The sequence below is a fragment of the Sphaerisporangium album genome, from assembly GCF_003323745.1.
Classification (GTDB): Bacteria; Actinomycetota; Actinomycetes; order Streptosporangiales; family Streptosporangiaceae; genus Sphaerisporangium; species Sphaerisporangium album.
Map to the genome: position 1 here is coordinate 108,807 of NZ_QOIL01000003.1, position 57,671 is coordinate 166,477.

Sequence of the window (57,671 nt, forward strand, 5' to 3'; positions counted from 1 at the left end):
GGGTCGAGCAGCCGGGCGTGGTGTGGCGGCCGCTGCTCGGCGACCCGCTGGCCTGGCGGGTCTCGGCGACCTGGCGCCGGGACGACGCGGGCGAGGCCGTGGAGGCGTTCGGCTCCCTGGCCGTGCGCGTGCTGCGGGAGAACGCCGGGCTGGCGGACGAGGGCGCCGCTCGGGCGCGCACGATCAGACACCGTCCGTCGTCGGGGCTGCTGGCATGAGGCAACCGGACCTGGCGGGCGTCTTCCGCGCGGCGGCCGTCACGGGAACCGTGCACGCGGTCGACCTGGACACCGGCGCGGAGGTCGGCGTCGGCCCGGACGAGCCCGTCGTGCTGGCGTCGGTGTTCAAGCTGCCGCTGCTCGTCGAGTTCCACCGCCAGGCCGAGGCGGGCCTGCTCGACCCCGCCGAGCCGTGCCGGATCGGCCCCGAGGGGCGTACGGCGGGCGGCACGGGGCTGGCTGCCATGCTCGACGCCGCCACCCTGTCCCTGCGCGACCTGGCCTACCTGATGATCGCGGTCAGCGACAACGCCGCCGCCGACGTCGTGGCGGCCCGCGTCGGCCTGAAGGCGGTCAACGCGATGCTGACGGCGTTCGGGCTCACCAACACCTGGATCGAGCACGACTGCCGGGGGCTGCTCGCGGCCCTCGACGCCGACCGCGGCGCCTCCCCCGAGCCGCTGGACCCGCGCGCGCTCGCGCACCTGCGGGTGCTCGACCCCGCCAACACCAACCGCAGCACCCCGAGGGAGATGACCCGGCTGCTCGGCATGGTCTGGCGGGACGAGGCCGCGGGCCCGCCCGCCTGCGCGGCGATCCGCCGCCTGCTGGGCCTGCAGGTGTGGCCGCACCGCCTGGCGTCGGGCTTCCCGTACGACGACGTGGTGGTCAGCGGAAAGACGGGGTCACTGCCGACCATCCGCAACGAGGTGGGCGTCGTGGAGTACCCGGACGGCGGCCGCTACGCGGTGGCGGTCTTCACCCGCTCGCTCGGCACCGCCCAGAACCAGCCCAGAGCCGACGCCGCAATCGGCACCGTGGCCCGCGCGGCGGTGGACCACCTCCGCTCCCTCTGAACCGCGCGGACCGGCCCCGAATCCAGATCAGGGATCCTCTGCCAGAACGCGTCCGCGCAGTACCTCCAGTTCCCGCCTCATGTCCCATGGCCCAACGAGCATCAAGGCATAACGGTGACCTGGTCGGCCGGTTCAAAGTGCGGAGGCATACAGGCCGCCCGTGGCTGAGGTGCCCCGGGTGCGTCTGCTACTGGCAGGCCGACCCGGTCAAGCAGAAACGGACGTGGGAAGCGGCGTGGGCGTGGCACGGCCGTGACCCGCGCGCTGACCCGTCCGCCGAGTGGGCGGGGTGATCGTGCGGCACACCCACCAGGCGGGGCTCACGACAGGAGGGCGACCATAGACGCAAGAACAACGGCGTTGGTGGCGTTTCTTCGAGCCCGTCACGCAGACGACGAACGCGTGGCCACCGAAGCGGGCGGCCCAGGCCCGGCTTTCGGGCCTCGGGCGGGGTCTTGACGACGTGCGACCCGGAGGTATCTTTCGAATAGGAAACTTTCCTAAGAAAAAGGTCGGTCGGCGCCTCCGGCCCCCCTCTCCACCGCCATGTGAACCCGCAGGTCGGCGTCATCACCAACGAGGGGCCGTGGGTCCCGGTGGGCTCGGCGTCGACGGCCCGCATCCCGGCGACGGGAAGCCTGCAGAACTACTGGGTCAACAAACGCTGACCCGCGGCCACACCACCTCCCGCGGGTCCGGCCCGTGGGAAGCACCGGCAACCACCCACATACAAGGAGCGGATCGTGAACACCAAGAAGTGCGCCTCCCTCATCGGCGCGGCGCTCGTCTCCGCCGCGATCGTCGCCGGCACGGCCACGCCCGCGCACGCCATCCCCGACACCTGCTCGACGAGCTTCTCCGCAGACGGCTACCTCAGCAGTTACTGCGCGACCGGCACGGGCTACCACGCGATCTACGTGACGTACCGGTTCGTCAACCCGCAGCTCGGTGGCTACACCGAATCGGCCTCGGGGCCCTGGGTCGCCGTCGGCTCCACCTCCAGCGTCCGTGTGCCCGGCGGCGCGAGCATCCTCAGCAGCTCCGTCCAAAAGCGCGACTGAGCCGTCCCACGAGCACTGTTGATCAAGTGAACCGACGCCTCCTTCCGGATCTGCGCGCGGCCCGGTACAGCACCCACAAGGACTACGACCAGCGTTGGACCTGACCCTGTGAGGCTTCTCCGCTGGCGGCGGCCGGTCGTTCCGGGTGCTCGCACACGGGTGCGGCGCGTGTGGAGGCTGGCGGGGAGTTGGTGGCCGGGCTGTGCCCAGGCTGCGAGGTCCAGCTCCCCGCCGGGTGGTTCACCTGCGACCACGCCGACGCTCGCGCCCCACATGGTCAACGGCAAGTACTACGGCCGCGGTGACAAGACCAAGATCGTACTGTCCGACGCCGAGGTCGTCCGCCTGCACGAACGCCGGCGCGCCACCGAACCCGACGCCCTGGAACTGCTGCGGCACGAGTTCGAAAGCGATCCCATCCCGGCCGACCTGCGTCAGGGTCACGCCCACATGTTCCTCCCCGGCAGGGCCGGAGCGTCGAAGCCGCGAGGCGTGCCCGACGCTGCCTGGCGTTCTATGAGGGCGGCTACCCGGCGTATCACCCGCGTATCCAGGGGATCCGCGATCTACTTGCCGACCTTGATTGAGCGAAGATCGAGTGAGGTCACGCGTGGACCTGCGGATGGTGAGCGCAACGCCGCCTCACAGTACTCCCGGACGGCTCAGGGTCAGCTCTGGTCTTCGGTGGTCTTGAGGAGGTCGGGGAGACGGTCGAAGGCGGTGTTGATGCGGAAGTGGTCGTGGTAGTCGCGCGAGGACACGATCAGGCCGTCACGGACGCGCAGCACCTGGACGTTGTTCGCCCGCCACGTCCGTCCGGTGGCGACCACCTCGCCCTCGTTGACGAACTCGGCGACGACGACCTCCGGGTCGGCGGTCTCGTGGACGGTGTACTCCACGACGCGCAGCTTCAGCAGGCCCACGCGGTCGGTTAAGTGGCGGCCCACCTCGTCCCTGCCCTCGACGCGCATCGGCTCGGGGATCGCCAGGGGGATGTCGACGACGACGTCCTCCGCGTACAGGCCGGGGAGTTCCTCCCAGGCACCGGACGAGATGAGGATGGCCAGGCGCTCGAAGACCTCACGCGGGCTCCGGACGTGCTCGGCGTTCTCGGGCATGACGGAACTCCTCCGGGTAGGGGCACGCTTGAAACGGAGTAGCAACTCCAGTTACTTCAGAATGCGGAGCATCCACTCCGCTTGTCAAGCGAGTCTCGCGCCGGGGTCCCCGTCAGGCTCCCGTCGGCCCGAAGCGTTCGGCCCTGATGCGCATCGGGTCGTGGCCGAGCGTGAGCAGCAGGTCCGCGGCCATCTCCACGAACCCATGACCAGCGGTGGGTCTGCCCGGCCTCGGTGTCGATCGCGAACTCCCAGCGGTCCAGGTCGACCCGCGGGGTCGGGCCGGCGGACAGCACGGGGAAGCCGGTCTCCAGGTACTGGCCGGGAGGGAGCCGCACGCCCTCGTCCCGTGGGCGGCCGCGGAAGCCGCGCGAAATGATCCCCACCGACGCCTCCTCCACGGCCGAGCGACGGCCGCACTCGGTCTCTGGCAGCGGCCGGGTCTCGGACGTGGGGACGGCCGGGGCCGGACGCGACCGCGAAAAGCCTATGCGACGCATCCGGCCCGCTATATCACTCATTCATGTGAAATATCCGGCTTCACCGGCGGCGAGTCGGCGGCGGCGCGGAACAGATCCCGCGCCGCCGCGGGGTGTTCTAGCAGCGGCCCAGCATGCTGGACAGCGCCGACTTCTCCGCGCTGTTGACGGTGAGGCTCCACTCGTACTTCACGTCGATCCACGCCTTGGCGTAGGTGCACCAGAAGGACGTCAGCGGGGGCTTCCAGAGCGCCGGGTCGGCGTCGCCCTTGGCCTGGTTGACGTTGTCGGTGACGGCCCAGAGCTGGGCGTTGGTGAGGTCGTTGGCGAACGCCTGCCGCCGCGAGGTCGTCCAGGCGTACGCGCCCGAGCGCCAGGCCTCGGCGAGGGGCACCATGTGGTCGATGTCGATGTCGGAGGCGAGGGTCCAGGTGGCGCCGTCGTAGGGGGAGGTCCACCGTCCGGACGTCGGGTAGCAGTCCGAGCCGGTGACCACGCTGGAGCCGTCGCGCTTGAGCACGGTCTCGCGGGTGTTGCAGGTGCCGGAGATCGTGATCCAGTGCGGGAACAGGTTGCGGTCGTAGGTCCCCGAGTTGCGCTCGACGTCGACGGTGAGCGCGTTGAGCTCGGAGGTCGCCGTGCTGAGGGAGGGGATGTTCGGCGGGGTGAAGGCGTTGGCGGGAGCGGACGTCAGGGTGGTGACGCCGAGAGCGATGGCGGTGGCCACGACAAGGGACATGACTCGTCTCACGAGTCTCTCCTTCTGTCTCAGGGCCTGCTGCGTGGGAAGCCGCAGGTCCAGGGGGGTTGACGAGACAGATCGGACGATTACACCGCGTGGAGTAATGAGAAATATCAGGCTTTGATGACACGAATCGGTCAGCTTGGTCAGGTCATGCCGCTAGCTTTTCGGCACAAGCCACGGAACAGCACAAACCCCCCGAACATCACCGAACATCACCCACCGCCCCCCATCGACGGGGACCTAACACCGCCAAGAAATGTTGGTGAACCGCCGTAGCGCCGGCGTCTCCCCCACCGCGCCCACCGCGCCCGGCCCGCCCGCCTCCACCGCGCCCGGACACGTCGAAGGCCCGGCCGGGAGCGAACCGGCCTGGCCTTCGACGGAAGGATCTCCAGGGGCCAGGAAACCCGGGGCGGACGCGCACCGGAACCCAGGACGCGCTCCCGGGCGCACTCAGTCGACATCCACCCAGTCCAGAGTGGTCAGCGGGTAGAGGGGCTCGCGTACACGGAGCCGGTGGTGGGACGGGCGAGTTTGATCACTCGCACGCGCATGCCCTGGAGGATGGTCGCCTCGGCGAACCGCCCCTGCAGCGTGAGCTCGACATGGGTGATCCCCGGCCTATCCCCAGCACCTTGCGCCGCCATTCGTTCCACGACCCCTCTTCGAACGGCGGCATATCGCCGACGGGCCGATCGCTGATGACCATGTACTGCCGGGTGCAGGGACACGGCGCTCCGGCGGGTTAGGCGGTCAGGCCCATTACCGCTGTGGGCCGAACTCGCCCTGCTTGATGCCACGGACGAATGCGGCCCAGTCACCAGGCGTGAATGCCAGCACCGGACCGCCGGGGTTCTTCGAGTCCCTTACCAGATACAGGCCGCCGCCGGCCGTCACCTGCCGAGACCCGCTGCTGCTCACGTCGGCGGCGACCGCCGGCTCGACTCCCTCACTAAAGCCGTTCTCACGCCGGCCACGCGTGATCATTGCAACGTCAGCTACCGCGAGCTCAACGCAGCCCTCACCACCGTTGCTGTAAGTGGACTTACGCCAGGCAAGCGCAGCGATGCCGATCTGTCGCTCAGACATCATGCTCCCTCCGTCCGTACTATGAGGACTCGGCGACCCGACAGATCATTTCGATCGACTCATCGGGACCGAGCGCCATCGCACGTAACTGGTCAAAGGCGAGCGTATACCGATAAACGTCCGTATCGTCCTCGATATAAAGGCTGCTCGTCATCGTCTCGACATAGACGGCATCGGGATCGTACGGCTCCGGGAACTCCAGGATCGAGAACTCCACGGTCCCAGGGTGAGCTCCGAGCGCGTAGGGAAGGACCTGAATCGTCACATTCGGGCTTTCCGCGACTTCGACCAGGTGACGACACTGCTCCCGCATGGCCTCCGCGCCACCGGTCATGCGCCGAAGCACGGCTTTATCAAGAACGGCCCAGATTTTGAGCGGGGGTTGCCGACGTAGCGCCTCCTGTCGCGTCATCCGGACATCTACCCGCCTGGAGATCTCCGCTGGAGGCAGCAGGGACATAAGGGCCGACCTGATAACGGCTTGAGCATACTTCTCGGTCTGCAGCAGACCATGAATCAGCATGCTGCAGTAGCACTTCACCGTGTCGGCCTCAGCCTCGAGGCTGATGTAGTTCGCATAGTCTGCACGAATTGAGTCGTATCTATCCCACCACCCCCGCTGTTTAGCAGTGCGCGCCAGCGTCAACAGAGCCTCACGCTTCCCATCGGTCACCTTGTACAGATCCAAGGCTGCAACGAGGTCTTTGGCGCTCACACCGACACGACACGTCTCAATAGGGGTGTAACCCATCGAGGAGTATCCGTCACAACCTGGTGCGAAGTGCCCTTCTAGTACTCCGGAGACACTTCGCGTCAGGGTTGATGTGAGTCTTCAACTGAGCTCGCGGCTCTGGAGTCCGGGGGTGTGGGGGCGGAGCCCCAAGAGGAACAGTCCGAGCGGAGCGAGGACCTTTTCGGCGGAGCCGGTGAGGGGGGCATCGCAGGCTGCCTGGTCGTGGGGCGAGGCCTTCCGGCGGGCCGGCTCAGGGCCCGCCGGAAGCCGCCCGTCTGCGCGCTTGCCGTCAGTCGACGTCGACCCAGTTCAGGGTGCGTTCTACCGCCTTCCTCCAGCCGGCGTAGCCCTCCTCGCGGCGCTCCTGCGACCACGCGGGCAGCCAGCGGCGGTCCTCGTTCCAGTTGCGCTTCAGTTCCTCGGTGGAGCTCCAGAAGCCGAGGGCGAGCCCGGCCGCGTACGCCGCGCCGAGGGCCGTGGTCTCGGCGACGACCGGCTTGGACACCGGCACGCCGAGCACGTCCGCCTGGATCTGCATGCACAGGTCGTTGGCGGTCACCCCGCCGTCCACGCGCAGCACGTCGAGGCGGACGCCGGAGTCGTTGGCCATGGCCTCGACGACGTCCCTGGTCTGGTAGCAGATCGCCTCCAGCGTGGCGCGGGCGATGTGCGCGTTGGTGTTGTACCGCGACAGCCCGACGATCGCGCCGCGCGCGTCGGACCGCCAGTACGGCGCGAACAGCCCGGAGAACGCGGGCACGAAGTACACGCCGCCGTTGTCGTCGACCTGCCGGGCCAGCGACTCGCTCTGCGCGGCGCCGGAGATGATGCCGAGCTGGTCGCGCAGCCACTGGACGGCCGAGCCGGTGACGGCGATCGAGCCTTCCAGCGCGTAGACCGGCTTCTCTTCGCCGAACTGGTAGCAGACCGTGGTGAGCAGCCCGTGCCGGGACCTGACGAGTTCGTTGCCGGTGTTGAGCAGCAGGAAGTTGCCGGTGCCGTAGGTGTTCTTGGCCTCGCCGACGCCGAAGCACACCTGGCCGACGGTCGCGGCCTGCTGGTCGCCGAGGTCGCCGGACAGAGGCACCTCGCCGTGCAGGGGGCCGTCCGCGCGCGTGACGCCGTACAGGCCGGGGTTGGAGGACGGGCGGATCTCGGGCAGCATGCCGCGCGGGATCCCGAAGAACGACAGCAGCTCGTCGTCCCAGTCGAGGGTCTCCAGGTTCATCAGCATCGTGCGGCTCGCGTTGGTGGGGTCGGTGACGTGCACGCCGCCGTCCCGGCCGCCGGTGAGGTTCCACAGCAGCCAGGTGTCGGTGTTGCCGAACACGGCGTGCCCGGCCCCCGCCGCCTCGCGCACGCCCTCGACGTTCTCGAGGATCCACTGGATCTTGCCGCCGGAGAAGTACGTCGCCGGGGGAAGGCCGGCCTTGCTCCGGATGACCTCGCCCTTGCCCTCGCGCTCCAGCGCGCTCGCGATGCGGTCGGTGCGGGTGTCCTGCCAGACGATCGCGTTGTAGTACGGCCGGCCGGTCCTGCGGTCCCACACGACGGTGGTCTCGCGCTGGTTGGTGATGCCGAGCGCGACGAGGTCGGCCGCCGTGAGGCTCGCCTTGCCGAGCGCGGTCTCGATCACCGCGCGGGTGCGCTCCCAGATCTCCACCGGGTTGTGCTCGACCCAGCCCGCCTGCGGGAGGATCTGCTGGTGTTCGAGCTGGTGGCGGGCGATCTCGTTGCCGCCGTGGTCGAAGATCATGAAGCGGGTGCTGGTCGTGCCCTGGTCGACCGCTCCGACGAAGTCAGCCATGAATCGTTTGCCTCCTTTTGCGGCCTCCGGCGCGGGCGCGCGGGGCCGGAGTTGCTTGGCGGCGCCGCGCGCCTCAGGCTTCGGTGGGGACCCTTCCCGGCTCGGACTCGCTCGCCGTCGGCAGATATCGGGCGACGAGCGCCTGGTACAGGCCGGCTCCGAGCACGGCGCCGATCAGGGGGGCCACGATCGGTACCCAGAAGTAGAGGTTGCCGTACTGATCTCGCCACGCCGACGCGTACCCCGTGAGCCACGAGGCGAGGCGCGGCCCGAAGTCGCGGGCGGGGTTGATGGCGTACCCGGCGTTGGTGCCCCAGGCCATGCCGATGGCGACGACGACGAGGCCGACGACGAACGGCGCGAGGTTGGCGGCGGGGGCGCTGTTGGCGACGTCGGTGACGGCGAGGATGAGGAAAAGCAGGATCGCGGTGCCGATGACCTGGTCGCGGAAGGCGCCCCACTCGTGCACGGGCAGGGCGCCGTTGCCGGGCAGCGTGGAGAAGACGCCCTGGCTCTTGATGGTGAGGCCGGGGTCGAACCTGGCGAGCACCTCGCCGTAGTTCCAGCGGACGATGAGCGCGGCCACGAAGGCGCCGAGGACCTGCGCGGCGGAGTACGGGAGCACCTTGCGCCACGCGAAGCCCTTGAAGACGGCGAGCGCGACCGTGACCGCGGGGTTGAGGTGGGCTCCGCTGATCCGGCCCGCGACGTAGACGCCGAGCGTGACGCCGAGGCCCCAGGCCCAGGCGATGCTGTCGTGGTCGCCGATGCCGCCCGCGACCACCTGCGCGACGACGGCCGTGCCGAAGAGAATGAGGATCAGGGTTCCAGCGAACTCCGCGGCGAGCTCGCCGGCCAGGGTGGGGGCTTCCCTAGGTTTGGCCATGTTCTGCCGTCCTCTCCGTGCCAGCGGGGCTGGCCGTGCTCTGACGTCGGTCTCGTCGTCCCTCCCGCCGGTGAGGTCGCCGGGAGTCGTCACGGGGGGCGGGGACCGGCGGCACGGCGGGGGCCCGGGTGGGCACTGAGGGACGCGTGAGGGTCGTCATACCTGTGACCTGCACCAACAGTGCACCCATGGCGGCGAAAGCCACGTCCATGCCCGGGTCAAGGATTCTTTGCCGCGCGGAAGACGGACAGGGTGGAATACGTCCGGCGATGTTTCGGTCTCCGCACCGATCACTCTTCCCGAGTATGAACGGTCGCCGGAGAATTTCCACACCTGATCGCCACCGGATGCCGGAGGATCGCCTACCGCGCCCGGAGGCTCCCGCCCGGCGGGTACCGCGATCGCGGTAGCGGAGTCCGGTCCTCGGGGACGAGGTGAGCGGTCCCGCGCGCCGCCTACCGTAGGGGCGTGACACGTGTGACCCGGCCGCGCGACGCCCTCGGCGTGACCCGGCTGCGCGAGGCGCTCAGCGTGACCGGGCTGCGCGAGGCGCTCCGCTCACGCCCCTACCTGGTGGACGCCGGCATCGCCCTGCTCACCTTCGCGGTGATCGTCGCGGGCCCGCAGTCCGAGCGGCCGCGGCCGATGGGCCCGCTCACCGCGGACACCGTGGCCCTCGCCGCAGTGATGTGCGCCGCGCTGGTGTTCCGGCGCGCCCGGCCGCGCATCGTTCTCGCCGTGGAGGTCGGCGGCGTGGTCCTGCACCAGATCCTCGGCGGCGGGGTGCGGAGCCCGCTCGACCTCATCCCCGCCATCGCCGTCGCCACCCTGGCCGCGCACAGCCCGCGCCGCGTCGCCTGGACTGCCGGGACGGCCTGCGCGGTCGTCCTCGCCGGGACCCGCGTCATCACCTCCGAGCTGGCGTCGATGCCGCCGGAGGTCGTCGGGCAGATCGCGTGGATCTGCATGGCGACCGCCGCCGGCGACGGGCTGCGCAGCCGCCGCGCCCACATCGCCGCGATCGAGGAGCGCGCAGTGCGGGCGGAGCGCACCCGCGAGGAGGAGGCCCAGCGGCGCGTCATGGAGGAGCGGCTGCGCATCGCCAGGGAACTGCACGACGTCCTCGCCCACCACATCGCGCTGATCAACGTGCAGGCGCAGGTCGCCGCGCACGTGATGGACGCGCGCCCGCGCGAGGCCCGCGAGGCGCTCGGCCACATCCGGCGGGCGGGGCGGGCCGCGCTCGACGAACTGCGCACGACCGTCGGCCTGCTGCGCCAGCCGGGCGCCGCCGAGGACCTGCCCACCGAGCCCGCCCCCGGCCTCGACCGGCTCCCCGACCTGATCAACTCGTTCACGGCGGCGGGCCTGGAGGTCGACTGCCGCCTCGAAGGCACGCCCAGGCCGCTGCCCTCCCCCGTCGAGCTGACGGCGTTCCGCGTCGTCCAGGAGGCGCTGACCAACGTCAGCAAGCACGCGGGCGAGGCGTCCACCCGCGTGCGCATCACCTACGGGCGGCGGGACCTGACCGTGGACGTCACCGACGACGGCAACGGCGGGCGCGTCCCCGGCACGCGCGGCGCGGGCGCCACGAAGGGCGCGAACGGCGCGAACGGCACGGGCGAGCCCACCGGCACCGGCCACGGCCTGCTGGGCATGCGGGAGCGCGCCCTGTCGGTGGGCGGCACGTTCAGCGTCGGCCCCGCCCCCGGCCGGGGCTTTCGCGTCCACGCCGTCCTGCCCGCCCCGGAGACGAGCGCGATTTGACCGCCCACGAGCCCGCGGCGCACCGCCGCGATCGCACCACACGCGCGCCCGTGACGCGCGGCGAGGAGTCACGATGACCGTCCGGGTCGTGCTGGCCGACGACCAGGCCCTGGTGCGGGCCGGTTTCCGCGTCCTGGTGGACTCCGCGCCCGACCTGGAGGTGGTGGGCGAGGCCGACACCGGCCACGCGGCCGTGCGGCTGGCCCGCGACACCCGCGCCGACGTCGTGCTGATGGACATCCGCATGCCCGAGATGGACGGCCTCGCCGCCACCCAGGCGATCACCTCCGACGAGGACCTCGCGGGCGTGAAGGTCCTGGTGCTGACCACCTTCGAGATCGACGAGTACGTCTTCGCGGCGCTGCGCGCGGGCGCGAGCGGCTTCCTCGGCAAGAGCGTCGAGGCCGACGAGCTCCAGGACGCGATCCGGGTGGTGGCGCGCGGCGACGCCCTGCTGTCCCCCGGCGCCACCAAGGGCCTCATCGCCCGGTTCCTGGCCGCGCCCGGCGCCTCCGCCGAGCACACGCCGGAGAGCCTGGAGGTGCTCACCGACCGCGAGCGCGAGGTCATGACGCTGGTCGCGGGCGGCCTGACCAACGACGAGATCGCCGACCGCCTCGGCATCAGCCGCATGACGGCCAAGACCCACGCCAACCGCGCGATGCTCAAACTCGGCGCCCACGACCGCGCCCAGCTCGTCGTCATCGCCTACGAGACCGGCCTGGTCCGCCCCCGGTCCCTGTCCTGAGGCCCCCGGGCGCGGTAGCGCGGCGGCGGGTGTACGGCGTTCGCCGTACGTGAAGACCGTCCCAACGGCGGACGTTCGCGCTCCCCCTTGCCACCAGCCTGGTAGTGCGGGCCGGCCGTGACGTCATCGTCCGGGGGGACGCCCGCCATGACACCGCCCGAACAGAGAAGTGGACCGATGTCGTTACTCGCAAGGCTGAGCCTCGCCAACCGCGGGCTCGTCGCACTGATCACGATCGCGGTGGCCGCGTTCGGCTTCTACACGATCCCGGCGCTGAAGCAGCAGTTGCTGCCCTCGCTCTCGTTTCCCGCCGTGTCGATCATCGCGCCGTATCCCGGGGCGGCGCCGCAGATCGTGGAGGACCGGGTGACTCGGCCGCTGGAGGACGGCCTGCGCGGCGTGTCCGGCGTCACGGGGGTGAACTCGACGTCCCGGGAGTCCAACGCGACCCTCCAGGTCCAGTTCGACTTCGGGGAGGACATCGAGGCGGCGCAGAACCGGATCCAGCAGGTCATCTCCCGGGTGCGGCCCCAGCTCCCCGACGGGGTCGACCCGCAGGTGTTCACGGGGAACACCGACGACATCCCGGTCGTCCAGCTCGCCGTGGCCTCGGCGCAGGACCAGCGCCGGCTCGCGGACAAGCTGGACACCGAGGTGGTCCCCACGCTCGCCGGCATCGACGGGGTCCGGGAGGCGACGGTCTCCGGCACCCGCGACGAGGTGATCACGATCACCCCGGATGCCAAGAAGCTGGCCGAGCGCGGGCTGTCCGCCTCGGCGATCGCCACCGCCGTCCAGTCGGCCGGCACCCCGCTGCCCGCGGGCACGCTGACCGACTCGGGCAGGTCGCTCACCGTCCAGGTCGGGACGGCGCTCGGCTCGGTGAAGGACATCCGGGACCTCTACCTGCCCGCCTCCCCGGCCGTCCCGAACGCCCAGGCCCAGCGGCCTGGCGGCGCGGCGGCGCCCGGAAGCCCCGCCGCACCGGCCGCGCAGACGCGTCCCGCCCCGCCGAAGCCCGTCCGTCTCGGGGACGTCGCGACCGTCGAGCAGGGGCTCGCCGATTCGACCACGCTGACCCGGACGAACGGCACGCCCAGCCTCGGCGTGGCGATCACCATGAAGCCCGACGGCAACGCGGTGTCGATCTCGCACGCCGTGCGGGACAAGCTGCCCGGCCTTGAGTCCTCCCTGGGCGGCGGCGCGAAGTTCACGGTCATCTTCGACCAGGCGCCGTCGGTGGAGAAGTCCATCGAGAGCCTCACCACCGAGGGCCTGCTGGGCCTGGCCATGGCCGTGCTGGTGATCCTGGTGTTCCTGTTCTCGGTGCGGTCCACGATCGTGACGGCGCTGTCGATCCCGCTGTCGGTGCTGGTCGCGCTCATCGCCCTGTGGGCGCAGGGCTTCTCGCTCAACATGCTCACGCTGGGCGCGCTGACCATCGCGATCGGCCGGGTCGTGGACGACTCGATCGTGGTCCTGGAGAACATCAAACGCCATCTGTCCTACGGCGAGGGCAGGCGCACGGCGACGCAGAACGGCGTCCGGGAGGTCGCGGGCGCGGTCACCTCGTCCACGCTGACGACGGTGGCGGTGTTCCTGCCGATCGCCTTCGTGGGCGGGCTGGTGGGCGAGCTGTTCAGCCCGTTCGCGACCACGGTGACGGTGGCGCTGCTGGCCTCGCTGCTGGTGTCCCTGACGGTCGTCCCGGTGCTGAGCTACTGGTTCCTGAAGCCGCCGAAGAGCGGCGACGCCGAGGCGATCCGCCGGGCGGCCGACGAGAAGGAGCGCCGCAGCCGGTTGCAGCGGGCTTACGTCCCGATGATCCGCTTCGTCACCCGGCACCGCGTCTCGACGGTCGCGGGGGCGCTCGTGATCTTCGTGGGTACGCTGGCGCTGGTGCCGCTGCTCCAGACCAGCTTCATCGACAACTCCGGCCAGAACACGATCAGCGTGCGGCAGACCTTTCCCGCCAGCACCTCCCTCGCCTCCGCCGACGCCATGGCCAAGCGGGTCGAGGACGTGCTCGCCGACACCAAGGAGATCGAGTCGTACCAGGTCACCGTGGGCGGCGGGGGCGGCTTGCTGGGCAGGGGCGGCGGAGGCGGGGGCGGCCAGTCCCGGGCCAGCCACTCGATCACCCTGCGCGAGGGGACGGACGCGGGCGCCGTCGAGAAGCGGCTCACCGACCGGCTCGGCGCGATCAAGGGCATCGGCGAGATCAGCGTCGGCCAGTCCGGCGGGTTCGGCGGCGACGCGTTGCAGGTCGTGGTCCGGGCCTCCGAGCTCGACACGCTGCGGACGGCGGCCAAGGCCGTCCAGGACGCGATGGCCGGGGTGCCCGACGTCGCGGAGGTGACCAGCAGCATGGCGGACACCACGCCGCGCGTCGAGGTCACCGTCGACCGCCGCAAGGCCGCAGAGAAGGGCCTGAGCGAGATCGCCGTCGGCCAGGCCGTGTCGCAGGCCTTCCGGGGCAGCACGATCACGCAGATCACCCTGGACGGCGCGTCGGCGGACGTGATCCTGCGCGGCCAGGACACGCCCGCCTCCGTGGACGGCCTGCGCGACCTGAAGATCGCCGGGGACGTCACGGTCGGCGACGTCGCCACCGTGGAGCAGGTCAACGGCCCCGTCGAGGTCACGCGCATCGACGGAGACCGCAGCGCGACCGTCTCGGGCAAGGCCACGGGCTCGAACCTCGGCGCCACGTCCAACGAGCTGACCACCAGGCTGGACAAGCTGGCGCTGCCGGCGGGGGCGAGCTACGAGATCGGTGGCGTGAGCGCCGACCAGGCCGAGGCGTTCGGCAACCTGGGGCTGGCGCTGGTCGCCGCCATCGCGCTGGTGTTCCTCGTGATGGTGGCGACGTTCCGCAGCCTGATCCAGCCGCTGGTGCTGCTGGTGTCGATCCCGTTCGCGGCGACCGGCGCCATCGGCCTGCTGCTCGTCACGAACACGTCGCTGGGCCTCGCCGCCATGATCGGCATGCTGATGCTGGTGGGCATCGTGGTCACCAACGCCATCGTCCTGCTGGACCTGATCAACCAGTACCGCGAGCAGGGGATGCCGCTGCACGAGGCGGTCGTCGAGGGCGGACGGCGGCGGCTGCGGCCGATCCTGATGACGGCCCTGGCCACGGTCTTCGCGCTGCTGCCCATGGCGCTCGGCGTCACCGGGGGCGGCGGGTTCATCAGCAAGCCGCTCGCCATCGTGGTCATCGGCGGTCTGATCAGCTCCACCGTGCTCACCCTGCTGCTGGTCCCGACCCTCTACACGATGGTCGAGACCCGCAAGGAGAAGCGGCGCGCCAGGCGGCTGCGGCGCGAGGGCGGGACGTCCACGCCGCCCGTCGAGGAGGCCCCGGCGCCCGCGATCAGCGGGGCGGCGGCGCCCTGACGCGCGGAAGGCCTGACCTCTGAGGGAGGGAGACCGCGCGCCGGTCTCCCTCCCCCACGCATGTTCCTCAAACGATCGAAACTAACCCGTTGTCATTCCATTTACGGCGTTTTAACGTTTTGACGAATCGTATCGGGGAGCCGATCGGGAGGCCTGACCCCCATGCCGAAGCCACTGGGCGTGCAGCTGTACACCGTGCGTGACCACATGAAGACCGGTCGCGACGAGGTCTTAAGGCGCATCGCCGAGATCGGGTACGGCGCCGTCGAGGCGTACGACCCCACCGACGACCCCAAGGGGTTCCGGCAGGTGGTGGACGACCTCGGGCTCACCGTCGCCGCCACGCACGCCTACGCCCTGCTGAGCGAGGAGCCGGACGCCGTCTTCGACGCCATCGCCACCGTGGGCACCGACCTCGTGATCATCCCGGGCGGCATCGCCCACGAGGAGTTCACGACCGCCGACGGCATCGCCCGCACCGCCGACCTGCTCAACGGCTTCGCCGAGCAGGCGGCCGGGCACGGCATGCGCCTCGGCTACCACAACCACTGGTGGGAGATCGAGCCGAAGGTCGGCGGCGTCCACGCCCTGGAGGCCCTCGCCGCGCGGCTCGCCCCCGGGGTGTTCCTGGAGGTCGACACGTACTGGGCCGCCGTGGGCGGCGCCGACGTGCCCGCGCTGCTCGGCCGCCTCGGGGACCGCGTCCTCGCCCTGCACGTCAAGGACGGCCCGGGCGTCAGGGAAGAGCCGCACGTGGCCGTGGGCGACGGGGTCATGCCGGTGCCGGACATCCTCGCCGCCGCGCCGGACGCGTGGCGCATCGTCGAGCTGGACACCTGCGCCACCGACGTCGTGGACGCCCTGGCCGCGAGCCACGCCTACCTGTCCGGTCTGGGGCGCGGGTGACGGCCGGGCCCGTCGGCGTCGCGGTCGTCGGCGCGGGCGCGATCAGCGACGCCTACCTGCGCAACCTGACCACGTTCCCCGACGTCCGCGTGCTCGGCGTCGCCGACCTCGACGAGGAGCGCGCCCGCGCCAAGGCCCGCGTGTACGACGTCCCGGTGTCCGGCGACGTCGAGGCGATCCTGGGCGTGCCCGAGGTCGAGATCGTCGTCAACCTGACGATCCCGGCGGCGCACGCGGCCGTCGCGTCCGCCGCCCTGCGCGCCGGCAAGCACGTGTACGGCGAGAAGCCGCTCACGCTGGACCCCGGCGAGGGCGAGAAGCTGCTGGCCGAGGCCGCCACGCGCGGGCTGCTGGTGGGCAACGCGCCGGACACGTTCCTCGGCGCGGGGCTGCAGTCGGCCAAGCGGGCGATCGCCTCCGGCATGATCGGCACGCCGGTCGCGGCGAACGCCGTGATGCAGAGCCCCGGCCCGGAGTCCTGGCACCCGAACCCCGAGTTCCTCTACCAGGGCGGGGCGGGCCCGCTGTTCGACATGGGCCCGTACTACCTGACCGCGCTGACCTCGATGCTGGGACCGCTGTCCAAGGTCGCGGCCACCGCGCGGCAGGCCCGGCCGCACCGGGTCATCGGCTCGGGCCCGAAGGGCGGGACGAGCTTCGCCGTCGAGGTGCCGACACACGTCATGGCGTTGATCGACTTCGTCGGCGGGGCGAGCGCCTCGGCGACGTTCAGCTTCGACTCGCCCGCCAACGTGACGGCGATCGAGATCATCGGCACGGACGGCACGTTGTCCCTGCCCGACCCGAACACCTTCGCCGGTCCGCTGCGCGTGCGCGGCTCCGGCGACGGAGACTGGCGGGAGCTGCCCATCGAGGGGACGACGGTCGGACGGGGCATCGGCGTACTGGACATGGCGCGCGCCCTGCGCACCGGCGCCCCCCACCGCGCCTCCGGGGCGCTGGCGTTGCACGTGCTGGACACGATGGCGTCGATCATCGACTCGGCCCGGCACGGCGAGTTCCGCCACCTGCGGACGACGGCGGCCGAGCCGGAGATCCTGCCCCCGGGCTGGGACCCGCACGAGCCCACGCTCGCCTGATCCGAGCGGAGCGAGGCCATAGGCACAGTCAAAGCAGATGGTCGAGCAGGCCGTGGAGGGTGACCGCCCCGATCAGGCGGCCGCCCTCCACGACGGCCACCAGCGGGCTGCGGGTGCGGGCCATCAGCGCCGCCACCTCGAGCACGGTCGCGCCCGGGTCGGTGATCGGCAGCTCGCGCGGCTGCTCCGGCAGGCACTCGCGCACCGTGCGGGAGCCGAGCGCGCGGACGAACAGGTCGGCGTGGCCCTCGTCCACGACGCGGGCCAGCGCCGGGTCGTCCTGGCAGTAGCGCGGCACCGCCATGCGCAGCACCTGCGTGCCCGGCAGCACGCACAGTGGCCGGCCGTCCCCGTCCACGACGATCAGGCCGGGCAGATCGTGCTCGGCCAGCAGCCGGGCGGCGTCCACCGCGGGGGTTTCCATCGCCACGGCGGGGAAATCGACGACGAGATCACGTGCGTGCACCTGAGGCCTCCTTCGCCCGTACGATCAGCCTAACCGGCCAGGTAGCGGAGCCAGAGGTACGGAGTCGCCAGGCCGACCGTGACGACGGTGACGACGAGACCGTACTTCGTGAACTCCCAGAAACCAATGCGGACGCCGTTGCGGGCGGCGATGCCGAGCACGACGACGTTCGCCGACGCGCCCACCGCGGTCGCGTTGCCGCCGAGGTCCGCGCCGAGCGCCAGCGCCCACCACAGCACGTTGCCGTCCGGGCCGGCCGCGTGGGCGAGGTCCGCGACGATCGGACTCATCGTGGCCACGTAGGGGATGTTGTCCACGATCCCCGACAGCACCGCCGAGCCCCACAGCAGCCCCACGGTCGCGAGGCCGAGCCTGCCCTCGGTGGCCGACGCGGCGGCCTGCGAGACCTGGCCGATCACGCCCGTCTCCACCAGCGCGCCGACCATGATGAACAGGCCCATGAAGAACACCAGCGTCGCCCACTCGACGTCGCGCAGCGCGTCCTCGACGGTGACCCGGGTCGCGGCGACGAGCAGGCCGGCGCCGAGCAGCGCGACCACGGCCGGCTCGTAGTGCAGCACCGGATGCAGGACGAAGGCGACGATCACCACCGCGAGCACGGCGAGGCTCTGCCACAGCAGCCGGGGGTCGCGGATGGCCTCGCGCTCGTGCAGCTTCATGATCTCGGCCGCGCGCGCCGCGTCGTAGACGAAGGCGGACCGGAACAGCCACCGGCACAGGGCCAGCAGCACGACCAGCAGGACCACGACGAGCGGCGCGAGGTGGACGAGGAAGTCGTTGAAGGTGAAGCCCGCCCGGCTGGCGATGATGATGTTGGGTGGGTCGCCGACGAGCGTCGCGGTGCCGCCGATGTTGGCGCCCATCACCTCGGCGATCAGGAACGGCGCGGCCGGCAGCGAGAGCCGGTCGCACACCAGGAACGTCACGGGCGCGACCAGCAGGACGGTCGTCACGTTGTCCAGCAGGGCCGAGGCGACGGCGGTGATCACCACCAGCATGACCATCAGGCGGAACGGCCGGCCACGGGCGCGCTTGGCCGCCCAGATCGCGACGTACTCGAACACGCCCGTCTGCCGGAGCACGCCGACGATGACCATCATGCCGAGCAGCAGGAAGATCACGTTCCAGTCGACGCCGGAGTGCTCGGAGAAGAAGGCCGAGTGGGCGTTCGCGGCGTGGATCAGCAGCATCAGCGCCGCGCCGCCGAGCGCCGCGGCCGTCCGATGGATGCGTTCGGTCGCGATGAGCACGTAGGCGACGGTGAAGATGGCGACGGCCGCGATGGCGGTCATCGGCGAACCTCCCGGGGAATCGGCGCGAGCAACGCAAAGGACCCAACGCCGACCAGACTTCCCGGCACACCCAAAGGCACCTTAAACCACAAGACCCGTTCCGTGCTCCCCCCGGAGCGACGGCGCGGCTCCCCATACCAACCGCCGGGACGCCGCACCGCCGGCGCGCTCAGCCCGTCTTCGCGACCGTGAACAGCACCACGGAATCCTCCAGGGCCTCCACGCTCTGGCGGCTGTCCGGCAGCTCCAGCAGGTCACCGGCCATGACTTCCCACGACGCGCCGCGCGCCGTCACGCGGATCCGGCCCTCCAGGACGTGGAAGGACCCCTCGCCGGGGTTCTCGAAATCCTTCATCTTCGCCCCGCGCAGCAACGCGATCACCGTCTGGCGCAGGACGCGTTCGTGCCCGCCGACCACCGTGTCCGCCGCGTGCCCTCCGGACGAGTCCGCCGCGCGGTCGAGCTGGAGACGGCCTACGGCTACGAGCGAGTGCTTCTGCATGACACTTCCCCTGAGTCCGGGACGGCCGCCGGGGCGGAGCGGGCGCGAGGCCCGTCCCGCCCTGGCCGGCGCGGTCCAGCGATCCGGCAAGACGTCGGTGAACCGGGCGCGGACGCCCTGCTCACGGGGTGGCGCGCCCGCCGGCGCCTCACTCCCTGACTACCCGGCGCTTACCCCGGTCAGGTCCCCGCAAGCGCGACGGCACGCTACCGCCGGCGCGGGGACCACGCCGGCCACCAGGGCCGGCCGCCGGAAGACGCCTTCGGGTGCTCAGCCCGATAGGGTCGTTTGGTACCGGTTGGTCCTGACCAGTGCCGCGGTGGGACCGCCCGTGAGTTCACGCCCCCGGAGCAGAAACCGGAATGTTGACTACTCCCCGCGCTGAAGCACGGGGATTCCAGCCCTCGCGGGCCGGGGTTCCTGCTTCGTCGGCGACTGCACCCGGGAGGACCCGAAGTGTCTGACGTCACCTCCACAGGCATCGCCCGGAGCTTGACCCCGGGCTACGGCAAGACCTGCCGCAAGGATGTTCTTCGCGGCGTTGATGTCCCGGTCGTGCCGGGTGCCGCAGGACGGGCAGCGCCACGTCCGGGTGGAAAGACTCAGTTCGGCGAGCAGATGCCCGCACGCGGAACAGGTCTTACTCGACGGATACCAGCGGTCGATCACGATCAGGTGGCGTCCGTGCCTGGCCGTCTTGTATTCGAGCATGCGGCGGAAGGCGCCCCACCCGCTGTCACAGATCGCTTTGGCCAGGCTCCGGTTGCGCACCATGTTCTTCACGGCCAGGTCTTCGATGACGATCACGTCGTGGTCGCGGACGAGGCGCGCCGAGGTGCGGTGCAGGAAGTCGGTCCGGGAGGCGCGGACCTTGCGGTGGGCGCGGGCGACCTTCGCTTTGGGCTTGGCCCGGTTGGCGCTGCCGCGCTGCTTGCGGGCCATGCGCCGCTGGTAGCGGGCAAGGTTACGTTCCCGCTTCGCCAGCGTGGGCGGGTTTGCGATCTTCTCCCCGTCGGAGGTGACCGCGAAGTCCTTGATCCCGAGATCGACGCCGGCCACGGCACCGGTCGCGGGGGCCTGCGCGGGCTCATCGACATCGACGGCGAGGGAGAGGTACCAGCGCCCGCACGGGTCACGGGAGACGGTCACCGTGGTCGGGTCGATCGACGCCGGATCGACACCGGGCCACGACCACACGAACTCAAGCGGGGTGTCCATCTTCGCCAGGTACAGCCGCCCGTCCCGCCAGCGGAACCCCGACCGGGTGTATTCGGCGCTCTGGCGTCCGGTGCGGGACTTGTAACGCGGGTACTTGGCCCGTTTGGCGAAGAAGTTGGAGAACGCGACCTGCTGGTGGCGGATCGCCTGCTGCAACGGCACCGACGACACCTCGTTGAGCCACGACAGTTCCTCGGTGGCTTTCATCGCCGTGAGGTAGGCGTTGGCCTGGGTGAAGCTGGTCTTTGCCCGCTCGCCGTAGTACCGGGCGTGCCGCCAGTCCAGGGTTCGGTTTCACACGACGCGTACGCAGCCGAACGTGCGGTTCAGCACCGCAGCCTATTCGGGGGTGGGGTAAGCCCGCACCTTGAATGCCGTACGCATGTTCGAATCTTACAGAACGAGCCGCATCCGATAACAGTGCGGCACCGTGCCGCGTTTCCTCCCCGGCCTGAAGGCCGGGGTCTCCACGCTCAGGAGATTCGATGACCCAACGCGACTCACGAGCCACCTCCGAGGCCGTTCCCGGCACCGAGCCAGGAGCACCACCCGGCACCGTGCCGGAAGCCGGGCCCGAGACGGCGTCCGGCACCGTCTCCGCGGCAGCGCCCGGCACCTTGCCCGAGGCAGCGCCCGGCAGCGTGTCCGAGGCGGTATCCGGCACCGCTGCGGCGGTGACCGAGGCGGGTCCGCCCGCCCGCGTCCGGGCCGCGAACGCCGTGCGGCTGCCGGAGCCCTGGGCGTCCGCGGCCGTCACCGTCGTGCTTCCCACGTACAACGAGGCCGGCAACCTCCCCGTCATCCTCGGCGCCCTGTTCGCGCTGCCCCTGCCCGGCCTGCGCGTGCTCGTCGTGGACGACAACTCCCCCGACGGCACCGGCGACCTCGCCGAGCGCCTCGCCGCCGACGAGTACGGGCCCGACCGGCTGTCCGTCCTGCACCGCCCCGGCAAGCAGGGCCTCGGCCGCGCGTACGTCCACGGCATGGGCCACGCGCTCGACCAGGGCGCCGCCTACGTGGTCCAGATGGACGCCGACCTGTCCCACCCGCCCGAGGCCATCCCGCAGATGCTCGGCACGCTGCTGTCCACCGAGGCCGACGTCGTCATCGGCAGCCGCTACGCCACGGGCGGCAAGCTCGCCGAGGACTGGTCGTTCCGCCGCAAGGCCCTGTCGGCATGGGCGAACTTCTACGTGCGCGTGCTGCTCCACCTGCGCGTCCGCGACGTCACGGCCGGCTTCAAACTCTGGCGCCGCGAGACCCTTCACGCGATCGACGTCGCCGGCGTCACCAGCAACGGGTACGCCTTCCAGGTCGAGATGAACTACCGGACGCTCCGGCGCGGCCTGAAGATCGTGGAAGTGCCCATCCGCTTCGAGGAACGCCGCGACGGCCAGAGCAAGATGAGCCTCGCCGTCCAGCTCGAATCCGCCCTGATGCCCTTCAAACTCCGCCGCGACGCCGCCCGCCGCCCCAGCCCGCCCAACGAAACGCCCGGTGGCACGACCGCCGGCGCGGCCGGCGACACGACGAACGGCCCGTCTGGTGGCACGTCCATCGGCACGGTCTCCGCGACAGCCTCGCCGGACGACTGAGGCTCGTCCCCCCACCCTCTGTGCCGCGGGCAACCGGGGCGTGCGTGGCGGGTCAGGGGTTCTCGCGGACAGTCCGGGCGTTCTGGTGGGCCTTGGTGGCGCGGCGGGCGGCCTTGTCGCGTTCGCGTTCGGCCATCGTGAGGCGTTTGCCGGCGATCTCCTGGCGGTGCAGGGCGGCGGCGAGCTCGTCCCGCAGGCGGTCCACTTCTTCGCCTGCCGCCGTACGGGCCTCGTCGGCCTCGCGTGCCTCTGACTCCCATTCGGCGAGCGCGCGGTCGGCGTCCCGCGCCTCCTGCTCGGCGGCCGCGATCCGCTCGGCGACCCTTCTGCGACGCTCGTCCTCCTCCCGCCGCCGCTTCTCTTCCCGCTCGCGCTTCTCCCGCTCCTCGCCTTCCCGCTTTTCCCGCTCATGCTCGTCCCGTGCGCGTTTGCCGGCGGGCGCCTTTCGAGACGGTTCGGCGACGGTGGCCAGTTCGGGTTCCGGCGTGCCGGCCGGGGCGGGGGTCGGCTCGGCCGGTTCGGGGAAGCCCACGGCGGGGGCGAAGCCCGCGTAGCTGCGAGGCTGCGCCAGCCGACCCGTGCGCACCTCCTCGGCCACGTCCGGATCCATCGTGGCGGCGTGCAGGGTGTCCTCGACCTCACGGACTGCAGGCTCGCGCAGCGGACGTCCGGCCTCGTCGGCGAGGGCCTGGGCCCTGCGGAGCAGCCCGGAAACCAGCTCGCCGCGCCGCCGGTCCAGATCGCCGATCCGCCCGCCGGACGTCCACGCGGCCCGTAGCTCGTCACCGAGGTCGAGCAGGCGGTCGACCTCGTCCGGCGCGGACCTGGCCAGTTGGTTGGCCGCCCACGCCGACACGGTGGGCCGCCGGAGCGCGGCGATCCGCTTGGCCAGGGCGGCGTCCCCGCCCTTCTTGGCCTCGGCCGCTAGTCGCTTGCGCGTCTCGACGAAGTCCTCGGGCGCGCCCGCGTACAGCTCGTCGGCCACCGAAGACAGATCCACACCGCTCTCTTACCCCGCCCGTGCCCTCCGGGTCCACCCCCTCCTCCCCCCATCCGGGCCGAAAAGGCCGGGAACCTCGGGAAGACCAGGAAGCTCGGGAAGGCCGGGGAGATCGGGAAGGGCGAGGTCCATCAGCGGGGCGTACCGCTGGCCTGCCGAGTGATCTCCTCACGCGACTCGCCTGTCGCTTCGCGCCGCTTCGCCGCTCAGGAGTACCCGTACGCCTTGCGGCATGCGTCTGAGTCACGTCGCCCAAACCAGCGTCTCCCCGCCCCAGGTCGCCGAAGGGCCGACGATCGTAGAAGTCTGTTGCGGGTCTGTTGCCGCGCGCATCGATGGCCAGAGGAGGTGTCCGGCGCCATCCTCCGGCAACAGCCCTCCGGATCCACGAACGTCACGAGTGGGGAAGGTCGGGAAGGTCGAGGTCCATCAGCGGGGCGTACTGCTGGCCGGCGTAGCAGTCGGCGTCGCGCAGGTCACCCTGGACGACGGGACGCGGCAGGGAGACCTTCACGGCGAGGGCGAGCGGGTGGGCGACCACCAGGATGTCCTCGATGTCGGTGCCGAACATCCCGGCGAACAGGGCGGGGGCGAGTACGCCCGTGGCCACGAGCGCCTCGTAGGTCTGCTCGTCGTGGCAGACGAAGTCGAAGGTGAGGGTGAACGGCCCGGCGTTCTTCGAGCGGACCAGGGAGCAGTAGTCGAGCAGGCTCGCCATGTCTCACACCTCCTCGGTGACCGTGCGGAACAGCTCGGTGGGGGTCACGCCGGTGACGACGTGGTTGAGCGTGAAGCGGTACAGCGGGCCGCGGTCGATCTCGGGCGGCGAGAACGGGTACGCGAGCGTGGAGACCAGGCCGTCGTACCCCGGGATCGGCAGGTGGCTGCTGGCGTGGGCGACGAACGTGGCGACCGCGTGGGCGGTGTCCTGGTCCGGGGCGGTCACGGTGATCAGCACGCCCAGCTCCCGGGGGTTCAGCGCGTCCGGCTCGCGGCCGGCCAGGACGGCTCCCGCACCGTAGAGGCGGTAGTCGATGTCGACGCTCGCGGGGTCGACCCGCCCGCCGAAGACATCGAGGATCTTGGCCTCGAAGTACTTCGCGGCCAGCGGCAGCAGTTCGGACAACCGCTCGATGACGACGCGGTCGCGCACGCCGCCGAAGATCACGGTCTGGTAGCCGGCCGGTTCTGCGCCTTCGAGCTTGTTGGTGTACTCCTCCGCCGGCTCGAAGCGGGCGCCGCGCACCCGTACCGTCCGCGCGTCGACCGCCTCGTACACGGCTTGGGTGGTGTCGAGGGTGCCGGAGGGCTCGCGGACGCGGAACGGGTCGGCGTTCTCGTACAAGGTGTGCGCCGCGACCGAGCGCGGGGTGAGCCGGCTGCCCTCGGCGAGGGTGGTCACGTCGAAGTGGTCCTCGCGCAGGTGGACCAGCAGCCCGTTGGCCGAGGGCGGGACCGCGCACGCGGCGCCGCACTCGATGGTCTTGGCCATGTGCCAGGTCAGCCCGGGGTCGGCGCCGAGCATGCCGGGCAGGGCGGCGAACAGGGCGGTGTCGGTGGCGCGTCCCGCGAGGACGACGTCGCAGCCGTCGGTCAGGGCGGCCTGGATCGGCTCGACGCCCATCATGGCGACCGTGTGGCCGCGGGCGAAGACGTCGCGGTCGATCGCGGGAGCGCTCGCGAGCGCGCGCACGCGCCCGCAGTCGTACAGCTCCTGGAGACGCTCGCGCGGCTGCTCGGAGTAGATGAGCCCGAGCCTGAAGCGCAACCCTTCCTCGGCGGCGATGGCGCGGCAGAGGGCCGCCACGCCGTCGACGCCCACGTCGCGGCCGCTGGTGCCGCAGGAGCCGATGACGAGCGGGACGCCCAGCCGGTCGCGGGCCTGGAGGAGCAGGCGCAGGTCGCGGGTGACGGCCTGGTCGGACAGTTTGGGGACGCCCGCGCCGAGGGCGGCCGGGCCCGAGTCGGTGGAGCCGGCGTCGCAGGCGATCACGTGGGGGCGGGCGTCGACTCCGCGCCAGAAGGCATCGGCGTCGAAACCGGCGCCGAGCACGCCGGTGGGGGCGAGGATGCGGAGCTCCATCATGATCCGTTTCTGCCGGTGGAGTTCCCCGGGGCCGCCGGGACGGGCGGGCGCCTGCGGGCGAGGGAGGTGAAGACGGTGAGGGCGACCGCGCCGAAGACGGCGGCGTTCAGGAACATGAACCGCCAGCCCGTAATGTCGACGGTGACGCCGAGCAGGGCCGGACCGAGCGCCGCCGCGGAGGCGGAGGCGACGGTGTAGAGGCCGGTGTAGGTGCCGAGCACGCGGTCGTCGGGGGCCAGGTTCCACAGGGCGACCAGGGCGTTGACCGCGAAGGCGGCGTACCCCACCGAGGTCATCACCATCGAGGCCGTCGTCACGACCCCGTTGGGAACGGCGAAACCGGCGAGCAGGCCGAGGAGGAACAGGGCGATCCCGTACTGGATCGCGCGCACCTCGCCGAGGCGGCGGGAGGCGTACGCGATGGGCACGACCGCGAGGAGGAAGGCGACGGCGCCCGGCAGGGCCAGCCCCCCGGCCTGGCCACGGGACAGCCCCAGGACCTCGGTGCCGTACGGGGTGAGCAACGAGCGCAGCGCCGACCAGGTGCCGGCGAAGCAGAAGATGCCGAGCATCAGGAGCAGCCGGGCCCGGGAAGGGTCGCGGACCAGGTCCTTGACGACCGCCCACGGCGAGGAGAGGCGCGGTGTCGCCGGCCCGTCCGCGGCGGGCTGCCGGACGAGGGCCGCCCGCGTGTGCCGGCGGCCCAGGAAGAGCCACGACACCCCGATCATGGCGGGCAGCAGCAGCGCCGGGATCGCGAACGCGAGGGTGAGGCTGCGGTCGACGACCAGCAGGCTGATGAGCGAGGACACGACGATGGTCAGGCTCACCCCGGCCTTGACGAAGCCCTGGGCCCTGCTGCGGTGCTCGGGGGCCACGTAGTCGGAGACCAGCGTCTCGGTCACACCCTTGAACATGTTCGCGATCAGAGCGAAGCCGAGGACGCACGCCAGCAGCGCGGGGAGGCCGACGGTCCAGGGGATCAGCGCGAACGGCACCGCGGCCAGGCACGCGCCCGCCGTGATGATCGGCCAGCGGCCGAGGCGGCCGCCCGCCAGCCTGTCGGACAGATAACCCATCCCCGGCTGGACGAGCACGCCGAGGACGTTGTCCATGCCCATGACGAGGCCGACCACGCCGGCCGACGTGATGTACTGGCGAAGCTGGACGGGGACCTGGGCGTCGTAGAAGTTCCAGACGGATTCCTGGGCGAACACCGCGAGTGTCACCCAGAGCACCGCGCTCCGGTTCATGCGGCGGCCCGAGGGGGCGACGGGCTGGAGGGCGGTAGGTGTTCCGGTGCGGGCCGGTTGATCATCGCGTGGCATGGCCACTCCTGCAATATGCTATAGCAAGTGGGGGGATAGAGATCGCCTGGGACGCTCGCGCGCGACCGGCGATCCGGCGCGAATGGGCTGAGCACGGCCTGAAGGGGCCGAGCGGGGCGGGACAGGGGTGCGAGTCGAGTCGGAGAGGGCCGATCAGGGTCAGGTGCCGGACAGGCGGTCCAGCGCCGCGCGGTGGTGGCGGGACGCGAGCCGTTCGGCGCGGTCCTCGTCCCGCGCCATGAGGGCGTCCAGGATGAGGCGATGCTCGTCGTAGCGGGCGCGGAACTCCTCCGCCCGCTCCGGGGCGAATCTGATGGTGAGGTCCAGGCGCTCCTCGTCGCTGAAGGCGCGGGCCTGGTGGAGCAGTCCTTCCAGGACGGGGTTGCCGACGGACTCCTCGATGCCGTGGTGGAACCGGCGCACCAGACGGAAGACGGCGGTGAGCCGGTCGGAAAGCGTGGCCTCCGCCCCCCTCTCGGCCACCGTCCGCTCGATGTCCCCGACGATGACATCCGCCTGGTCCAGCAGGCCGCCGAGCTCCGCGATACGGCCGTCCGTGGCGTTGCGGGCGGCGAGGCGCGCCATGAGGGCCGACAGGCGTACCTCGGCCTCCACGATCTCGGCGCGGGCGGACGCCGAGTGGTCCGCGACGCGCAGCGCCCTCGGCCCGGCACGTTCGACGACCTTCTCGTGGACCAGTTGCCGCAGCGCCTCCCGCACGGGGGTGGGGCTGACGCCGAGGCGGGCCGCGAGATCGCGCTCGGTGATCTTCTCACCGGGGCGGAGCGTGCCCTCGCGCACCGCCTCACGCAGGCGCCGGTAGGCCTGGTCGGCGAGCGACGCGGTCTCCATGGGCCCGAGGGCGTCCGTACTCATGGCTCTAGAGCATGCTGGATGCTATAGCAAACAGTCAATAGGAGTGTTAAAAGGCGATGACGACCGTGTGACGTCGCAGGTCAGGCCGCGAACAGGAGCAGCAGCCCGGCCACCGTGTACGCCACCATCAGGACGAGGAGGGGGATCTGGCCCATCACGGCGGTGCGGCGCGGGAAGAGGGCGAGGGCGCGGTCGTGGGCGAGGACGGTGCCGATCACGTGGCCGACGACGATCACCGTCACCTGGAGCATGGCGATCCCGGCGGGGCTGGTGCCGGCGGCGCTGACCTTCCACCCGGCGGTGCCGAGCCAGTCGGCCCCGGTGACCAGCGGGTCGGACAGCAACGAGATGGTCCGCTGCCCTTCGAGCAGTAGCAGCGTGAAGTAGTGGGCGATCAGGTACCCGACGGCGATCGGCACGATCGAGTGGGCCAGCTCCCCCGCCGTCGTACCGCGCTCCACCCCGCCCCAGCGGCTCGCCAGCGCGGTCGCCCCCAGGTACGCCGCGAGCACCAGGCCGATGACGACGACGAGCCCCGCCGTCCCGGTCACCACCGGCGGCGCCCCGCTCTCCTGGACGAAACGCACCCAGAACGGGGCGTTGGAGAGGCTGTCGTACATGGTCGAGCCGAGCAGCACCACGACGAGCGTCGCCAGCCCCGGCGCCGGTTCCAGCCCCGCCATGCCGTCCAGCGAGTTACGCCAGGTCAGAGTGCCGTCGGGGCGTCTGCCCACGGGGGCGAGCCTGCCGATGAGCGCACTGTAGACCTCGAACGCGTCCCCCTTGTCGAACCACCCGGAGCCGAACACGACCGCGCCCGCGAGCATGGCCACGGCGTACACCGCCAGCCACGCGCCGATGACGGGCAGCGTGGCGCGCTCGGGGGCGACCAGTTCCAGCCACACGAACGCGAACAGCCCGGCCACGGCGGGCCAGTACCCGAGCCGTTCCGGGAGCGGCCGCAGCCCGGCGCGCGGGTCGCGTCCGAGTGCCCTGCACGCCAGCCGGTGCAGGGTGCGCAGCGGGTTCAGCGCCCGCCAGACCGGGCCGAACAGCAGCGACAGCGGGATCAGGCCCACCCAGAACAGGACGTAGACGACACCCGCCGTCGGGTTGGCGGCCCGGTCGGGGCCGAAGAGCAGGCCCACGAGGAAGTACGCGGCTGCGAGCAGCCCCGCCACCCGCCAGAACCACCGCCAGGCCGGGCCCGACACCACGCCCTGGACCAGCGCGGACAGCGGGCGCGCGTACCGGAGGTCACCGCCCAGCCGGGGCTCGGTCCACAGCGTGCCGAGCGCCGCGAACGACACCAGCAGCGCGATGATCGCCCCGGCCATCGCGGCCGAGAACGGGATCGGCAGGTCCTGACGGCCTCCGATGCCATGCGCCAGGAACACCTGCCCCGGGAACACCTCCGTGGCCTATCGGACGAGGAGCTGGAAGAGCTGCAGCTCCTGATCGTGCGTCTCCGCCTCGAACAGGCCGCTCTGGTCGGCGACGAACTCGATCGTGGCCGGGGTCCCGGGCTTGAGCTCGGCCCCCTTGTCGTAGCCGTGCACGTGCGCGAAGTCGGCCACGTCGCTGGTCACCGTGATCCGCACCTTCTGTCCCTTGGCCACGTCGACGCGTACCGGCGGCGGCGTCACCTTGCGCGCGGCGATGGTGACGGTGATCTCCTTGACGCCCGTGGGAGCCGGGGCGTCGGCGCCGGAGGAGCCGCAGGCCGTGGCCCCCGTCACCACGGCGAGGCCGAGCAGGGGGACGAGGACCAGCCGGCGCAACAGACCGATGAACGGCCGGTGGGCGAGCAGGGCCGGAAAGGAAAGGGCGAAGGCAGGGCGCGCGGAACGGCCGAGGGGGGATCTCACTGTGGTGCTCCTGGAGAGGGCGGGGCGTGCGGGTCAGCGCCGCTTGATGGACTTGGCCTTCGGCGCCGGACGGGCGGGAGCTCCGCGCCGGGCCGAGGGAGGCGTTTTCTTGCGGTTCTGACCGGCCGGACCGCCGTTCTTCCCGCCGTGCGCCGTGGCGACGCCGGGAGCCGGGCGCCGGGCGGCGCGCAGGACCATGACCCCCGCCCCGACGACGAGGAGGGCGGGCAGCAGCCACACCAGCAGGCCCGCGCCGCCGTCCTCCGACGAGGTGGCGCCGGCCGCGGAGGAGGGGGCCTGGGACGCGTCGCCGGGCGTGCAGCCTGTCTCGGGCATGGTCCTCGGCGTGCACGAGGCCTGCGGGGTCGGGCCCGCCGGCGCCACGGGGGACGGCGTGTCGCTCGGGGTCTCGCCCACCTGCGGCGCGCTGGAGTGGCCGGCGGCCGCCTCGAAGGCCGGGTCGGGCGGGTTGGTGGGGGTCCGCCACCCCTTGGGCGCCTCGGTCGTCTTGCCGTTGTAGGTGAACTTGACCTCCCCGCTCACCTCCTCCCCGTCCGAGGCGATCGTCCGGTACGTCGCGACGTACACGCCCTTGTCGGGCCAGTACGCCACGGGGATCTTCGCCGGGAAACCCTCGTGGAAGAGCTTCGGCTCCCACGTGCCGTCGATCAGGTGGTACTCGCGGACCGGCTCGTCGAGACGCTTGGGCGGGCCCTGCGTCCACTGCTCGTCCACCCGGACGCCGCTCGGCGCCTTGACCGTGAAGTACGCGTACGAGATCGGCCGCTCGGTGAAGTACAGCTCGACGGCCTCGATGGGCGAGGAGATCGTGCTGTCCTTGACCGGGTTCGACATCGCGAGCTGGCCGTGGGCGGAGGCGGGCGGGGTGACGGCGGTCAGGGCGAGCCCGCCGACCAGGGCGAGCACGGCCAGGCGGGCCGTCCACCGCGCCGTCGCGGCCCAGGCGCGCGCCTGACGGGCGGCGGCCCTGGACGTGAACCCGGTGAACCTTGTGAACCGTGCGGACAAAAGCCCCGAAACGCCGCGAGAACGCAGGTCGGCGGACGACGTGTCCCGCTGCATTTCTTCCACCGGTACTCCGCTCATCCGCGCCGCGCTCCCCGGGGGGACGACGGGCGAGATCTCACGCCGGAGCCGGAACGGCAGGACGCGGGGACGGGAACGCGAGAACGAACGCAGGGCCGATCCTTTCAAGTACCGGACACGTGCGCCGACCACGTCAGATTCGAGAGCCACAATTCGAGGTGACGAGCCATCGCGCCGCCAGGTGCCGACCGGCATACGCAATGGTCATCGCGCCACATTGTGGCCAGGAGCGCACATGACCGTCAAGGGCGCGGCCCCCCGGACGCCGTCCCGCCGGGAACGCGGTCCCAGGTCGGGCCGGGAACGCGGTCCCAGGTCGGAGGGCCGACCGCCTGGACGGGTCACTCGCCGTCCTGCGGGGCCTGCGGTCGCGCGGGCTCGGACGTGGTGTCCGTCCGCGTGGGCCCGGGCCTGGCCGATCCGCGGCCGCGCAGCAGCATCGCGGCGACGACGACCACGAAGAGGGCGAGCACCGCCCAGATCCACACCGGGAAGCCTCCGCCCGGCGCGGTCTCGCCGGAGGAAGGCGCGGTCGCCCCCGGCGCGGTCGCCCCCTGAGCGGTTGCTTCCGGCGTGGAGGCGGACGGTGCGGCGGGGGCCGGGGCCGTGACGCCCGGCGCGTTCACCGTGAACGGGATCTCCCCCTCCACCGGGTGCCCGTCGGAGGACACGACCCGCCAGGCGATGACGTAGCTCCCGGACGGGAGCGGCCCGGCGACCTTCTCGATGACCTTCGGGCCCTCGGCGGTCGGCGGACCCGACTCGAAACGGCGGCCGGCGGCGTCGGTGAGCACGACCGCGGGGAAGCTGACGCGCGCGCTGAACTCCAGCTCGATCTGGTCGAGGCCGGTGACGACGGCGTTCTTGGCCGGGGTGCTGCTTTTCAGGCTGTCGTGCGCCAGCGCGGCGGGGGCGGCGAGCCCGAGGAAGGTCCAGGAAAGGCAGAACACGAGCAGCGCTCGGACGAAGGATGTTTTCACGGAAGGGAACTCCAGGGGGTCGCGAAGGCGCGAGCAGGCCGCGGGCACGGGGGCCTCGGGTGGGCGCGCCGGAAGAAGCGCGAGCCGGACGGACCACACGCCGGACGCGCGGGAAGCCCGAAACGGGCGGAATGTCTACCGGGCGTGCGAGGACTCACGCACAGCGGGCGAGGCCTCGGAGAGCCGGGACGGGAGGCGGGCCGCGCCGGACGAGGGCGTGCCGCAGGACGCGGTCGTGTCCGGGGCGCGCCGCCGGGTCGTCCCCCGGGAGAACCGTGCGCGGAGGCGGGGGCGTCTCCCGCCGCAGCAGGCCGAGCACCGCCAGGCCCCGCAAGGCGTACCCGCCGACGACGCGCAGGAGCGACCACAGCGCCGCCTCGCCGCGCGCCAGCCACCAGCCGGTGAGCAGCGCGGCGGTCAGGTGCGCCAGCAGCATGCCCGCGCCCGCGCCGAGCCCCGGGCCGTACGAAAGGCCGGGTACGCCGTGTTCGTGAGGCCGTGGCACGGCGGACGTCCCGGCCGCGCCGAACCACCAGTGCAGCAGAAGCTGGGCGGCGAGCAGCCAGGCGACCACGGCGGCCGGCGGGCGTTCGCGCCGGGCGAGGAGCGTCGTCCCGGTCATGACGGCCAGCGCCCCCGAGGGCAGCACCCACGGGGCCGGGGCCGTGCCGCCCGCGAACCGGTGCGCCCCTGCGGCAAGCCCCAGGCAGACGACGGTGAAGACCGCCGACCGCGCGAGCCTCAACGGCAGGGTGGCGTGCATGACGCGACGAATCGTCTCATACCTCTCCGTCCCTCGGCCAAGCACTATGACGCGCCCGGACGACCCGCCGCACAGAGGCGCCGAAATGCCAGCGGTCCTGGTCACCGGAACGGCGCCGGGGCGCCGGTGACCTCTCACCCAGGCGGGTCCCTTGGGGAGAGAGGAGCCCTTTGGGGGGCTCCGGAGAAAAGGGGCAAGCGGGGCATTGACGAAGATTTATTACATGTTATCTATGGGACAAGTCAGGAAATTTCCGCAATGGCTGCACCAAACGGGGGACCTTCAAAGCTCACCCTAGGAGGACGCGCATGGCGCGCAGCCGACCCACCGATCCCGTCGACCTACTCGGACCCGTCCAGGGCGAAGTCTCCTGGTTCTGCTGCGGCGCGGCCTGGGGCCCGTGCGGCACCGTGGGCAAGGGCGCCTGCGGCACCTGCAACTCGGGCAGCCTGCAGCACGCCTGGCCCAACACCTCCGACGCCTGCTGGGCCATCACGCGGCCGGACAGCTGCGGCGTCTCCCTCTCGCGCAGGACCTGCGGATTCTCCCACCGGACGACGGCGCTGTGCGGCGGCGCGAGCGTCGTCACCACGATCGCCGACTGCGGCCCGCAGACCGACCTGTTCTGCGGCGAGCGCAGCTGCTGCGGCGCGACCTGCGCGAGCAACCGGCTCATCGACCTGACCCCCGCCGCCTACAGCCGGATCGCGAGCCTCTCCTCGGGCCTGCGGCCGTGCGAGATCTCGGCCTAGGAGGCGGACCATGACCACGAGAAGGCAGATGCTGAAGTCGGCCGTGCTCGGCGGCGGCGCGACCGTCGTCGCGGCGACCGCGCTCGGGTCGCTCGGCCCCGAGGCGGCGTTCGGCCAGGCCGCGCCGGACATCGAGCCGGGCGCGGTGGACCCGAACTTCGCCGAGGGCCGCATCCGCTCCATCAAGGACAACACCCTGCTCGTCCTCGGGTCGAACATGGTGTTCCACAGCATCAGGGTCGTCGACGGCACGAGCCTGTGGAAGCTCGGCCCGGTCTCCTTCGACCAGGCGAAGCCCGGTGACGGCCTGTACGCCCGCGGCGTGCGGATGCCGGACGGCGTGCTCGCCGCCGAGTCGGTGTGGCTGAACATCGTCAACATCAAGGGGCACATCCGGAACATCACCGGCGACAAGCTGCACCTGGACCACGGCGGCAAGGAGATCCTCTGCCACCGGATCCCCGGCAAGTCGGTCGCCATCTACTCCGACTCGCCTCCGTCGGCCGACCTGTCCCCGCTGCGGGTGGGCCAGCACGTGCAGATCCTCGGCGCGTGGCGGCCGGACACCAACGAGGTCGACATCGCCACCGTCTTCTCTGCCCACTAGGAGCGACCGATGCACGGGATCGCCGCGCTGCAGCCGTACGTGATCGGCCTGGTCCTGCTCTGGGCCTCCCTGACGAAACTGTTCAGCGCCAGGATGCGGGCCGAGGCCGGGCGCACGGCCCTGGCCCGGCTGGCCGGCCCGGCGCGCGCGGTCCCCGCGCTCCGGCTCGCCGGGGCGCTGGAGCTCGTGGTGGCGGCCGCGCTGCTGCTGCCGCCGGTGCTTCCCGTGGAGGGCGTGGCCGCCACCGCGCTCTCCACGGGGTTCCTCGCCTACCTGGCGTACGCGCGCCTGACCGTCCCGGAGTCGTCCTGCGGCTGCCTGGGCGCGCACTCCCGCCCGATCGAGGGACGGTCGTTCGCCCGCGCGGGCCTGCTGCTCGCCGCGAGCGTCGCCGCCATCTGGGCGGGGCCGTACACGGGCGGCGTGTGGGCCGCGCTCGTGGCGGCGGCGGAGGTGCTGGTCCTGCTGGGGCTGTCGCCCGAGCTGGACCGCCACTGGCTGATGCCGCTGCGCCGGCTCGTGGTCCGGGTGCGAAAGCCGCTCGCCCCGGGTCCGCAGGGCGAGGTGCCGCTCGAGGTGACGCTGCGCCTGCTCTACCGCAGCCGCGCGTACTGCTCGGCGTCGGCGCGGCTCGTCTCGGACGTCCAGGACGTGTGGGACGAGGACGGCATGCGGTTCGTGGTCTACGCGGCCCGCGAGGGCTTGGCGGTCTTCGCCGTGCCGCTCGCCGACGCGGACCCGGCGGGAGTCCGCGTCGCCCTGGTGGGCGAGCCCGCGCTCGCCTGAGAGCGCCGCTCGCCGGGAGGCCGCACTCACCCGGAGCACCGCTCGCCAGAGGCCGCGACCCCCTGGGGAGCACCGCTCCGGACGGCCCGGGACCGCCACTCCAGCGGTCCCGGGCAGGGGCCGATCGGTTCGCGCAGGTCGCGAGCCCCTCCCCGGCGTTGCTACCGTAACCTCATGGACGGCGCCACCACCATGCCGGCCCGGCTGGCGTGGCTGGACGCGTTGCGCGGCATCGGCGCGGTCGCGGTGCTGGCCGAGCACCTGCTGCCCTGGGTCGTCCCCTCGCTGCGCCCGTACTGGTTCAACCTCGGCCTGTACGGCGTGCTGGTGTTCTTCCTGGTCAGCGGTTACATCATCCCGACGTCGCTGGAGCGGCGCGGCGACGTGCGGGCGTTCTGGATCGGCCGGGCGTTCCGCCTCTACCCGCTCTACCTGGCCGTGATCGGCCTGGTGCTGGCCATGAGCCCGTGGCTGGCGGTCCGCGAGACCGTGCCGCGCGACGCGTCCGGGGTGGCCGCGCACGCGACGATGCTGCTGGACGTGGTCGGCGTCGGCGGGGTCGCGGACACCATGTGGACTCTGTCGTACGAGATGGTGTTCTACCTGCTGGTCACCGCGTTGTTCACGACGGGGACGCACCTGCGCAGCGGCGTGCCGGCGATGGCGTTCGGGGTCGCCGCCGTCGCCGAGGGGCTGCTGCTGGCCGCGGCCCCGCTGACCGGCGTGTGGCCGGCGCTGGTGTCGTGCGCGGTGTTCTTCGCCGGCCTGGTCTGCGTGGTCGCGAACCGGTTCCGCACGGCGGCCGCGTGCGCGCTGGGGTTCATGGCGGTCGTACTGCTGTTGTCGAGCAGCAGGACACCGTGGTTCGGCGCGGCCATCCTCGCGGTGATGTTCACCGGGACGGCGATCCACCGCTGGGAGCAGGGCACGGGCGGGCTCTGGCCGGTGGCGGTGACCGCCGGGCTCGTGGCGGTCTCCCCTGTGTGGGCGATCCAGGCGGGCTGGTGGTGGGTGCGGCCGCAGGTGTGGCTCACGACGATCGCGATGGCCGGGCTGACGTTCGCGGGCGCGATGGCGCTGCGGCGCCGCCGTCTGCCGCGCTTCCTGCTCTGGCTCGGGCTGATCAGCTACTCGCTCTACCTGGTGCACCACCCGCTGCTGAAGCTCGGCACGAAGATCACCGGCGACCTGCGCTGGTCGCCGTTGCCGGTGCAGATCCTGATGGCCGTGACCTTCGTGGCGCTGGTGCTCCCGGCGAGCTGGCTGACGTACCGCTTCGTCGAGAGGCCCATGCAGGACCTCGGCCGCCGCTTGTCCGCGCCACGTGCCCCGGCCGCGTCGTCCACCGGCTCGTTCGCGGGCAAGTGAGGGTCACCATCCGCCGGGGGGCCGTCCGGCGAGCAGTTCCTCGAACAGGTTCTCCCACATCGGCATGACGACCTCGGGCGCGTAGTCGCCCGCCGTCTCGGCCGCGGCGGCACCCATGCGGCACCGCAGGTCCCTGTCGCCGATGAGCCGGTCCAGCGCGGCGGCCAGTCCGTCGACGTCTCCGGGCGGCACGAGCAGCCCGTCGGTTCCGTCGGTGAGGACGTCCGCCGGGCCGGTCGGGCAGTCGAACGCGACGACCGGCAGCGCGTGGGTCATCGCCTCGATCATCACCATCGGCAGGCCCTCGAACCGCGAGCTGAGCGCGTAGATCGAGGCGTCGGCCAGCTCGTCCTGCAGGCGGGTGCTGCGGCCCATGAGCTCGACGCTGCCGCCGACGCCGTGCTCCTCGATCAGCGCGCCGAGCGCGGCCTTCTTCGGGCCGGTGCCGAAGACGCGCAGCCGCCACTCCGGATGCCGCCGCGCGACCCGCGCGAACGCCGGGATCAGCAGGTCGAACCCCTTCTGCGCGACGAGCCTGCCCGCCGCGACCACCACCGGGTTCTCCTGGCGGGACGGCCGGGCGTGTCCGGCGTGGACGGCGTTGGGGATGCGGACGACCGGGCCGCGCGGGAACAGCCGGCGGAACTCGCGCATGTTCGTCCTGGTCAGCACGGCGACGGCGTCCAGGGCGCCGTAGTGGCGGGCGATGTCGTGGCGTACGCCGTCGGAGTAGGCGTCCAGGCTCAAGTGCTCCTGGGCGACCCGGACCACGCTCCTGTGGCCGCGCCGGGCCGAGATGAGATTCAGCGCCGGGCGCGTGGTGACCAGGACGCCGTCGCGCAGGGAGGAGACGTGGTCCATGACGGCCCTCTCGACGCCCTCGGTGAAGTAGCCCGCGGCGAACTCCCCGTGCGGGACGATCCTGCCGCGCAGCCGCCGCCAGGCGCGGCGTCCGAACGAGTCCTCGGGGACGCGGTCGCGCTGGTCGGCCAGCGTGCGCAGCGTCACGCGCGGGTCGATCTCGAACTGCGGCGCGTCCCGGCGGCGGACCACGCTGACGATCTCGACCTCGTGGCCGAGGCAGGCCATCGCGTTCGCCTGGTTGACCACCGTCCGGATCGTGCCGCCCATGCCGTACGCGTGCAGGAGCATGTAACGGATCTTCACGCGCGGGCCGCCGTCCCGGGCAGGTACCCCCAGCTCTCGCACATCGGGCGCAGCGGGCCGGGGACGTCCTCCGGGCGCGGAAGCTCCCTGCCGGGCTGCACGGCGCCGGAGCGGATCTTGTCCTTCCAGTCCCCGAGGCCCTTGACCAGCACATCCGGCTCGCCGTACCGCAGCATCGCGGGGTCCCAGGCGATGCCGAGGTGGTCGCAGATCGCGCGGGTCTCCTTCTCGGGGTCGGACGTCAGGTCCTCGTACCGGACGGTCGGCCCCGGCAGGGCCGTCCTCGCCCGCTCGACGGCCCTCATGTACCGCAGGGCGTCGGCCGCGGCCTCCTCCGGCGTCCTCTTGCCGGCCCCCGCCTCGAACCAGGATGTGGCGATGGACACGGGGTGGCGCAGCAGGAATATGAACCGCGCGTCGGGCCAGCAGGTGGAGATGCGCTTGTACGCGAACGCGTTCGCGGGGGTCTTGTCCACGATGTACCGCTTGCCGCTGCGGACCAGCTCACGGTGCAGCACCCGGTCCCACAACAGGTGCTCCAGGTCGGCCTGGTTGTGGCCGAGCTCCGCCATCGCCTTCTCGGCCAGCGCCGTGCCGTATCCGACGCTCAGCCGGCGCACGTGCAGCTCGTGCGGGGCGTGCAGTTCGGGGTGCGCGTTGAGCATGGAGCGCAGCAGCGTCGAGCCGGAGCGCACGGGGGACATGACGAACACGGGGGCGGTCAGAAGGCGGTCGGCGCGCGGATCCATGGGCGGGCGGACCAATTCGTCCCGCGCCGGGCGGCGGCGCGATTACCTATATGACCCGCATTTCCTACTCGCTTGATCTGAAAACCGGTATATCTGCCGAACGCGCTTTGAAACTTCCTCTGCCACGTCATGCGGTGGGAGGTTAGCCAGCGTTCCTGGCAAATATATGAGAGATGATCGCGAAATGAACGGATAGTGAAAGGCGTCACGACCCCATTCACGATCGCCGACCGGCGTCCCCAGCGTGAAGACGGAACGCGACCGCCGTACGCCCCGCGATGCCGGATCATGGGTACGGAGCGTGCGCGCACGCCATGCCTGCTTCAATGATCGGGACCAGGCACCTCCCGCACGGCATCGGAGGTGCGACGGCTACGGCAGCGGGGAGCGGCGGCTGTGCGCGTGCGATGGCGGGATCGTCTGCGGTACTGGTTCGACGGCACGATGGACCGCGGGACGCCCGCCCTGATCGGCTGGCTGGCGCTCGCGTCCGTCGCGCTCATCCTGGTGGTCACCGCGCTGGTCATCGCCCTCACCGACAAGGACGGGAACCTCGGCTGGGGCGAGGTCACGTGGATGAGCCTGATGCGCGCCATCGACCCCGGCACCGTGGCCGGGGACACCGGGCGGCCGATGTTCCTGGGCCTCATGCTCGTCGCGACCATCGGCGGCATCTTCATCGTCAGCTCGCTCATCGGTGTGCTGACCACCGGCCTGGAGAACCGCATCGCCCAGCTCCGCAAGGGCCGCTCGCGGCTCATCGAGAGCGGGCACACGGTCATCCTCGGCTGGTCGGAGCAGATCTTCACGGTCATCGAGGAGCTGGTCAAGGCCAACCACGGGCAGCGGCGCTCGTGCGTGGTGGTCCTGGCCGACCGCGACAAGGTGGACATGGACGACGAGATCCGCACCCGGCTCGGCGAGACCGGCGGCACGCGGATCATCTGCCGGTCGGGCAGCCCCCTCAAGCGGGCCGCCCTGGAGCTGGTGAGCCCGGACACCGCCAAGGCGATCCTGGTGCTGCCGCCCCCGGGCCAGGACGCCGACATCGACGTGATCAAGGCGTTGCTGCTGCTCAACAACCGCACCTGGCGCGGCGCCCGCCCGCACGTGGTCACGGCCGTGCAGAACTCCGAGAACCTCGCCGCGGCCCGGCTCGCGGGCGGCGAGTCGGCGCTGGTGGTCGACGCCGACGACATCGCCGTGCGCCTGGTCGTCCAGTCGCACCGGCAGGCCGGGCTTTCCACGGTGTGCACCGACCTGCTGGACTTCGCCGGGAACGAGTTCTACATCCGCCCCGAGCCCGCGCTGGTCGGCTCGACCTACGGCGAGGCGCTGCACGCGTACGCGCGGGGCGTCCCGATCGGGCTGCGCCGAAGCGACGGGACGGTGGTCGTCAACCCGCCGATGGACACCGCCATCGGCGCCCGCGACAGCCTGATCGTGCTGGCCGAGGACGACCTGCTGATCCGGCTGGCCGACTCCCCTCCCCGCGTGGACGAGAGCGCGATCGTCTCGGCCCCCGACCAGCGGCCGATGCCCGACCGCACGCTGCTGATCGGCTGGAACACCCGCGCGACGAAGATCATCGACCTGCTGGAGCGGCTGGTCGAGCCGGGCTCGATCGTGGACATCGCCGCGCCGCGCCGGCCCGGCGAGGTGCTCGCCACCGCGCGCCACAACCTGGCCGTCGGGTACAAGCACTGCGAGCCGACCAGCCGCAAGTCCCTGGAATCCCTGGACCTCGGCGGGTACAAGCACATCATCGTGCTGGCGGACGACGGCGCCGGCGCCGGGCAGGCCGACGACCGCACGCTGGTGACGCTGCTGCACCTGCGCGACATCGAGGTGAAGCTCGGCGACCCGTACTCGATCGTCACCGAGATCAACGACGACGACAACCGCGAGGTCTTCCAGGTCACCAAGGCCGACGACTTCATCGTCAGCACCAAGCTGATCAGCCTGCTGCTCACCCAGCTCGCCGAGAACCGCCACCTCCAGGGCGTGTTCGGCCAGCTCTTCGACCCGGTGGGCTCCGAGATCTACCTCAGGCCCGCGTCCGACTACGTCATCCCGGGCGCGCGCGGCGACTTCGCCACCGTCGTCGAGGCGGCCAGGCGGCGCGGCGAGACCGCCATCGGCTACCGCACCAAGCACGACAGCGACCACGCCCCGTCCTACGGCGTCGTCCTCAACCCCCCGAGGACCGAGCCCCTGTCCCTGGGCGCGGACGACAACGTGATCGTCCTGGCGGAGGGATAGGAGCCGCGCGGGTCGTCAGTGGAGCAGGATGCGGGCCCAGCGCCACCGGGCGACGACGAGCCCGAGCACGCCCATGACCGTGAGGTAGGCGACGCTGACCCACAGGTCAGGGCCGAGGTCGCCGAGCGCGCAGCTCCGTAGCAACTGGATCGCGTGGTACAGCGGCAGCAGCTCCACGGCCACCTGGACGGGGCCCGGGTAGACGGTGACGGGGTAGAACGTCGTCGCGAACAGGAACATGGGGAGCAGCACGAGCTGCACCCACTGGAAGTCGTGCCACGCCTTGATCCACGTGGTCACGGCCAGGCCCGCGCCTCCGAAGGCGAAGGCGACCAGCACCGTCCCGGCCAGCGACAGCAGCGCCCACGGCCACGAGACCAGCCCGAACACCGTGATCACCAGCAGGAACCCGGCCCCCGAGATGAGACCGCGCAGCACCGACCACGCGACCTCGCCGACGACGACCCCGGTCAGGGACACGGGCGTGGACAGCACCGACCGGTAGAACCTGTCGAAGGTGAACTTGACGAACGCGCTCTCCATCGTCTCGTGCAGGGCGCTGTTCATCACGGCCGTGGCGAGCAGGCCGGGCGCGACGAACGCGGCGTAGCCGACGTCCACCCCCTCGATGTCGCCGACGAGCCGCCCGATGCCGACCCCGATGGCCAGCAGGTACAGGATCGGCTCGAAGATCGAGTACAGCGCCATCGTCCACGGGCCGTGCCCCTTGTGGACCCAGACGTTGCGCAGCAGCAGGTACTGCGCGCCGCTCCAGCGGGGGACGACCGGCGGTCCGGCGGTCAACGTGGTCTCCTGCGGCATGGGGTCCCTCACAGGTGGATGTGGCGCCGGTAGGTGAACAGGGCCGCCACGACGCCCGCCGCCGTCAGCACCACCAGGTACCCGACGTGGACCAGCGACGTGCCCAGGGTGGCGGTGCCGAGGCTCAGCGTGCGGCACAGGTCGACGCCGTGCCACAGCGGCAGGACGTACGCCACGGGACGCAGCCACTCGGGGAGGGTCGCGAGGTCGAAGAACGTGCCGGCGAACAGGTACATCGGCATCATGACGAACCGGAACACGGTGTTGAGCCTGCCGAACTCGCCGACGGTGACGGTCCACGCCGCGAGCGGCGCCGCGAAGGCCATGCCCGTGAGCAGCGCCGCCGGGACGGTGAGCACGACCCACGGCGACCGGACCGCGCCGAAGGCGACCATCACCACGGCGAACGCCAGGGCGCTGCTCGCGACCCGGAACGCGATGAACAGCAGGTGCCCGGCCAGGATGTCGCGGGGCTCCAGTGGGGTCGCGGCGGCGACGAGGTAGGCGCGGTCCCGCCGCAGCGAGCTGTAGACCGCGAACGACGACTCGACGAACGCGTTCTGCATCGCGGCGGCGGCCAGCATGCCCGGGGCGAAGAACTCCAGGTAGTCGATGCCGTTCAGGGACGCGGGGTCCACCAGGCGTCCGAGCCCGGCGCCGATGGCGAGCAGGAAGAGCAGCGGGTTGGCGACGCTGAGCACGACCGTGCCCCGCCAGGTGCGGCGGTAGCGGAGCATGCGGGCGGCGAACTCGCGCAGGAACATGGGCGGCGCGGCGGACGGCGCCGGGGACACCGGAGGGGCCGGGAACGTCGCGGGGGACGCCGGAGTGACTGCCATGGAACTCCTCAGTCCGTGAGGCTACGGCCGGCGAGGCGCAGGAACACGTCCTCCAGCGTCGACCTGCGCACGAGGGCGGTGACCGGGACCATCTGGGCGGCGGTGACCACGGCCAGCGTCGCCTCGCCGTCCGGGGTGTAGACGAGCACCCGGTCGGGCAGGACCTCGACCCGTTCTCCCACGTCCGCGCGGACGAGCGCGGAGAGCTTGCCTGCCGCCTGCTCATGCTCCTCGATCGGGAACCTGAGCTCCAGGACCTCGCGCGTGGAGTGCCGCTGGATCAGCTCCTGCGGCGACCCCTCGTCCGCGATGAGCCCCTTGTCCATGACGACGAGCCGGTCGCACAGCTGCTCGGCCTCGTCCATGTAGTGCGTGGTGAGCAGCAGCGTGACGCCCTGCTGCTTCAGGCGGAACAGCCGGTCCCACAGGACGTGCCGCGCCTGCGGGTCCAGGCCGGTGGTCGGCTCGTCCAGCAGCAGGATGTCCGGCTCGTTGATGAGGGAGCGGGCGATCGTCAGCCGTCGCCGCATGCCGCCCGACAGCGAGCCGAGCTTCTCCTCCGCCTTGTCCTCCAGCTGCGCGAAGTCCAGCAGGCGGCCGGCGCGCTCCCTGACGACGCGGCGGGGCAGCCCGAAGTAGATGCCGTACATCAGGAGGTTCTCGCGCACGGACAGGTCGGGGTCGAGCACGTCGTCCTGCGGGACGACGCCGAGGCGGGCCCGGATGCGCCGCCCGTCGCGCCGGGGGTCCATGCCGAGGATGCGCAGGTCGCCGCCGGTCGGCGGGGAGACGCATCCGAGCATGCGCATCGTGGACGACTTTCCCGCGCCGTTCGGCCCGAGGAACCCGAACGCCTCGCCGCGGTCGACGTGGAAGTCGATGCCGGCGACGGCCTGGAACCCCTCCCCGCCGCGCACCTTGGCCGGGTAGGTCTTCCTGAGACCCCTCGCCTGGATCAGAGGGGCCGCTGTGCCGTCACGTGTCATGGAACCTCGAAGTCCTCGGGCGGCCGGTCCTGCTCGGTCGTCGATCAAGAACGATCTGAACCAAATCCTGCAATAAATCGCCGAAACCACGCAACTCATTTACGCGAGAAGGAAACACGAGGGCCCTGGCGTGCCGCGCACGCCAGGGCCCTCGATTCAGGATGTCAGGACGACATCACGGCTTGACGGTGGGAACCTTCCCCAGCGGAACCTTGTCGGCCTCCGGAGAACCACTGCGGTCGTCCAGGCTGACGACGAGCCACCCCTTCACCGGGGTGGACGCCAGCCGCGCCGGGTCGGCCGTGAGCGCGATGGTGCTGGACGCGCCCGGCTCCAGCGGCACGTACGCCCCCGTCGAGACGGCCGGCGCGAAGGCGTCGAACGCCGCCGGCTCGGTGTCGTCGACGAGCCCCGCGGGCACCTTGGAGGAGGCGCTGACCGAGTAGGTGAAGCGCGAGGCGCCCTCGGCCAGCCCCACCTGGGAGGCGAGGACCGGCATCAGCAGCGTGCCGCCGTTCATCGGGGCCGTGGCGACCCACGTGTCCACCAGCGACCCGTCGGCCTTGAACACGAACGTGGCGAAGCGCCCGTCGGAGGAGCCCGCGGTCACCAGGCCGTAGTCCGCGCCGACCAGGACGTAGTCGGCCGTCCCGTCCCCGGTCACGTCGATCGGGATGTCGAACTCGTTCGCCGAGGCGTTGGACCAGCGGCCCGAGGTGTTCACCGCGAACACCAGCGTCCGGTCGGTGTCCGCGCCGCCGAGCACCGAGCCCGGCAGCGCCTGCACGCCGGCCGCGCGGACGTCCATCGAGTCCTCGGCGCCCCTGACGTCCTCGGAGTCGGTGATGCCCCAGGCGTAGACGTCGGCGGCGCCGGCGTGCGCCCCCTTGTTCTGCACCTTGACGGACGTCGCCGCCACGCCGCCGCTCACGGTGTACTTGCCCGGCTGCGAGGTGGTCGCCTCGGACTGCGCGTCAGGGACGAGCAGGAACGCGGCCCGCAGCGGGTACACGCCCTCGGCGGCGGCGCGCGGCGTCGCGGTGACCGCGCCCTGGATGTGGACGAGCGACCCGAAGTTGGACGTCTCGGCGGCGGGCAGCGCGGCCACGGCCTGCGCGGTGAGCGACAGCGTGACCCGCACGTCGCGGCTGCTCTCCGGGCCGACGGTGACCGACGCCGGGGAGACCGTGGCCTGCGCGCCGTACGACTGGCCGGTGAACGCGGCGGCCAGGTCGTAGGTGACCGAGGCCTTGCCGGTGTTGCGGATGGTGAACGTCTCGCTCTGCCGGTACGCGCCGGTCAGGGACTGGAGCCCGAACGACAGGTTGCCCCCGCCGTGCCCGGTCTCGCCGAGGACGGTCGCGGCGACCGCCTGGCGCGCGGCGACGACGCCGGAGCCGGCGACCCGCGCCGTGTAGCCCGCGATCTTGGTGGACGCGTCGGCGGTGCTGACGATGGCGGCCTTGATCTGGCCCGGCCGCCAGCGCGGGTGCGCCTGCTTCACCAGCGCGGCGACTCCGGCGGTCATCGGAGAGGCCATCGAGGTGCCGGAGATGGTCGCGGGACCCGAACCGGTGCCGACCCCCGTCGAGACGATGGCCACACCGGGCGCGGTCACGTCCGGCTTCAGCGCGCTCGCGCCGTTGCCGGGGCCGCCGGAGGAGAACGAGGCGAGCTTCGCGTAGCCGGGGTTCGGGACGGCCATCGCCGTCAGCGCGGTGCTCTTGCCGTCCAGCGAGGTGGCCGCCGCGCGGTCGGTGCTCTTGATGCCGAGGAACGGGATGGTGACCGTGTAGGGCTCGCCGGTGTCGGGGTCGGAGGTGATCGGGCCCTCGATCGGCGGGTACGCCGCGTCGGTGTTGATCATCGCGACCGCGGCGGCGCCCGCCTTCTGCCCGAGAATGGCGCGCTTCACGCGGGCGCACACGCCGCGCAGCGTGATCACGAGCTTGCCCGTGACACCGCCCGGGTAGGCGGTGTAGTCGGCCGGGTCACAGCCGAGCGACACCGGCCCGGACGGGTAGCTGGTGCGCAGCACCGCGATCGGCAGCGTCCCCGAAGGCAGGGCCGCCTCGTTGGAATTCTGCGCGACGATCTCCGTGCCGTCCGCCGAGATCTTCGCGGCGGGCAGCTGGGCGCGGGCGGCGTCCAGGGCGGCCACCGAAATGGCGGTCGGGGCGACGGCCGGGGCGCCGGTGATGTAGGCGTTCGGGCCGGAGTTGCCCGCCGAGGCGACCACGGTGACGCCCGCGCGGGTCAGCGTCCGCACGGCCTGGGCGCTGGGCTCGTCGACGCGGCCGAAAGGCGAGCCGAGCGACATGTTGACGACGTTCGCGCCGTCCTTGAGCGCCCGCTCCATGGCCGAGACGATGACGTCCTCGCTCGCCGAGCCCTCGCAGCCGAACACGCGGTAGGCCATGATCAGGGCCTTCGGCGCGACGCCGGGCCCGATCTTGAAGGACTTCGAGTGCGTGGTGGAGTCGTACGGGCCGGCGTAGGTCCTGCCGCCCGCGTCCACGCCGAAGCCCGCCGCGCTGCCCGCCACGTGGGAGCCGTGCCCGTTGCAGTCCAGTGGGTCGGGGTCCGGCTTGGGCACGGAGGTCGGGATGTTGTCGTCGTAGTCGTCTCCGACGAAGTCGTACCCGCCGATCACCTTCGCGGTCGGGAAGGTGCCCGGCTCGATGACCGTGCCGTCGTTGCGCTCGAAGTCGGCCGGGTCGCCCGAACCGCCGAAGTTGGCGTGGGTGTAGTCCACCCCGGTGTCGATGATCGCGACCTTGACGCCGTCGCCGGTCTTGCCGAGGTCCTGCCAGACCTGGGGGGCGCCGATGTAGGGGACGCCGGCCGTGTTGTCACGGCTGAAGGTCCGCACCGGGTGGACCGAGACGACCTTGGGGGTCTCCGCGATGGCGGACAGGCTGCGCGCCGGGATCGTGGCGGCGATGCCGTTGAAGCTGTCGGTGTAGGTCGCGAGGACCTTCCCACCCTCGGCCTTCACCTTCTCCTCGACGCTCTGCCGCTCGGTCCGCAGCGCGGAGCGAAGGGAGGGCTTGTCGACGGACCTGCCGGCGTCCTCGGCGTCGGCCGCGGCGTCGCCGACAGGTGTGCCGGTGACCTGGATGAGCACCTTGAGGGAGCGGGCGGTGTCCAGGACGGCGGGCCTGAAGCCCGAGTAGTTGTAAGTGCCAGGCAGGTGCTGGAACGCGGGTGGCCGGGCGGGTTCTGCGTTCGCCGTGGACGGGATCACCGCCGGCGGGATCGCGACGCTCGCGGATGCGAGTACCGCGCCAAAGAGCAGACGCCTCTTCACTGATCACCTCATGGGGGGTGGTGGACATGCGTGATCAGAAGCGTCGCGCCATCGGCACAGCCGTTCGGCACCGCTTTGGTAACAAATGGGGCACAAGCTCAGTAAGCGTCGGAGTTGTCGTCCATCGCGGCTGCCCCCGGCACGCGCGAACACGTGGACGTCACGTTCTTCGGCGCGTGATTCCGCCGGGATGCCCCAGGGCCATATCATTGGGCACCTCTGATCTCGCCGCGATTCATCGGGTCCATATAAGGGGTGGGCGGTGTCCGATGCTCACCTTCCCGGCCCGGACGAACCGTCGGAGATCGGCGGCTACCGGCTGATCCGCCGCCTCGGCGGCGGGGGCCAGGGCCTCGTCTACCTCGGCCGGCCCTCCTCGGGCGAGGACGTCGCCGTCAAGGTGCTGCACGCCTGGATGTCCGACGACGCCGACGCGCGCAGGCGGTTCCTGCGCGAGGTCGACGTGGCGCGCCGCGTGGCCCCGTTCTGCACCGCGAAGGTGCTCGACATGGGCATCCAGGGCGACCGTCCGTACATCGTCAGCGAGTACGTCCCCGGCGTCTCGCTGGAGCAGCTCGTCAGGACGGCGGGGCCCCGCGCGGGCAGCGGCCTGGAGCGGCTCGCGGTCTCGACGATGAGCGCGCTCGCCGCGATCCACCGCGCGGGCATCGTGCACCGCGACTTCAAGCCGAGCAACATCATCCTCGGCCCCGAGGGCCCGGTGGTGATCGACTTCGGCATCTCGCGGGCGCTGGACACCAGCGTCACCCGCACCGGCTCGATCGGCACCCCGCCGTACATGGCGCCCGAGCAGTTCACCCACGAGTCGGCGGCCGGTCAGAGCGCGGACGTGTTCAGCTGGGCGTGCACGATGGTCTACGCGGCGACGGGTCACCGCGCGTTCCACGGCGAGACGGTCCCGGCCGTCGTCAACGCGATCCTGAACCAGGAGCCGGACCTTTCCGGCGTTCCGCCGATGCTCCAGCCGCTGCTCGCGGCGTGCCTGGCCAAGAACCCGGACGGGCGTCCGACGAGCGCCGAGCTGCTTCGCGTCCTGACCGGCGAGAACGCGGCCCCCGCCCCTCCGTCCGCGCCGGGCCCGCCCCGGCCGGCGCCTACGTTGCCCATGCCCCCGATGGGCCTGGCCGCGTGGACGCCCACCACACCGTCCGCGGGAGGCGGGGGCACCGCACCACCGGCGGGCGACCGGGGCGCCACACCCTCCGCGGCGGGCTGGGGCGCGGCGCCCTCGGCGGGAGGCCGGGGCCCGGCCACGGAACCCTCCCAGGGCACGCGGCCGGTCACGGAACCGTTCCAGGGCAACACCCGCCCCTCCCCCGGATCGACACCGGACACGCATCCCTCCCCCGGCACTGCGCCGAACACGCGCCCCTCCCCGGGACCGTCACCGGAGCGCGTGACCGAACCCGGGACACCAGGACGGCCGACCGTCCTCGGGACCCCCGGACGTCCGGCCGAGCCCGGGACGCCCGGACGGCGGACCGGCGCGATCCCGCGCCGCGCGCTCCTCGCCGCAGGGGCGGGCCTGGCCGTGCTCGGGGCCGCGGCCGTGACCCTGCCGAACCTGTTACGGGAACGCGCCAACACCGGCGGCCCGGGCGCCGAGTCCACGGTGTCCCCGCCCGGCCGCTCCCCCGCGACGACGGCCCCCGCGACCGAGCCCGCGCAGGCCCACCCCTTCGGCACCCCCCTGTACGGCGAGATCACCGAGCACGGCAACGACGTCCGCTCGATCGCCGTCGGCACGGTGAACGGCGCCCCCGTGGCGATCTCCGGCGGAGACGACAAGACCGTACGGGTCTTCGGACTCGCCGACGGCAGGCAGATCGGCGCCCCCTACACCCAGCACACCGGATGGGTCCGGGCGATCGCGTTCACCGAGCTGGACGGCGCGCCGGTCGCGGTCACCGGCAGCGACGACGACACCGTCCGCGTCTGGGACCTGGTGACCAGGAAAGCGGTCGGCTCGCCGTTCCTCGGGCACACCGGCGACGTCAAGGCGGTGGCCGTCGGGCGGCTGGACGACCGGCCCATCGCCATCACCGGCGGGGCCGACCTCACCGTCCGCGTGTGGGACCTGGCCACGGGCAAGGAGGTCCACGCCATGCGGGGCCACTCGGGGACGATCTGGTCGATCGCGTACGGCGAGGTGGATTCCAAGCCGGTGGCCGTCACGGTCGGCGACGACAAGACCGTGCGCGTGTGGGACCTGTCCCGGGGCGCGCAGCTGGGTGACTCGCTGACCGGGCACGACGATTCGGTCCGTGCGGTCGCGTTCGGCCGGCTGGACGGCACGGCCGTCGCCGTCACCGGAAGCATGGACAAGACCGTGCGCGTGTGGGACCTGGACAAGATGGAGCCGCGCGGAGACCCCTTCACCGGGCACGCCGGGCCGGTGTGGGCGGTGGCGTTCGACGAGGTCGACGGCGTGCCGATCGCCGTCACCGGCAGCGACGACAGCACCGTCCGGGTGTGGGACCTGCGCGCGGGCAAACCCCTCGGCAAGCCGCTCACCGGTCACACCGACCGCGTGTGGTCGGTCACGACGGGCCGCGCCGACGGCCTTCCGCTCGCCGTCAGCGGCAGCCGCGACGAGACCGTCCGAGTGTGGAGCCTCGCCCCGCCCTTCCCGCCCTCCGGCTCCTGACCCACCCCGCCGCGGCCCGGCCCTCGCGAGGCCGGGCCGCGCGTCCTCGCGACCGTCAGTCGGAGTAGGGGGAGACGTTGTAGCCGTAGTTGGCGAAGAACTGGAAGCCCGCCGAGAGGTTGGACAGGCGGGTGACGAGGAAGTCGTCCTGCGCGCCCGGCGGGACGGTCTCGTCCTGGCGGATCTGCACGCTCACGAAGTACGGGCTCGTGTAGCCGGTCAGGTCGATCGGGATCTCCTTGCGGTTGTCGGTCAGCCGCTTGCTGGCCAGCACGACCTCCCTGGCCTTGAAGGTCGTGGTGTCCACCACGTGCAGGATGACCTTGATGGAGTGCCCCGGGTAGCCGGTGAAGGTCTGGGAGTCCTGCGCCTCGACGACGAGCACCGTCTTGTCCTCGCCCGGCGCCGACGTCCTCTGGAGGGTGATCGGGAACTCGGTGGCCGCGCCCGCGAAGGGCGTGTCACCGTAGATGCCCGGCTCGTCGCCGAGGTGCACCCGGCCCTGCCAGATGAGCTCCGCCTGCGGGGCCTGCGCGCACGCCCCGCTCACCCGCTGCTTGGCGGCGAGATTCGCCACGTTGTGGTCACACGGGACTACCACCGTGCGGCTCTGCGTGGCCTCCGCACCGGTCATGGAGCCGCCGACGCCGAAGATCGTGACGACGAGGGCGAGGGCGATTCCGGCCCGGCTCCTGAGCCTGGCCGCTGGGAACCTGATCAAAGGGTTGCTCCTCACTGATGTAATCCCCGACTGTTTCCCCGACTTCCCCGACTTCCCCGACTTTCCGGGTCACCCCGGTCCTTGGCCTCGCCCGGACTTTCCGGGCGACGGAACGGGCGCCGGCCCGGCACGACCTCCTTTTCAGCCTTTTCGCACCATCAATCTGCGATAGGTCATATGCCGGCTCTGGTAAAGGTCGATGGTCAGGTTGACGGCGGCCACGAATTCTTCCACCATCTGCCGCCCGTACGCGGGAATCCCGGGACGGTCGGCGGGTTCGCTCGGCCAGTCGTCGATTATCCGCGGCGCGAAGTAATTCCTGACCTGGCTCTCGAAATGCTCGGCCATGGGGCCGCGCGCGACGTGCCCGTAGTCGAAGACCCTCTCCGCCGGCGGGAAGCCCGCCGCGAGCAGGTCGTCCTCGATCGTCGAGATGCGGGCGAAATGCGGGTAGGCGAAGTGGGCGGTCAGCGCCGAGACGTCGCCCTCGGTCGCGAAGGAGGTCAGCATCCAGTCGTCGACCACGAACCTGCCCCCGGGCGCGAGCGCCTCGTACACCTGGGTGAACAGCGCCCGGTGGTCGGGAACCTGGTAGAGCATGTTGATGCTCAGGGCCGCGTCGTAGGAGCCCTTGGGCAGGTCCTCCTGGCCGTCGGCCAGCACGACGGTGATCAGGTCCCACCAGTCGGGCGCCTGCCGGTTGAGCATCCGGGCGGTCATCGCGTGCGCCATCGAGTTGGTGACCGAGGTGACCGACACCCCCCGCGCCCTGACCAGCAGGCGGGCCGGTCCGCCGAGGCCGCAGCCGACGTCGAGGACGCGTTCTCCCGCGCGCAGCTCGGCGAGGTCGGCGATGGTCGTGACGTGGTCGGCCGCACCCTGCCGCCACAACCGGCCGTCCGCCCAGACGCTGGAGTCGGCCACCATCGGGGGATGCAGGAGGTCACCGGTGAAGTAGATGTGCAGTCCACCGCCGGCGAGCCCGTACTGGGCGCCGACGACGTCCAGAACATAGTGCCCGTCGTCCGTAATGGCGACCTCCTTTCCTCTGATCGGCTCAGATCAAGGATAGATTCGCCAGGAAGGTCATCGGGGGGATATCACGATATGAGGGCGAAAAACGCCACCTTGGGAAGCACCCAATCGGGCCCATCAAGCCCGGCCGAAAAGACGGGGACCGCTTTTTGATCAATGACCGCGAATGGCGGCCCGCCGACGCGCCGCGCACGGGATCCACGTGCCGGGATCGCGTGCGCGGCACACGCTCCACCGGGCCTGGAGCCCAACGGTTTCGGGTGTCCGGGAAATCGCGATGATGGAATATCCGAAAAAGCGGGAAAGGGCGGCGGGTGCCGTCAGGACTGCCCGGTCTCCAGCACGTCCTTGTCGGTCACGCCCGCCGAGTCGAAGGTGGCCACGTCCCGCAGCGCCCGCGCGGCGCTCTGGACGAGCGGCAGGGCCAGGACCGCGCCGGTGCCCTCGCCCAGCCGCAGGTCGAGGTCGATCAGCGGGCGCAGCCCGAGGTGCCGCAGCGCGGCGGTGTGCCCCGGCTCGACGGACCGGTGCCCGGCCAGGCACCCCGCGATCGACTCCGGCGCCAGCGCGGCCGCGACCAGCGCCGACGCGCCGACGATCACCCCGTCCAGGACGACCGGCAGCCGCGCCGCCGCGCCGCCGAGGATGAAGCCGGCGATCGCGCCGTGCTCGAACCCGCCCACGGCGGCCAGCGCCCCGAGCGGGTCGGCCGGGTCGGGCCGGTGCAGGGCCAGCGCGCGGCCGATCACGTCCACCTTGTGCGCCAGCATCGCGTCGTCGATGCCGGTGCCCCGCCCGGTGACCTCGTCCGGGCCGAGCCCGGTGAACACCGAGATCAGGGCGGCGGAGGCGGTGGTGTTCGCGATGCCCATGTCGCCCGCGACCAGGCAGCGGGCGCCGGAGGCGGCGAGCTCCCCCGCGACCCGGATGCCCGTCTCCACGGCCTGGCGGGCCTGGGCGGGGGTCATCGCGGGGCCCTGGGTCATGTCCGCGGTGCCCGGCGCGACCTTGTACGTCAGCAGCCCCGGCACGGGCTCCAGGTCGGCGGCCACGCCGATGTCCACGACCGTCACCCGCGCGCCGACCTGCGCGGCGAACACGTTGACCACCGCGCCACCGGCCAGGAAGTTGTACACCATCTGGGCCGTCACCTCCTGCGGCCACGGCGTCACCCCCTGGGCGTGCACGCCGTGGTCGGAGGCGAAGACCGCGACCGCGGCGGGCTCGGGCAACTCGGGAGGACACGCCCCCGCGAGCCCGGCCAGCTTCACCGAGACGTCCTCCAGCACGCCGAGCGAGCCGCGGGGCTTGGTCATGCGGTCCTGGCGGGCGCGCGCCTCGGCGATCGCGGACTCGTCGAGCGGCCGGATGGCGGCGATCGTTTCCTCAAGCGTGCTCACGGGGGCTCCTCCTCAGGTGGTCAGTCCAGACTGCCACCCGGCGGGCCAGCGGGGACGCCGGCAGAACTCGACGGGACCGACCTCGGGGCCGGAGTAGGTGGGCAGCATCGCGCCCACGGCGGTGCCCTGGAGCGGGTGGCCGGGGTCCTCCCACCATCCCGCGGGTGGCAGGCAGATCTGGTTTATGTAATGCGCTTTGAACTCGTCGGGCAATGTGCCGAAATGGGGAATGAACAGCAGGTCGATGGCCGTGCGCATCGCATCGGTCTCGTTGGAATGGGTCGCGTGGATGACCCTGACGTCCCCGATCACCAGATCGCCCGGCGAGGCCTCGATATCGATTTCCCCGTCGACCTCCCGGTGATTGACCGAATCGTGGGCCGCCGCCTCGATCTCCACGGTGTGCGGCGTCTCCAGAACGTCGTGAAGCCGGTGGCGTTTCAGGTGCGTTCCCGGTATCACGCGGAGGCAGCCGTTACGCCGCGAGGTGGGCTCCAGATAAATCATGATGAATATCTGCGTGGGCTGCCTGACATAGGTGCGCGGGTGGCCCCAGGCCCACCAGTCCTGGTGCCACCACAGGCCGGGCGAGCGCGGCGGCTTGGCGATGACGTACCCGCTGATCCAGCGGGGATCGGTGAAGCCGAGCGCGGCGAACGTGCCCCGAAGCACGTCCGAGGTGAGGATCTCGGGGACGGGGTGGTCCTCGATGGTGAGCGGCAGCAGGCTGCCGTGGTGGGCGTACCGGGACAGGTGCTCGCCCTCGGCCACGGCGAGACGCTTGGCGGCGAGTTCTGCGAGCCGTTCGATAACGGTGGAATCGAGTGCTTTCGGCACCAGACAAAAACCGTTTTCTTCGAGCTCTTTCGCGAGGTCCGTGCTCAAAATGACGACCCTCCCCGTAAATATCAGTCAGGGGCTCGACCAACCTAACACCTCGGGTTGGTGATCGGAAGTAGGATAATCGTTCACTCTGGACGGGGAATTGGATCGGGGATGCACGAGATCATCGAGACCGTGGGCCTGTCCCGCGTGTTCCGCGACCGCCGCGCCGTCGACGGCCTGGAACTCCATATCGCCGCCGGAGAGACCTACGGCCTGCTGGGCCCGAACGGCGCCGGCAAGACCACGACGATTCAGATGCTCACCACGCTGCTGGCGCCCAGCGAGGGCCGGGCACTGGTCTGCGGCCTCGACGTCGTCGGCCAGGCCGCCGAGGTCAGACGCCGGCTCGGCTACGTCTCGCAGGAGAAGGGCGTGCGCCACCGGCTCACGGGCCGCGAGAGCGTCGAACTGGAGGCCGACCTCAATCACGTCCCCCGCTCGTTACGCGCGCGGCGCGTCGAGGAGGTTCTCGACATCGTCGGCATGCTGCCCGACGCCGACCGCTTCGTCGCCGAGTACTCCGGCGGCATGCAGAAGCGGCTCGACCTGGCCTGCGGGCTGCTCCACCTGCCCGAACTGCTGATCCTCGACGAGCCCACGCTGGGCCTGGACGTCCAGTCGCGCCACCGCGTCTGGGACCACCTGCGCCGGCTGCGCGACCAGGGCATCACCGTGCTCCTCGCCACCAACTACCTGGACGAGGCCGACCGCCTGTGCGACCGCATCACCATCATCGACGGCGGGCGCGAGGTCGTCACCGGCACGCCGGCCGAGCTGAAGCGAGGCGTCGCGGCCGACACCGTCCACGTCGAGACGACCGCGCCGCACGAGCTGCGCACCGCCGTCGAAGGCGCTGCCTGGGTGCGGCAGATCACGCTGACCGACCGGCGCCACCTGCGCATCCTCGTGGACGACGCCGCCAAGGCCCTGCCCGAGGTCATGCGCGCGGCCCTGGACCGCGGCATCGACCTGGAGAGCGTCGGCCGCAGCGCCCCCACCCTCGACGACGTCTTCCTCCACCACACCGGCCGCGACCTCACGACCCCCGCCGCGTCCCCCACGGACACCGGGGAGACCGTCCACGCCCTCCACGAGGACACGCGAACGCCCCCCGCCCGCCCTCGCCCCGCCGCCGAAGGCCACCCACACACCCCGGCGGTCACGCACTCGCGCGACGGAGGCGTCCGGTCCACCCCCTCCGCTGGGGGCGTCCGGTCCACCCCTTCCGCCGGTGGAGACCCGTCGGCCCCGACGGCCCTGCTCGCCCATCCCGGGCGGCAACGCCCCATCGCCCCGGTGCCGCCCTCTTCGCCCGGCGGCTCACGCCTTCCGACGGGGTCAGCGGGGCCGCGGGCGCGGGAAGTGGCCGCGCTGCTGCGGCGCTGGTATCTCGAACTCAGCCGTGAACGGCTCCATCTGGCGTTCACGCTTCTCCAGCCCGTCATCTGGCTGGTGTTCCTGGGCAGCGCGATGGGCCGCGCCGTCGACTCGCGGGTCGTCGGGACCGGCGACTACATCGCGTTCATGCTCCCCGGCGTGATCGCGTTCACGGTCGTCAGCACCGGCGTCAGCGGAGCCGTCCCGCTGCTCTGGGACAAGGAGACCGGCTACCTGAACAAGCTGATGAGCATGCCGATCGGCCGAAGCTCCCTGCTCATCAGCCGCCTGGTGTTCCAGATGGCTCTCGGCGTCGCGCAGGCGGCCTGCATCCTCCTCGTCGCGGCGGCGCTCGGCGTACGGCCCGCGACCTCGCTGCCGGGCTCTCTTGTGGTGCTCGCCGTCGCCGCCCTGCTGGCCATGGCGTTCTCGGCCCTGTTCATGGCGCTGGCCTGCCGCGCCCCCGACCACAACGCGTTCTTCGCGATCACCGGGTTCGTGAGCCTGCCCATCCTGTTCACGAGCAACGCGTTCGTCCCGCTGGACGCCATGCCGGCGTGGATGGCCGCGACCGCGCGCCTCAACCCGCTGACCTACGCCATCGAGTCGATGCGCGTCCTCGTGGTCGAGGGCTGGCGCCCGTCCCTCACGGGCGACCTCCTGACCCTCGCCGCCTTCGCCGCGGCGGCCCTGGCCCTCGGCGTCCACCAGTTCCGTCGCCTGACCCACCGATGACCCACCCGCCTTCAGACAGGCGGCCGCCTTCCGGAAACACGCCCTCCTGAGGGGCACGCCGGATTCAGGAAGCAGGTCCTGCGGGGAACGTCCTGCGGGGAACGTCCTGCGGGGAACGTCCTGCGGGAAACGCGCCGGGCTCAGGACGCGCGCCGGGCCAGGCGGAGGGCGGGAAGGTGGGTCGTGAGGGTCAGGGCATAGGCGGCGAGCAGGCGAGTGAGCCGCTCCGCGTCCTTCCACAGGGCGCCCACCTCGGCGTCCAGCTCGGCGAAGTCATCGGACTCCCGGAGCTCCCCGAACTCCCCCGGTCCCTTGGTCTCGCCCGGCCTGCCGGGCTCCCGTGCCTGCCCGGCCACCTCCGGCCGTCCCGGTTCCCCGAACTCCCTCGGCCGCGCGTACTCACCGGAATCCCCGAGCCGCTCGGGCTTCCCGGAATCCATGGGCCCTCCGGGCTCCCAGGAATTCATGGGCCGTCCGGGCTCCTGAGAATCCGCGGACCGTCCGGGATTCCCGAGCCGGAAGGCCGTCTGCTGCATCTTCTCCAGCCGGTCCTCCAGCTCCCGGGCGCGGATCTTCGCCGCCACGGCCGCGTCCACGGACGACGCCGCCTCGGAAACCGCCTCCACCGTCGCGGACGACGCCCCGGCGTCGCGCAGCGCCTCGACCAGCTCGGCGGTCTCCGGCAGCCGCGGGATCTGGAGGTCGAGCCACATGCGGCCCCACAGGCGCCGTCGGCGCGACTCCGACGAGCCGCCGTCGGCCAGCACCTGCTCGCCGTTCGCGCCGACCCGGACGATGAGCCCGAGCTCGGCGGCGAAGTCCCTGCCGCCCACCGGCGCGAGGCCGCCGTACCCTCCGAAGGAGGACATCCCCTCGTCCATGCGCAGGGCGAGCTCGGCGAGCTGCCGGTCCTGTTCGGGGACGGCGGGCAGCAACGCCAGCCGGTCGTCGTCCATGTGCAGGTACGGATCGCCCGCGGCCGCCCGGACGGCCGTCAGCCCCGTCCCGGTGAGCTCGGCCACCACGGCGCACACGGCGACGTCGGCCCACCAGGCCACGAACAGCCCGGCCGCGTCCTCCAGATCGTTGGCGACCTGCTCGGCGAGCATCTCCTGGAGCGCGCTCATCGCCTCCCGCGGGTCGATCCGCAACGCTCCGCCCGCCACCGCCTCGCCGCCGTCCCGCGCCCCCTGGCCCACGTCCACGAGCCCCTCGCGGACGTCCCCCGGCGTGCCCGCCTCCCCCGCGGGCCCCGGCCGCCGCCGGTCTCTGGCATCGGAGATGTGCCGCATCAGCCGCAGAGCCTCGGCCTGGTCCGCGAGCAGCCGCTCGGTGGCCTCGGCCAGGCAGAGCAGCAGCCGATCGACCGCCTCGTCGCTCATCACCTCACCGGCCGAAGCCGCGACCACCGCCCAGCCCTCAGTTTCCATATCGCTTCTCCCTCGCCGGGACCTGGCGGCCCGCCCGACGGCGACGAGCGCCGAGGCGTCGGGCAGGCCGCTACGGACCGCGTCCGCACGAAAGCCGAGAGTATCCGTAAGAAGTACGGCTCAGGATTGGTTTCGGCACTAATCGGCCCGCGGGGAGGGGAGGGCGTCGCCGGCGTCGCGCGGGTGTGATCCCCGGCGCCGCCCATGTGATCCCCGATATCCCGGGATGTGATCGGGATCTCCCTTCCCGATTTCCCCGGGCCGGTCTCGCCGTCTCCGGGGATGATCCACAATCGTGTGGATCATGTGCCTCACGGGGAGCGGTGTCGTTGTCACCACACGAGCGTGTTCGTTCCGTCCTGGAGACCCAACTGGTGCAGCGGGCGGTCATCCTGGTGATCGTCGTCAACGCCGTCACGATCGGGTGTGAGACCAGCGCCTACCTGACCGCGCGGATCGGAGGTCTCCTGCACGTCGTGGACCGGATCGCGCTGGGCGTCTTCGTCCTCGAACTGGTCGCCCGCCTGTACGCGTACCGGAGGTCGTTCTTCGCGGAACCGTGGAACTGGTTCGACACCCTGATCGTGACGATGGCGCTCATCCCGGCCTCCGGCCCGACCTCGGTGCTGCGCGCCCTGCGCATCCTGCGCGCCCTGCGGCTGCTGTCGGTGGTCCCCAGCATGCGCCGCGTCGTCAGCGCGCTGCTGGCCGCCGTCCCCGGCATGGCCTCGATCATCGGCCTGCTCGTCCTGATGATCTACATCGCGGCGGTGATCGCCACCAAGCTGTTCGGCGACATCGCGCCCGAGCGCTTCGACGACCTGCCCCGGTCGCTGTTCACCCTCTTCCAGATCATGACCGGCGACGACTGGGGCAACACGGCGCAGACCGTGATGGAGCACAAGCCCTGGGCGTGGATCTTCTTCATCGTCTACATCCTGATGTCCACCTTCGTGGCCCTGAACCTGTTCATCGCCGTGGTGGTCAACGCCATGAACGACGCCGAGCCCTCCCCCGCCGAGACCGAGACCCAGGCCGAACTCCGCCGCCTCAAGCAGGACCTGGCCGCCGTCAACGCCAAACTCGACCAGCTCCTCACCCACCAGAACGGCCACCAGCCCCGCCCGCGCACCCCCGTCTGACCTTCCGGGCGTCACATCGCCCCAAGTTACATACTTCATCTTGCATGATCGTTCTTGGCCGGCCGGTTGTCCGCCGCCTCCACGACCACGCTCACAGCGGCTCTCCGAGAGGCCCGTATTCATCCTCCAGGCTGCGGGCCCAGTGGGCGGCGAAGTCCGGCTGGGTGCCGTCGATGTCGGTGAAGCCGTACTCCTGGTACAGGCCCCAGGTAGCCAGCGCTCGTCCGGTCTTGGCCATGACGTTGGGGTCGGCGGCCAGGGCGGCCACTGCCCGTCCCAGGTAGGCGGGGGTCTCGGAGTGGGCGAAGTTGGGGTCCTTGCTCACGCCGTCTCGCCAGTTGGCTTCGGTGACGCCGAAGTGTTCCAGCATCGCCTCCGAGCGCAGGAAGCCGGGTGTGATCGCCACGGCCACGACGCCGTGCGGTTTCAGTTCGGAGGCCTGTGCGACGGCGAGACGGATGACCGCCGACTTCGCCAGGTCGTAGAAGAACGAGCCGCGGTAACGGGCGGTGTTGCCATCGGTGACCTCCACAACCAGGCCGGTCTTGCGGACGACCATCAGCGGAAGCGCGAACCGGCTGGTGATCACGTGGGTCTCCACCGCCTGACGCAGCA

At 71.6% G+C, this 57,671-nt stretch carries 49 protein-coding genes and 2 pseudogenes (2 of these 51 cut by a window edge); 17 read left to right on the top strand and 34 right to left on the bottom strand.

Translation table 11 applies throughout. The features are described from left to right. The 3 genes from DQ384_RS05700 to DQ384_RS05710 form a co-directional block, all read left to right on the top strand. A protein-coding gene (locus DQ384_RS05700; protein ID WP_114027646.1) for a LysR substrate-binding domain-containing protein crosses the window boundary here: on the top strand, nucleotides 1-218 show its final stretch. 733 nt of this gene lie to the left of the window's left edge; the window shows 218 of its 951 coding nt (coding positions 734-951); the start codon falls outside the window, past its left edge; the stop codon is at nucleotides 216-218. Then, entirely contained in the window at nucleotides 215-1,075 is an 861-nt protein-coding gene (locus tag DQ384_RS05705) for a serine hydrolase (RefSeq protein ID WP_114027647.1), read from the top strand. Before DQ384_RS05700 ends, DQ384_RS05705 begins: the two co-directional genes overlap by 4 nt. Nucleotides 1,076-1,818: 743 nt before the next feature. Continuing rightward, nucleotides 1,819-2,136, top strand: coding sequence for a hypothetical protein (locus tag DQ384_RS05710; protein ID WP_114027648.1), 318 nt, complete (start codon nucleotides 1,819-1,821; stop codon nucleotides 2,134-2,136). Nucleotides 2,137-2,376: 240 nt separating this feature from the next. On the opposite strand, the gene DQ384_RS41020 is transcribed toward DQ384_RS05710, so the two are convergent. From DQ384_RS41020 to DQ384_RS05755, 8 genes are all read right to left on the bottom strand, one after another. Continuing rightward, entirely contained in the window at nucleotides 2,377-2,580 is a 204-nt protein-coding gene (locus DQ384_RS41020) for a hypothetical protein (protein WP_181871048.1), read from the bottom strand. 224 nt (nucleotides 2,581-2,804) lie between these two features. Continuing rightward, complete coding sequence (locus DQ384_RS05720; protein WP_114027650.1) at nucleotides 2,805-3,254, bottom strand: nuclear transport factor 2 family protein; 450 nt, start codon at nucleotides 3,252-3,254, stop codon at nucleotides 2,805-2,807. Between the two features lie 597 nt (nucleotides 3,255-3,851). Beyond that, nucleotides 3,852-4,484, bottom strand: coding sequence for an HNH endonuclease family protein (locus DQ384_RS05735; protein ID WP_245966268.1), 633 nt, complete (start codon nucleotides 4,482-4,484; stop codon nucleotides 3,852-3,854). A 476-nt stretch (nucleotides 4,485-4,960) separates the two neighbouring features. After that, the gene (locus tag DQ384_RS41025) at nucleotides 4,961-5,134 is read right to left on the bottom strand and encodes a hypothetical protein (RefSeq protein WP_181871049.1); all 174 of its coding nucleotides are present in this window, start codon (nucleotides 5,132-5,134) and stop codon (nucleotides 4,961-4,963) included. A 106-nt stretch (nucleotides 5,135-5,240) separates the two neighbouring features. After that, the gene (locus DQ384_RS05740; protein WP_245966269.1) at nucleotides 5,241-5,570 is read right to left on the bottom strand and encodes a DUF397 domain-containing protein; all 330 of its coding nucleotides are present in this window, start codon (nucleotides 5,568-5,570) and stop codon (nucleotides 5,241-5,243) included. Nucleotides 5,571-5,586: 16 nt separating this feature from the next. Continuing rightward, complete coding sequence (locus DQ384_RS05745; RefSeq protein ID WP_114027652.1) at nucleotides 5,587-6,282, bottom strand: DUF5753 domain-containing protein; 696 nt, start codon at nucleotides 6,280-6,282, stop codon at nucleotides 5,587-5,589. A gap of 307 nt (nucleotides 6,283-6,589) precedes the next feature. Continuing rightward, nucleotides 6,590-8,107 carry a glycerol kinase GlpK gene (gene glpK / locus DQ384_RS05750; RefSeq protein WP_114027653.1) on the bottom strand — a complete coding sequence of 506 codons (1,518 nt, stop codon included), beginning with the start codon at nucleotides 8,105-8,107 and terminating at the stop codon, nucleotides 6,590-6,592. 73 nt (nucleotides 8,108-8,180) lie between these two features. Next, complete coding sequence (locus DQ384_RS05755) at nucleotides 8,181-8,993, bottom strand: MIP/aquaporin family protein (protein WP_114027654.1); 813 nt, start codon at nucleotides 8,991-8,993, stop codon at nucleotides 8,181-8,183. Between the two features lie 468 nt (nucleotides 8,994-9,461). Here DQ384_RS05755 and DQ384_RS05760 point away from each other — a divergent pair, with 468 nt between their 5' ends. From DQ384_RS05760 to DQ384_RS05780, 5 genes are all read left to right on the top strand, one after another. Further along, nucleotides 9,462-10,760, top strand: a complete 1,299-nt coding sequence (locus tag DQ384_RS05760) for a sensor histidine kinase (protein ID WP_220182794.1) — start codon at nucleotides 9,462-9,464, stop codon at nucleotides 10,758-10,760. Between the two features lie 73 nt (nucleotides 10,761-10,833). Further along, nucleotides 10,834-11,508: a response regulator transcription factor gene (locus DQ384_RS05765; RefSeq protein ID WP_114027655.1), complete on the top strand. Its 675-nt coding sequence runs from the start codon at nucleotides 10,834-10,836 to the stop codon at nucleotides 11,506-11,508. Nucleotides 11,509-11,685: 177 nt separating this feature from the next. After that, the gene (locus DQ384_RS05770; RefSeq protein ID WP_114027656.1) at nucleotides 11,686-14,907 is read left to right on the top strand and encodes an efflux RND transporter permease subunit; all 3,222 of its coding nucleotides are present in this window, start codon (nucleotides 11,686-11,688) and stop codon (nucleotides 14,905-14,907) included. Between the two features lie 162 nt (nucleotides 14,908-15,069). Further along, complete coding sequence (locus DQ384_RS05775) at nucleotides 15,070-15,813, top strand: sugar phosphate isomerase/epimerase family protein (protein WP_114027657.1); 744 nt, start codon at nucleotides 15,070-15,072, stop codon at nucleotides 15,811-15,813. Beyond that, nucleotides 15,810-16,913 (top strand): Gfo/Idh/MocA family protein, encoded by a 1,104-nt coding sequence (locus DQ384_RS05780; protein WP_114027658.1) that lies wholly within the window; start codon nucleotides 15,810-15,812, stop codon nucleotides 16,911-16,913. Before DQ384_RS05775 ends, DQ384_RS05780 begins: the two co-directional genes overlap by 4 nt. 28 nt (nucleotides 16,914-16,941) lie before the next feature. Here DQ384_RS05780 and DQ384_RS05785 read toward each other — a convergent pair whose 3' ends face one another. The 4 genes and pseudogenes from DQ384_RS05785 to DQ384_RS05800 form a co-directional block, all read right to left on the bottom strand. Further along, the gene (locus DQ384_RS05785; RefSeq protein WP_114027659.1) at nucleotides 16,942-17,379 is read right to left on the bottom strand and encodes a CBS domain-containing protein; all 438 of its coding nucleotides are present in this window, start codon (nucleotides 17,377-17,379) and stop codon (nucleotides 16,942-16,944) included. A 29-nt stretch (nucleotides 17,380-17,408) separates the two neighbouring features. After that, nucleotides 17,409-18,692 (bottom strand): ArsB/NhaD family transporter, encoded by a 1,284-nt coding sequence (locus DQ384_RS05790; protein WP_114027660.1) that lies wholly within the window; start codon nucleotides 18,690-18,692, stop codon nucleotides 17,409-17,411. Nucleotides 18,693-18,861: 169 nt separating this feature from the next. Next, nucleotides 18,862-19,194 carry a cupin domain-containing protein gene (locus DQ384_RS05795; protein ID WP_114027661.1) on the bottom strand — a complete coding sequence of 111 codons (333 nt, stop codon included), beginning with the start codon at nucleotides 19,192-19,194 and terminating at the stop codon, nucleotides 18,862-18,864. Between the two features lie 369 nt (nucleotides 19,195-19,563). Next, nucleotides 19,564-20,745, bottom strand: a pseudogene (locus DQ384_RS05800) (RNA-guided endonuclease InsQ/TnpB family protein). Between the two features lie 341 nt (nucleotides 20,746-21,086). Between DQ384_RS05800 and DQ384_RS05805 the strand changes: the two are divergent. Continuing rightward, nucleotides 21,087-21,884, top strand: a pseudogene (locus DQ384_RS05805) (polyprenol monophosphomannose synthase); the annotation flags it as partial. 175 nt (nucleotides 21,885-22,059) lie between these two features. Here the strand turns inward: DQ384_RS05805 and DQ384_RS05810 are convergent. The 10 genes from DQ384_RS05810 to DQ384_RS05855 form a co-directional block, all read right to left on the bottom strand. Beyond that, entirely contained in the window at nucleotides 22,060-23,007 is a 948-nt protein-coding gene (locus tag DQ384_RS05810; RefSeq protein ID WP_147268664.1) for a hypothetical protein, read from the bottom strand. A gap of 394 nt (nucleotides 23,008-23,401) precedes the next feature. Next, nucleotides 23,402-23,725 (bottom strand): DUF4387 domain-containing protein, encoded by a 324-nt coding sequence (locus DQ384_RS05815; RefSeq protein WP_114027664.1) that lies wholly within the window; start codon nucleotides 23,723-23,725, stop codon nucleotides 23,402-23,404. A gap of 3 nt (nucleotides 23,726-23,728) precedes the next feature. Then, entirely contained in the window at nucleotides 23,729-25,093 is a 1,365-nt protein-coding gene (locus tag DQ384_RS05820; protein ID WP_220182795.1) for an acyclic terpene utilization AtuA family protein, read from the bottom strand. Continuing rightward, nucleotides 25,090-26,421, bottom strand: a complete 1,332-nt coding sequence (locus DQ384_RS05825) for an MFS transporter (protein WP_114027666.1) — start codon at nucleotides 26,419-26,421, stop codon at nucleotides 25,090-25,092. Before DQ384_RS05825 ends, DQ384_RS05820 begins: the two co-directional genes overlap by 4 nt. A gap of 159 nt (nucleotides 26,422-26,580) precedes the next feature. Continuing rightward, complete coding sequence (locus tag DQ384_RS05830; RefSeq protein WP_114027667.1) at nucleotides 26,581-27,297, bottom strand: GntR family transcriptional regulator; 717 nt, start codon at nucleotides 27,295-27,297, stop codon at nucleotides 26,581-26,583. A gap of 80 nt (nucleotides 27,298-27,377) precedes the next feature. After that, nucleotides 27,378-28,694: a hypothetical protein gene (locus DQ384_RS05835; protein WP_114028002.1), complete on the bottom strand. Its 1,317-nt coding sequence runs from the start codon at nucleotides 28,692-28,694 to the stop codon at nucleotides 27,378-27,380. A gap of 24 nt (nucleotides 28,695-28,718) precedes the next feature. Next, entirely contained in the window at nucleotides 28,719-29,165 is a 447-nt protein-coding gene (locus DQ384_RS05840) for a cupredoxin domain-containing protein (RefSeq protein ID WP_114027668.1), read from the bottom strand. A 33-nt stretch (nucleotides 29,166-29,198) separates the two neighbouring features. After that, entirely contained in the window at nucleotides 29,199-30,248 is a 1,050-nt protein-coding gene (locus DQ384_RS05845; RefSeq protein WP_245966304.1) for a copper resistance CopC family protein, read from the bottom strand. Nucleotides 30,249-30,613: 365 nt separating this feature from the next. Then, on the bottom strand, nucleotides 30,614-31,252 hold the full coding sequence (locus tag DQ384_RS05850; RefSeq protein WP_181871051.1) for a copper resistance CopC family protein: 639 nt from the start codon (nucleotides 31,250-31,252) through the stop codon (nucleotides 30,614-30,616). 154 nt (nucleotides 31,253-31,406) lie between these two features. Then, entirely contained in the window at nucleotides 31,407-32,015 is a 609-nt protein-coding gene (locus DQ384_RS05855) for an MFS transporter (RefSeq protein ID WP_220182797.1), read from the bottom strand. A gap of 308 nt (nucleotides 32,016-32,323) precedes the next feature. Between DQ384_RS05855 and DQ384_RS05860 the strand changes: the two genes are divergently transcribed. The 4 genes from DQ384_RS05860 (at nucleotide 32,324) to DQ384_RS05875 (ending at nucleotide 35,528) form a co-directional block, all read left to right on the top strand. Beyond that, nucleotides 32,324-32,767, top strand: coding sequence for an RlpA-like double-psi beta-barrel domain-containing protein (locus DQ384_RS05860; protein WP_114027671.1), 444 nt, complete (start codon nucleotides 32,324-32,326; stop codon nucleotides 32,765-32,767). 10 nt (nucleotides 32,768-32,777) lie between these two features. Then, on the top strand, nucleotides 32,778-33,374 hold the full coding sequence (locus tag DQ384_RS05865; protein ID WP_114027672.1) for a cell wall protein: 597 nt from the start codon (nucleotides 32,778-32,780) through the stop codon (nucleotides 33,372-33,374). A gap of 9 nt (nucleotides 33,375-33,383) precedes the next feature. Continuing rightward, nucleotides 33,384-34,160 carry a MauE/DoxX family redox-associated membrane protein gene (locus DQ384_RS05870; RefSeq protein ID WP_114027673.1) on the top strand — a complete coding sequence of 259 codons (777 nt, stop codon included), beginning with the start codon at nucleotides 33,384-33,386 and terminating at the stop codon, nucleotides 34,158-34,160. A gap of 174 nt (nucleotides 34,161-34,334) precedes the next feature. Next, complete coding sequence (locus DQ384_RS05875) at nucleotides 34,335-35,528, top strand: acyltransferase family protein (RefSeq protein ID WP_245966270.1); 1,194 nt, start codon at nucleotides 34,335-34,337, stop codon at nucleotides 35,526-35,528. 3 nt (nucleotides 35,529-35,531) lie between these two features. Here DQ384_RS05875 and DQ384_RS05880 read toward each other — a convergent pair whose 3' ends face one another. Together DQ384_RS05880 and DQ384_RS05885 are read right to left on the bottom strand one after the other, a co-directional pair. Continuing rightward, entirely contained in the window at nucleotides 35,532-36,695 is a 1,164-nt protein-coding gene (locus DQ384_RS05880; protein WP_114028004.1) for a glycosyltransferase family 4 protein, read from the bottom strand. Then, the gene (locus tag DQ384_RS05885; RefSeq protein WP_114027674.1) at nucleotides 36,692-37,444 is read right to left on the bottom strand and encodes a sulfotransferase family protein; all 753 of its coding nucleotides are present in this window, start codon (nucleotides 37,442-37,444) and stop codon (nucleotides 36,692-36,694) included. Before DQ384_RS05885 ends, DQ384_RS05880 begins: the two co-directional genes overlap by 4 nt. 396 nt (nucleotides 37,445-37,840) lie before the next feature. Here DQ384_RS05885 and DQ384_RS05890 point away from each other — a divergent pair, with 396 nt between their 5' ends. After that, on the top strand, nucleotides 37,841-39,706 hold the full coding sequence (locus tag DQ384_RS05890) for a CASTOR/POLLUX-related putative ion channel (RefSeq protein WP_342769371.1): 1,866 nt from the start codon (nucleotides 37,841-37,843) through the stop codon (nucleotides 39,704-39,706). Nucleotides 39,707-39,721: 15 nt separating this feature from the next. On the opposite strand, the gene DQ384_RS05895 is transcribed toward DQ384_RS05890, so the two are convergent. The 4 genes from DQ384_RS05895 to DQ384_RS05910 all read right to left on the bottom strand — a co-directional run bounded on the left by DQ384_RS05895 (nucleotide 39,722) and on the right by DQ384_RS05910 (nucleotide 45,663). Further along, nucleotides 39,722-40,510 (bottom strand): ABC transporter permease, encoded by a 789-nt coding sequence (locus DQ384_RS05895; RefSeq protein WP_181871052.1) that lies wholly within the window; start codon nucleotides 40,508-40,510, stop codon nucleotides 39,722-39,724. Between the two features lie 26 nt (nucleotides 40,511-40,536). Beyond that, the gene (locus tag DQ384_RS05900) at nucleotides 40,537-41,367 is read right to left on the bottom strand and encodes an ABC transporter permease (RefSeq protein WP_220182798.1); all 831 of its coding nucleotides are present in this window, start codon (nucleotides 41,365-41,367) and stop codon (nucleotides 40,537-40,539) included. Nucleotides 41,368-41,375: 8 nt separating this feature from the next. Continuing rightward, the gene (locus DQ384_RS05905) at nucleotides 41,376-42,353 is read right to left on the bottom strand and encodes an ABC transporter ATP-binding protein (protein WP_114027676.1); all 978 of its coding nucleotides are present in this window, start codon (nucleotides 42,351-42,353) and stop codon (nucleotides 41,376-41,378) included. Nucleotides 42,354-42,528: 175 nt separating this feature from the next. Further along, nucleotides 42,529-45,663, bottom strand: coding sequence for a S8 family serine peptidase (locus tag DQ384_RS05910; protein WP_114027677.1), 3,135 nt, complete (start codon nucleotides 45,661-45,663; stop codon nucleotides 42,529-42,531). 262 nt (nucleotides 45,664-45,925) lie between these two features. Between DQ384_RS05910 and DQ384_RS05915 the strand changes: the two genes are divergently transcribed. Then, the gene (locus tag DQ384_RS05915; protein ID WP_114027678.1) at nucleotides 45,926-48,331 is read left to right on the top strand and encodes a serine/threonine-protein kinase; all 2,406 of its coding nucleotides are present in this window, start codon (nucleotides 45,926-45,928) and stop codon (nucleotides 48,329-48,331) included. Nucleotides 48,332-48,386: 55 nt separating this feature from the next. Here DQ384_RS05915 and DQ384_RS05920 read toward each other — a convergent pair whose 3' ends face one another. The 4 genes from DQ384_RS05920 to DQ384_RS05935 all read right to left on the bottom strand — a co-directional run bounded on the left by DQ384_RS05920 (nucleotide 48,387) and on the right by DQ384_RS05935 (nucleotide 52,372). Further along, nucleotides 48,387-49,052, bottom strand: coding sequence for a hypothetical protein (locus tag DQ384_RS05920; protein ID WP_245966271.1), 666 nt, complete (start codon nucleotides 49,050-49,052; stop codon nucleotides 48,387-48,389). Between the two features lie 141 nt (nucleotides 49,053-49,193). Further along, complete coding sequence (locus tag DQ384_RS05925; protein WP_114027679.1) at nucleotides 49,194-49,979, bottom strand: SAM-dependent methyltransferase; 786 nt, start codon at nucleotides 49,977-49,979, stop codon at nucleotides 49,194-49,196. Between the two features lie 428 nt (nucleotides 49,980-50,407). After that, nucleotides 50,408-51,487 (bottom strand): nicotinate-nucleotide--dimethylbenzimidazole phosphoribosyltransferase, encoded by a 1,080-nt coding sequence (cobT, locus tag DQ384_RS05930; protein ID WP_114027680.1) that lies wholly within the window; start codon nucleotides 51,485-51,487, stop codon nucleotides 50,408-50,410. A 12-nt stretch (nucleotides 51,488-51,499) separates the two neighbouring features. Continuing rightward, nucleotides 51,500-52,372 (bottom strand): phytanoyl-CoA dioxygenase family protein, encoded by an 873-nt coding sequence (locus DQ384_RS05935; RefSeq protein WP_181871053.1) that lies wholly within the window; start codon nucleotides 52,370-52,372, stop codon nucleotides 51,500-51,502. 111 nt (nucleotides 52,373-52,483) lie between these two features. Between DQ384_RS05935 and DQ384_RS41030 the strand changes: the two genes are divergently transcribed. After that, nucleotides 52,484-54,484: an ABC transporter permease gene (locus DQ384_RS41030; RefSeq protein WP_181871054.1), complete on the top strand. Its 2,001-nt coding sequence runs from the start codon at nucleotides 52,484-52,486 to the stop codon at nucleotides 54,482-54,484. Between the two features lie 140 nt (nucleotides 54,485-54,624). On the opposite strand, the gene DQ384_RS05945 is transcribed toward DQ384_RS41030, so the two are convergent. Beyond that, the gene (locus DQ384_RS05945; protein ID WP_114027682.1) at nucleotides 54,625-55,914 is read right to left on the bottom strand and encodes a hypothetical protein; all 1,290 of its coding nucleotides are present in this window, start codon (nucleotides 55,912-55,914) and stop codon (nucleotides 54,625-54,627) included. Between the two features lie 329 nt (nucleotides 55,915-56,243). Between DQ384_RS05945 and DQ384_RS05950 the strand changes: the two genes are divergently transcribed. Then, entirely contained in the window at nucleotides 56,244-57,056 is an 813-nt protein-coding gene (locus DQ384_RS05950; protein WP_114028009.1) for an ion transporter, read from the top strand. 91 nt (nucleotides 57,057-57,147) lie between these two features. Here DQ384_RS05950 and DQ384_RS05955 read toward each other — a convergent pair whose 3' ends face one another. Then, a protein-coding gene (locus DQ384_RS05955; RefSeq protein ID WP_220182817.1) for an SDR family oxidoreductase crosses the window boundary here: on the bottom strand, nucleotides 57,148-57,671 show its 3' portion. Its footprint extends 361 nt past the window's final position; the window shows 524 of its 885 coding nt (coding positions 362-885); its start codon lies off the right edge, out of view; the stop codon is at nucleotides 57,148-57,150.

Excerpts from the sequence above, each read along its gene's own strand:
- DQ384_RS05870 (WP_114027673.1), top strand. The coding sequence starts at position 33,384 with ATGCACGGGATCGCCGCGCTGCAGCCGTACGTGATCGGCCTGGTCCTG.
- DQ384_RS05925 (WP_114027679.1), bottom strand. The coding sequence starts at position 49,979 with ATGGTGGCCGACTCCAGCGTCTGGGCGGACGGCCGGTTGTGGCGGCAG.
- DQ384_RS05755 (WP_114027654.1), bottom strand. The coding sequence starts at position 8,993 with ATGGCCAAACCTAGGGAAGCCCCCACCCTGGCCGGCGAGCTCGCCGCG.
- DQ384_RS05795 (WP_114027661.1), bottom strand. The coding sequence starts at position 19,194 with ATGCAGAAGCACTCGCTCGTAGCCGTAGGCCGTCTCCAGCTCGACCGC.
- DQ384_RS05740 (WP_245966269.1), bottom strand. The coding sequence starts at position 5,570 with ATGATGTCTGAGCGACAGATCGGCATCGCTGCGCTTGCCTGGCGTAAG.
- DQ384_RS05900 (WP_220182798.1), bottom strand. The coding sequence starts at position 41,367 with ATGGCAGTCACTCCGGCGTCCCCCGCGACGTTCCCGGCCCCTCCGGTG.
- DQ384_RS05820 (WP_220182795.1), bottom strand. The coding sequence starts at position 25,093 with ATGATGGAGCTCCGCATCCTCGCCCCCACCGGCGTGCTCGGCGCCGGT.
- DQ384_RS05705 (WP_114027647.1), top strand. The coding sequence starts at position 215 with ATGAGGCAACCGGACCTGGCGGGCGTCTTCCGCGCGGCGGCCGTCACG.
- DQ384_RS05720 (WP_114027650.1), bottom strand. The coding sequence starts at position 3,254 with ATGCCCGAGAACGCCGAGCACGTCCGGAGCCCGCGTGAGGTCTTCGAG.
- DQ384_RS05885 (WP_114027674.1), bottom strand. The coding sequence starts at position 37,444 with ATGGATCCGCGCGCCGACCGCCTTCTGACCGCCCCCGTGTTCGTCATG.
- DQ384_RS05845 (WP_245966304.1), bottom strand. The coding sequence starts at position 30,248 with ATGCAGCGGGACACGTCGTCCGCCGACCTGCGTTCTCGCGGCGTTTCG.
- DQ384_RS05765 (WP_114027655.1), top strand. The coding sequence starts at position 10,834 with ATGACCGTCCGGGTCGTGCTGGCCGACGACCAGGCCCTGGTGCGGGCC.
- DQ384_RS05790 (WP_114027660.1), bottom strand. The coding sequence starts at position 18,692 with ATGACCGCCATCGCGGCCGTCGCCATCTTCACCGTCGCCTACGTGCTC.
- DQ384_RS05905 (WP_114027676.1), bottom strand. The coding sequence starts at position 42,353 with ATGACACGTGACGGCACAGCGGCCCCTCTGATCCAGGCGAGGGGTCTC.
- DQ384_RS41030 (WP_181871054.1), top strand. The coding sequence starts at position 52,484 with ATGCACGAGATCATCGAGACCGTGGGCCTGTCCCGCGTGTTCCGCGAC.
- DQ384_RS05825 (WP_114027666.1), bottom strand. The coding sequence starts at position 26,421 with ATGCCACGCGATGATCAACCGGCCCGCACCGGAACACCTACCGCCCTC.
- DQ384_RS05830 (WP_114027667.1), bottom strand. The coding sequence starts at position 27,297 with ATGAGTACGGACGCCCTCGGGCCCATGGAGACCGCGTCGCTCGCCGAC.
- DQ384_RS05770 (WP_114027656.1), top strand. The coding sequence starts at position 11,686 with ATGTCGTTACTCGCAAGGCTGAGCCTCGCCAACCGCGGGCTCGTCGCA.
- DQ384_RS05945 (WP_114027682.1), bottom strand. The coding sequence starts at position 55,914 with ATGGAAACTGAGGGCTGGGCGGTGGTCGCGGCTTCGGCCGGTGAGGTG.
- glpK (WP_114027653.1), bottom strand. The coding sequence starts at position 8,107 with ATGGCTGACTTCGTCGGAGCGGTCGACCAGGGCACGACCAGCACCCGC.
- DQ384_RS05860 (WP_114027671.1), top strand. The coding sequence starts at position 32,324 with ATGGCGCGCAGCCGACCCACCGATCCCGTCGACCTACTCGGACCCGTC.
- DQ384_RS05815 (WP_114027664.1), bottom strand. The coding sequence starts at position 23,725 with ATGGCGAGCCTGCTCGACTACTGCTCCCTGGTCCGCTCGAAGAACGCC.
- DQ384_RS05875 (WP_245966270.1), top strand. The coding sequence starts at position 34,335 with ATGGACGGCGCCACCACCATGCCGGCCCGGCTGGCGTGGCTGGACGCG.
- DQ384_RS05775 (WP_114027657.1), top strand. The coding sequence starts at position 15,070 with ATGCCGAAGCCACTGGGCGTGCAGCTGTACACCGTGCGTGACCACATG.
- DQ384_RS05865 (WP_114027672.1), top strand. The coding sequence starts at position 32,778 with ATGACCACGAGAAGGCAGATGCTGAAGTCGGCCGTGCTCGGCGGCGGC.
- DQ384_RS05855 (WP_220182797.1), bottom strand. The coding sequence starts at position 32,015 with ATGCACGCCACCCTGCCGTTGAGGCTCGCGCGGTCGGCGGTCTTCACC.